Source organism: Roseovarius sp. W115 (assembly GCF_032842945.2).
GTDB classification, from domain to species: Bacteria; Pseudomonadota; Alphaproteobacteria; order Rhodobacterales; family Rhodobacteraceae; genus Roseovarius; species Roseovarius rhodophyticola.
In genome coordinates, this window is record NZ_CP146606.1 from 2,933,153 (window position 1) to 2,988,114 (window position 54,962).

General features: G+C 58.4%; 65 protein-coding genes and 1 pseudogene (2 of these 66 running past the window's edge). 57 read left to right on the forward strand and 9 right to left on the reverse strand.

Annotation, left to right across the window (positions count from 1 at the left end; translation table 11 throughout):
• Both glmS and glmU read right to left on the reverse strand, forming a co-directional pair.
• Nucleotides 1-553: the 5' portion of a glutamine--fructose-6-phosphate transaminase (isomerizing) gene (gene glmS, locus RZS32_RS14900; RefSeq protein WP_317057746.1), read on the reverse strand. 1,271 nt of this gene lie to the left of the window's left edge; the window shows 553 of its 1,824 coding nt (coding positions 1-553); the start codon lies at nt 551-553; the stop codon falls past the left edge of the window.
• A 5-nt stretch (nt 554-558) separates the two neighbouring features.
• Nucleotides 559-1,908, reverse strand: a complete 1,350-nt coding sequence (gene glmU / locus RZS32_RS14905; protein ID WP_317057747.1) for a bifunctional UDP-N-acetylglucosamine diphosphorylase/glucosamine-1-phosphate N-acetyltransferase GlmU — start codon at nt 1,906-1,908, stop codon at nt 559-561.
• Between the two features lie 164 nt (nt 1,909-2,072).
• On the opposite strand from glmU, the pseudogene RZS32_RS14910 reads away from it, so the two are divergent.
• The 7 genes and pseudogenes from RZS32_RS14910 to RZS32_RS14940 all read left to right on the forward strand — a co-directional run bounded on the left by RZS32_RS14910 (nt 2,073) and on the right by RZS32_RS14940 (nt 8,437).
• Nucleotides 2,073-2,737: pseudogene (locus tag RZS32_RS14910) on the forward strand (HAD-IA family hydrolase).
• A 37-nt stretch (nt 2,738-2,774) separates the two neighbouring features.
• Entirely contained in the window at nt 2,775-3,980 is a 1,206-nt protein-coding gene (locus tag RZS32_RS14915) for a DegT/DnrJ/EryC1/StrS family aminotransferase (RefSeq protein WP_317057749.1), read from the forward strand.
• 123 nt (nt 3,981-4,103) lie between these two features.
• Nucleotides 4,104-5,267: an acyl-CoA dehydrogenase family protein gene (locus tag RZS32_RS14920; RefSeq protein WP_317057750.1), complete on the forward strand. Its 1,164-nt coding sequence runs from the start codon at nt 4,104-4,106 to the stop codon at nt 5,265-5,267.
• Nucleotides 5,264-5,887 carry a hypothetical protein gene (locus RZS32_RS14925; RefSeq protein ID WP_317057751.1) on the forward strand — a complete coding sequence of 208 codons (624 nt, stop codon included), beginning with the start codon at nt 5,264-5,266 and terminating at the stop codon, nt 5,885-5,887. The genes RZS32_RS14920 and RZS32_RS14925 overlap by 4 nt, the downstream gene beginning before the upstream one ends.
• 82 nt (nt 5,888-5,969) lie before the next feature.
• The gene (locus RZS32_RS14930; protein WP_317057752.1) at nt 5,970-6,275 is read left to right on the forward strand and encodes a hypothetical protein; all 306 of its coding nucleotides are present in this window, start codon (nt 5,970-5,972) and stop codon (nt 6,273-6,275) included.
• 3 nt (nt 6,276-6,278) lie between these two features.
• Nucleotides 6,279-7,835 carry an AMP-binding protein gene (locus RZS32_RS14935; RefSeq protein ID WP_317057753.1) on the forward strand — a complete coding sequence of 519 codons (1,557 nt, stop codon included), beginning with the start codon at nt 6,279-6,281 and terminating at the stop codon, nt 7,833-7,835.
• Nucleotides 7,832-8,437, forward strand: coding sequence for a hypothetical protein (locus RZS32_RS14940; protein WP_317057754.1), 606 nt, complete (start codon nt 7,832-7,834; stop codon nt 8,435-8,437). The genes RZS32_RS14935 and RZS32_RS14940 overlap by 4 nt, the downstream gene beginning before the upstream one ends.
• Before the next feature lie 74 nt (nt 8,438-8,511).
• Here RZS32_RS14940 and RZS32_RS14945 read toward each other — a convergent pair whose 3' ends face one another.
• The gene (locus RZS32_RS14945) at nt 8,512-9,126 is read right to left on the reverse strand and encodes an OmpW/AlkL family protein (RefSeq protein ID WP_317057755.1); all 615 of its coding nucleotides are present in this window, start codon (nt 9,124-9,126) and stop codon (nt 8,512-8,514) included.
• A 161-nt stretch (nt 9,127-9,287) separates the two neighbouring features.
• Between RZS32_RS14945 and RZS32_RS14950 the strand changes: the two genes are divergently transcribed.
• From RZS32_RS14950 to RZS32_RS15160, 43 genes are all read left to right on the forward strand, one after another.
• Nucleotides 9,288-10,895: a carboxyl transferase domain-containing protein gene (locus RZS32_RS14950; protein ID WP_339106695.1), complete on the forward strand. Its 1,608-nt coding sequence runs from the start codon at nt 9,288-9,290 to the stop codon at nt 10,893-10,895.
• A gap of 81 nt (nt 10,896-10,976) precedes the next feature.
• The gene (locus RZS32_RS14955) at nt 10,977-11,426 is read left to right on the forward strand and encodes a thermonuclease family protein (protein ID WP_317057756.1); all 450 of its coding nucleotides are present in this window, start codon (nt 10,977-10,979) and stop codon (nt 11,424-11,426) included.
• Nucleotides 11,423-12,130: a hypothetical protein gene (locus RZS32_RS14960; RefSeq protein WP_317057757.1), complete on the forward strand. Its 708-nt coding sequence runs from the start codon at nt 11,423-11,425 to the stop codon at nt 12,128-12,130. The genes RZS32_RS14955 and RZS32_RS14960 overlap by 4 nt, the downstream gene beginning before the upstream one ends.
• A gap of 3 nt (nt 12,131-12,133) precedes the next feature.
• Entirely contained in the window at nt 12,134-14,083 is a 1,950-nt protein-coding gene (locus tag RZS32_RS14965; protein WP_317057758.1) for an acetyl/propionyl/methylcrotonyl-CoA carboxylase subunit alpha, read from the forward strand.
• A 9-nt stretch (nt 14,084-14,092) separates the two neighbouring features.
• On the forward strand, nt 14,093-14,956 hold the full coding sequence (locus tag RZS32_RS14970) for a hydroxymethylglutaryl-CoA lyase (RefSeq protein WP_317057759.1): 864 nt from the start codon (nt 14,093-14,095) through the stop codon (nt 14,954-14,956).
• Nucleotides 14,953-15,456, forward strand: coding sequence for a DUF6653 family protein (locus RZS32_RS14975; protein WP_317057760.1), 504 nt, complete (start codon nt 14,953-14,955; stop codon nt 15,454-15,456). The genes RZS32_RS14970 and RZS32_RS14975 overlap by 4 nt, the downstream gene beginning before the upstream one ends.
• The gene (locus RZS32_RS14980) at nt 15,449-16,234 is read left to right on the forward strand and encodes a crotonase/enoyl-CoA hydratase family protein (RefSeq protein ID WP_317057761.1); all 786 of its coding nucleotides are present in this window, start codon (nt 15,449-15,451) and stop codon (nt 16,232-16,234) included. Before RZS32_RS14975 ends, RZS32_RS14980 begins: the two co-directional genes overlap by 8 nt.
• Before the next feature lie 6 nt (nt 16,235-16,240).
• The gene (locus RZS32_RS14985) at nt 16,241-17,020 is read left to right on the forward strand and encodes a hypothetical protein (protein WP_317057762.1); all 780 of its coding nucleotides are present in this window, start codon (nt 16,241-16,243) and stop codon (nt 17,018-17,020) included.
• A gap of 80 nt (nt 17,021-17,100) precedes the next feature.
• Nucleotides 17,101-17,226, forward strand: a complete 126-nt coding sequence (locus RZS32_RS14990; RefSeq protein WP_422395919.1) for a hypothetical protein — start codon at nt 17,101-17,103, stop codon at nt 17,224-17,226.
• Nucleotides 17,227-17,474: 248 nt separating this feature from the next.
• On the forward strand, nt 17,475-17,840 hold the full coding sequence (locus RZS32_RS14995; RefSeq protein WP_317057763.1) for an NADH-quinone oxidoreductase subunit A: 366 nt from the start codon (nt 17,475-17,477) through the stop codon (nt 17,838-17,840).
• Nucleotides 17,831-18,364 carry a NuoB/complex I 20 kDa subunit family protein gene (locus tag RZS32_RS15000; RefSeq protein ID WP_317057764.1) on the forward strand — a complete coding sequence of 178 codons (534 nt, stop codon included), beginning with the start codon at nt 17,831-17,833 and terminating at the stop codon, nt 18,362-18,364. Before RZS32_RS14995 ends, RZS32_RS15000 begins: the two co-directional genes overlap by 10 nt.
• Before the next feature lie 5 nt (nt 18,365-18,369).
• Complete coding sequence (locus RZS32_RS15005; protein ID WP_317057765.1) at nt 18,370-18,687, forward strand: antibiotic biosynthesis monooxygenase; 318 nt, start codon at nt 18,370-18,372, stop codon at nt 18,685-18,687.
• A complete protein-coding gene (locus tag RZS32_RS15010; RefSeq protein WP_317057766.1) occupies nt 18,680-19,288 on the forward strand; it encodes an NADH-quinone oxidoreductase subunit C in 609 nt (202 codons plus the stop codon). Before RZS32_RS15005 ends, RZS32_RS15010 begins: the two co-directional genes overlap by 8 nt.
• Complete coding sequence (locus tag RZS32_RS15015; RefSeq protein ID WP_317057767.1) at nt 19,288-20,508, forward strand: NADH-quinone oxidoreductase subunit D; 1,221 nt, start codon at nt 19,288-19,290, stop codon at nt 20,506-20,508. Before RZS32_RS15010 ends, RZS32_RS15015 begins: the two co-directional genes overlap by 1 nt.
• A gap of 13 nt (nt 20,509-20,521) precedes the next feature.
• On the forward strand, nt 20,522-20,812 hold the full coding sequence (locus RZS32_RS15020; protein ID WP_317057768.1) for a hypothetical protein: 291 nt from the start codon (nt 20,522-20,524) through the stop codon (nt 20,810-20,812).
• Complete coding sequence (gene nuoE / locus RZS32_RS15025) at nt 20,813-21,943, forward strand: NADH-quinone oxidoreductase subunit NuoE (RefSeq protein ID WP_317057769.1); 1,131 nt, start codon at nt 20,813-20,815, stop codon at nt 21,941-21,943.
• 36 nt (nt 21,944-21,979) lie between these two features.
• Complete coding sequence (locus tag RZS32_RS15030) at nt 21,980-22,669, forward strand: NADH:ubiquinone oxidoreductase (RefSeq protein WP_317057770.1); 690 nt, start codon at nt 21,980-21,982, stop codon at nt 22,667-22,669.
• A gap of 13 nt (nt 22,670-22,682) precedes the next feature.
• The gene (locus tag RZS32_RS15035) at nt 22,683-22,895 is read left to right on the forward strand and encodes a DUF5337 domain-containing protein (protein WP_317057771.1); all 213 of its coding nucleotides are present in this window, start codon (nt 22,683-22,685) and stop codon (nt 22,893-22,895) included.
• Between the two features lie 11 nt (nt 22,896-22,906).
• Complete coding sequence (nuoF, locus tag RZS32_RS15040; protein ID WP_317057772.1) at nt 22,907-24,202, forward strand: NADH-quinone oxidoreductase subunit NuoF; 1,296 nt, start codon at nt 22,907-22,909, stop codon at nt 24,200-24,202.
• 3 nt (nt 24,203-24,205) lie between these two features.
• Nucleotides 24,206-24,511, forward strand: a complete 306-nt coding sequence (locus RZS32_RS15045; RefSeq protein WP_317057773.1) for a hypothetical protein — start codon at nt 24,206-24,208, stop codon at nt 24,509-24,511.
• On the forward strand, nt 24,504-24,992 hold the full coding sequence (locus tag RZS32_RS15050) for a DUF3291 domain-containing protein (protein WP_317057774.1): 489 nt from the start codon (nt 24,504-24,506) through the stop codon (nt 24,990-24,992). The genes RZS32_RS15045 and RZS32_RS15050 overlap by 8 nt, the downstream gene beginning before the upstream one ends.
• Nucleotides 24,993-24,996: 4 nt before the next feature.
• The gene (locus RZS32_RS15055) at nt 24,997-25,413 is read left to right on the forward strand and encodes an MAPEG family protein (protein WP_317057775.1); all 417 of its coding nucleotides are present in this window, start codon (nt 24,997-24,999) and stop codon (nt 25,411-25,413) included.
• A complete protein-coding gene (locus RZS32_RS15060) occupies nt 25,410-25,781 on the forward strand; it encodes a hypothetical protein (RefSeq protein ID WP_339106696.1) in 372 nt (123 codons plus the stop codon). The genes RZS32_RS15055 and RZS32_RS15060 overlap by 4 nt, the downstream gene beginning before the upstream one ends.
• Nucleotides 25,782-25,908: 127 nt before the next feature.
• Nucleotides 25,909-26,310 (forward strand): DUF5333 domain-containing protein, encoded by a 402-nt coding sequence (locus tag RZS32_RS15065; RefSeq protein WP_317057777.1) that lies wholly within the window; start codon nt 25,909-25,911, stop codon nt 26,308-26,310.
• Nucleotides 26,307-26,651, forward strand: a complete 345-nt coding sequence (locus tag RZS32_RS15070) for a hypothetical protein (protein ID WP_317057778.1) — start codon at nt 26,307-26,309, stop codon at nt 26,649-26,651. Before RZS32_RS15065 ends, RZS32_RS15070 begins: the two co-directional genes overlap by 4 nt.
• Nucleotides 26,648-28,666 carry an NADH-quinone oxidoreductase subunit NuoG gene (nuoG, locus tag RZS32_RS15075; protein WP_317057779.1) on the forward strand — a complete coding sequence of 673 codons (2,019 nt, stop codon included), beginning with the start codon at nt 26,648-26,650 and terminating at the stop codon, nt 28,664-28,666. The genes RZS32_RS15070 and nuoG overlap by 4 nt, the downstream gene beginning before the upstream one ends.
• Before the next feature lie 56 nt (nt 28,667-28,722).
• Nucleotides 28,723-29,079, forward strand: coding sequence for a hypothetical protein (locus RZS32_RS15080; RefSeq protein ID WP_422395581.1), 357 nt, complete (start codon nt 28,723-28,725; stop codon nt 29,077-29,079).
• A 7-nt stretch (nt 29,080-29,086) separates the two neighbouring features.
• Entirely contained in the window at nt 29,087-30,124 is a 1,038-nt protein-coding gene (gene nuoH / locus RZS32_RS15085) for an NADH-quinone oxidoreductase subunit NuoH (RefSeq protein WP_317057780.1), read from the forward strand.
• Between the two features lie 4 nt (nt 30,125-30,128).
• Complete coding sequence (locus RZS32_RS15090; protein WP_317057781.1) at nt 30,129-30,896, forward strand: hypothetical protein; 768 nt, start codon at nt 30,129-30,131, stop codon at nt 30,894-30,896.
• A gap of 3 nt (nt 30,897-30,899) precedes the next feature.
• The gene (gene nuoI, locus RZS32_RS15095) at nt 30,900-31,394 is read left to right on the forward strand and encodes an NADH-quinone oxidoreductase subunit NuoI (protein ID WP_317057782.1); all 495 of its coding nucleotides are present in this window, start codon (nt 30,900-30,902) and stop codon (nt 31,392-31,394) included.
• Nucleotides 31,391-31,804, forward strand: a complete 414-nt coding sequence (locus tag RZS32_RS15100) for a carboxymuconolactone decarboxylase family protein (RefSeq protein ID WP_317057783.1) — start codon at nt 31,391-31,393, stop codon at nt 31,802-31,804. Before nuoI ends, RZS32_RS15100 begins: the two co-directional genes overlap by 4 nt.
• A complete protein-coding gene (locus RZS32_RS15105) occupies nt 31,801-32,409 on the forward strand; it encodes an NADH-quinone oxidoreductase subunit J (RefSeq protein ID WP_317057784.1) in 609 nt (202 codons plus the stop codon). Before RZS32_RS15100 ends, RZS32_RS15105 begins: the two co-directional genes overlap by 4 nt.
• A complete protein-coding gene (locus RZS32_RS15110) occupies nt 32,406-32,885 on the forward strand; it encodes a hypothetical protein (protein WP_317057785.1) in 480 nt (159 codons plus the stop codon). The genes RZS32_RS15105 and RZS32_RS15110 overlap by 4 nt, the downstream gene beginning before the upstream one ends.
• A 22-nt stretch (nt 32,886-32,907) precedes the next feature.
• Nucleotides 32,908-33,129: a hypothetical protein gene (locus RZS32_RS15115; protein ID WP_317057786.1), complete on the forward strand. Its 222-nt coding sequence runs from the start codon at nt 32,908-32,910 to the stop codon at nt 33,127-33,129.
• Nucleotides 33,130-33,163: 34 nt separating this feature from the next.
• Nucleotides 33,164-33,469, forward strand: a complete 306-nt coding sequence (nuoK, locus tag RZS32_RS15120) for an NADH-quinone oxidoreductase subunit NuoK (RefSeq protein ID WP_317057926.1) — start codon at nt 33,164-33,166, stop codon at nt 33,467-33,469.
• Between the two features lie 4 nt (nt 33,470-33,473).
• Entirely contained in the window at nt 33,474-35,699 is a 2,226-nt protein-coding gene (nuoL, locus tag RZS32_RS15125; protein ID WP_317057787.1) for an NADH-quinone oxidoreductase subunit L, read from the forward strand.
• Entirely contained in the window at nt 35,614-37,164 is a 1,551-nt protein-coding gene (locus RZS32_RS15130) for an NADH-quinone oxidoreductase subunit M (RefSeq protein ID WP_317057788.1), read from the forward strand. Before nuoL ends, RZS32_RS15130 begins: the two co-directional genes overlap by 86 nt.
• 4 nt (nt 37,165-37,168) lie before the next feature.
• The gene (nuoN, locus tag RZS32_RS15135; protein ID WP_422395920.1) at nt 37,169-38,602 is read left to right on the forward strand and encodes an NADH-quinone oxidoreductase subunit NuoN; all 1,434 of its coding nucleotides are present in this window, start codon (nt 37,169-37,171) and stop codon (nt 38,600-38,602) included.
• A gap of 87 nt (nt 38,603-38,689) precedes the next feature.
• Nucleotides 38,690-39,442 (forward strand): biotin--[acetyl-CoA-carboxylase] ligase, encoded by a 753-nt coding sequence (locus RZS32_RS15140; RefSeq protein ID WP_317057789.1) that lies wholly within the window; start codon nt 38,690-38,692, stop codon nt 39,440-39,442.
• Between the two features lie 11 nt (nt 39,443-39,453).
• A complete protein-coding gene (locus RZS32_RS15145; RefSeq protein ID WP_317057790.1) occupies nt 39,454-40,224 on the forward strand; it encodes a type III pantothenate kinase in 771 nt (256 codons plus the stop codon).
• Between the two features lie 6 nt (nt 40,225-40,230).
• Complete coding sequence (locus RZS32_RS15150) at nt 40,231-41,898, forward strand: ribonuclease J (protein ID WP_317057791.1); 1,668 nt, start codon at nt 40,231-40,233, stop codon at nt 41,896-41,898.
• 4 nt (nt 41,899-41,902) lie between these two features.
• Nucleotides 41,903-42,412: a hypothetical protein gene (locus RZS32_RS15155; protein WP_317057792.1), complete on the forward strand. Its 510-nt coding sequence runs from the start codon at nt 41,903-41,905 to the stop codon at nt 42,410-42,412.
• Nucleotides 42,413-42,500: 88 nt separating this feature from the next.
• Nucleotides 42,501-43,340 (forward strand): HalD/BesD family halogenase, encoded by an 840-nt coding sequence (locus tag RZS32_RS15160; RefSeq protein ID WP_317057793.1) that lies wholly within the window; start codon nt 42,501-42,503, stop codon nt 43,338-43,340.
• A 110-nt stretch (nt 43,341-43,450) separates the two neighbouring features.
• Here the strand turns inward: RZS32_RS15160 and RZS32_RS15165 are convergent, their stop codons facing one another.
• From RZS32_RS15165 to RZS32_RS15185, 5 genes are all read right to left on the reverse strand, one after another.
• Nucleotides 43,451-44,857, reverse strand: a complete 1,407-nt coding sequence (locus RZS32_RS15165; RefSeq protein ID WP_317057794.1) for a DEAD/DEAH box helicase — start codon at nt 44,855-44,857, stop codon at nt 43,451-43,453.
• A 178-nt stretch (nt 44,858-45,035) separates the two neighbouring features.
• On the reverse strand, nt 45,036-46,007 hold the full coding sequence (locus tag RZS32_RS15170) for a glycosyltransferase family 2 protein (RefSeq protein WP_317057795.1): 972 nt from the start codon (nt 46,005-46,007) through the stop codon (nt 45,036-45,038).
• 84 nt (nt 46,008-46,091) lie between these two features.
• On the reverse strand, nt 46,092-46,364 hold the full coding sequence (locus RZS32_RS15175; RefSeq protein ID WP_339106697.1) for a hypothetical protein: 273 nt from the start codon (nt 46,362-46,364) through the stop codon (nt 46,092-46,094).
• Nucleotides 46,361-46,705, reverse strand: coding sequence for a hypothetical protein (locus RZS32_RS15180; RefSeq protein ID WP_339106698.1), 345 nt, complete (start codon nt 46,703-46,705; stop codon nt 46,361-46,363). The genes RZS32_RS15175 and RZS32_RS15180 overlap by 4 nt, the downstream gene beginning before the upstream one ends.
• A 359-nt stretch (nt 46,706-47,064) precedes the next feature.
• Complete coding sequence (locus RZS32_RS15185; RefSeq protein WP_317057797.1) at nt 47,065-48,672, reverse strand: peptide chain release factor 3; 1,608 nt, start codon at nt 48,670-48,672, stop codon at nt 47,065-47,067.
• 163 nt (nt 48,673-48,835) lie between these two features.
• Between RZS32_RS15185 and RZS32_RS15190 the strand changes: the two genes are divergently transcribed.
• The gene (locus RZS32_RS15190) at nt 48,836-49,219 is read left to right on the forward strand and encodes a nuclear transport factor 2 family protein (protein ID WP_317057798.1); all 384 of its coding nucleotides are present in this window, start codon (nt 48,836-48,838) and stop codon (nt 49,217-49,219) included.
• 8 nt (nt 49,220-49,227) lie between these two features.
• Here RZS32_RS15190 and RZS32_RS15195 read toward each other — a convergent pair whose 3' ends face one another.
• A complete protein-coding gene (locus tag RZS32_RS15195) occupies nt 49,228-50,241 on the reverse strand; it encodes a Hint domain-containing protein (protein ID WP_339106699.1) in 1,014 nt (337 codons plus the stop codon).
• 146 nt (nt 50,242-50,387) lie between these two features.
• Between RZS32_RS15195 and RZS32_RS15200 the strand changes: the two genes are divergently transcribed.
• From RZS32_RS15200 to tatC, 6 genes are all read left to right on the forward strand, one after another.
• Entirely contained in the window at nt 50,388-51,167 is a 780-nt protein-coding gene (locus RZS32_RS15200) for an SDR family oxidoreductase (RefSeq protein ID WP_317057799.1), read from the forward strand.
• A gap of 21 nt (nt 51,168-51,188) precedes the next feature.
• A complete protein-coding gene (locus RZS32_RS15205; RefSeq protein WP_317057800.1) occupies nt 51,189-52,298 on the forward strand; it encodes a hypothetical protein in 1,110 nt (369 codons plus the stop codon).
• A 108-nt stretch (nt 52,299-52,406) separates the two neighbouring features.
• Nucleotides 52,407-53,777 carry a sodium:proline symporter gene (locus tag RZS32_RS15210; RefSeq protein ID WP_317057801.1) on the forward strand — a complete coding sequence of 457 codons (1,371 nt, stop codon included), beginning with the start codon at nt 52,407-52,409 and terminating at the stop codon, nt 53,775-53,777.
• Between the two features lie 182 nt (nt 53,778-53,959).
• Complete coding sequence (locus tag RZS32_RS15215; protein WP_317057802.1) at nt 53,960-54,184, forward strand: twin-arginine translocase TatA/TatE family subunit; 225 nt, start codon at nt 53,960-53,962, stop codon at nt 54,182-54,184.
• Nucleotides 54,185-54,192: 8 nt separating this feature from the next.
• A complete protein-coding gene (gene tatB, locus RZS32_RS15220) occupies nt 54,193-54,783 on the forward strand; it encodes a Sec-independent protein translocase protein TatB (protein WP_317057803.1) in 591 nt (196 codons plus the stop codon).
• A protein-coding gene (gene tatC / locus RZS32_RS15225; protein WP_339106700.1) for a twin-arginine translocase subunit TatC crosses the window boundary here: on the forward strand, nt 54,780-54,962 show its 5' end (the start). The gene runs 801 nt beyond the window's last position; 183 of the gene's 984 nt are visible here — the first part of the coding sequence; its start codon is at nt 54,780-54,782; its stop codon lies beyond the right edge, outside the window. Before tatB ends, tatC begins: the two co-directional genes overlap by 4 nt.

Here is a 54,962-nt window from a genome sequence, read left to right on the forward strand (position 1 = left end):
CCTCGCCATACCCGATGGCCAGCGGGCTGCCCTTGCGGGCCGCCACAATAAGATCATCCTCGCCATCAAACAGGAAACACAGCGCATAGGCCCCATCAAGCTGTGCGATTGTCTTGCGTGCGGCGGTCACAGCGTCGTCGCCGTCTTGCATATAGGCGTTGACCAGCATCGCCACGGTTTCGGTATCCGTATCGGTCTCGTTGGCCAGTCCCTTGGCGGCCAGCTCGCTGCGCAGTTCAAGATAGTTCTCGATGATCCCGTTATGCACCACAGCCACGGGTCCGGATTTATGGGGGTGCGCGTTGGCGACATTGGGTGCGCCATGGGTGGCCCATCGGGTATGTCCGATGCCCGCCTTACCCGGAAGAGGGTCATGCACGAGCAGGTCCGAGAGATTCACCAGCTTGCCCACCGCACGGCGGCGGTCAAGCTTGTCTTTGTTAATTGTGGCGATGCCCGCGCTGTCATAGCCGCGATACTCCAACCGCTTCAGCGCCTCTACGAGGGTTGGAGCAACCTCATGCTCTCCAAGAACACCAATAATCCCACACATAAGTCTTAACCCTTGTCCCGAATGGCTTTTTTCTTTTTCAAAATCTCAAACAGCTTGCGTGCCATGCCCGGTTTAACCTCTTGCCGCGCGCGTGCAATGGCCAAAGCTTCGGGCTCGACGTCATGTGTGATGACAGAGCCTGAGGCGGTCATCGCGTCGTCACCAACCGTCACAGGGGCCACCAACATCGTGTTGGAGCCAATGAACACACGTTCGCCAATCTCGGTGCGATGCTTCATGACGCCGTCATAATTGCAGGTGATCGTGCCCGCGCCGATGTTGCTGTCTGCGCCCACATGCGCGTCGCCCACGTAGCTTAGATGATTGACCTTGGCGCCTTCGCCCAACTGCGCGTTCTTGATTTCCACGAAATTGCCGATCTTGGCCCCTTCTGCCAGTTCCGCGCCAGGGCGCAGGCGCGCGTAAGGCCCGACAACTGCACCACGCGCCACGTGACAGCCTTCCAGATGCGAAAAGGCCCGGATATGTGCGCCGGATTCAACTGTGACGTCCGGACCAAAGACCACGTTGGGTTCAATCACCGTGTCGCGGCCAACAACTGTGTCAAAGCCAAAATAGACGGTGTCAGGGGCCTGCATCGTGACGCCGTTGTCCAAGGCCTCGCTCCGGGCGCGCGCCTGAAACGCCGCTTCGGCCTGTGCCAGTTCGGCGCGTGAATTGACGCCCAGTGTCTCGGCCTCGTCACAGGCAATCGCGGTGGCGGAAAGCCCCCGGTCACGGGCCAGCCCAACAATATCCGTCAGGTAAAATTCACCGGCTGCATTGTCATCGCCAACGGCGTCAATCAATTCGAACAAGACCTTGGCAGAGGCGGAGATCACACCGGAGTTGCAGAACGTGATGGCACGTGTCGCTTCATCTGCGTCCTTGAATTCGACAATCTTTTCAAGCGTATCGCCATTCATCACAAGACGGCCATACCGCCCGGGATCAGCCGCCTCAAAGCCAAGCACAACCACATCATGCGTGCCGCGTGCGTCGCGCATCCGGGCCAATGTCTCAGGCGAGATAAATGGCGTGTCGCCATAGAGCACGATCACATCCCCCTCAAAGTCGGCCAGTTCTGGTGCAGCCTGGGCCACCGCATGTGCTGTGCCTTTCTGCTCGGCCTGATGGGTGATGCGTGCGTCCTCATCATAGGCGCGCGCGGCTTTTTCGACCAACTCCGCGCCATGACCCGTCACCACAACGGTCCGCGCAGGTGCAAGCGATGCCCCGGCGCGCATGGCATGCACCAAAAGCGGTGCGCCCGCCACCTGGTGCAACACCTTGGGCAGGTCCGATTTCATGCGCGTTCCCTGACCAGCGGCCAGGATTACCAAAGCTGTACTCATCCGCGTCCTCGTTCCTCTCGGGCTTGCACGTTTTATAGGTTCGCAGGTGTCGCGCAAGGTCGCAGCCCATCAAAGTTGATTGCGGGATGTGACAAAGCCGTGCGAAAACCCGCCGAAAGCGTGGGTTAAAAGGCCGGATAGGGCCCTTAAAGAGCGGTGAAAATATGACAACAGTGGTGTTTGATCTTGACGGAACTCTGGCAGACACAAGTGGCGACCTGATCGCGGCGGCCAATGCATGCTTTCGTCAGATGGGTGTCGGCGACATGCTTAATCCTCAAAATGACGCCGCGACCGCCCTGCGCGGGGGCGGGCGATGCTCAAACTTGGGCTGTCACGCCTGGACCGCGCAGAGGATGAGGCCGAGATTGACCGTTACTATCCTGTGCTGCTTGAGGCCTATGGTCAGGCGATTGACCATCATACGGTGTTTTACCCCCGCGCAATGGAGACGGTCGAGACGCTGAAACAGAGCGGCTACAAAGTGGCGATTTGCACCAACAAGCCCGAAGGTCTGGCGCGGCAACTCATGACAAGCCTTGGGGTGCTGGACGATTTTGGCGCGCTTGTGGGGGCCGATACCTTGCCTGTGCGCAAACCCGATGCCGAGCCTTTGCGCCACGCGGTGCGGCAGGCAGGCGGCGACCCGGCGCGGTGTCTTTTGGTGGGCGACACAGTGACCGACCGCGAAACATCGCGTGCGGCAGGCGTGCCATCGGTTCTTGTGACCTTCGGGCCAGGGGACGACGATGTGCGCGCGCTGGAGCCCGAGGCCACCATCGACCGGTTCGAAGATTTGCCGGGCGTCGTGGCACGGCTTTTGGGATGACTTGACCCGACAGGGCACATAGGCGGATAGTTTAGACATGACCGAAGTCTTCAAAGGCAATTTTACCCAGCAGGAACCGATCCCTGACGAAGGGATTTCGGCGGCGCTTGATGTGCTCAAATCCGGGCGCTTACACCGCTACAATCTTGACCCCGGCGATGTGGGCGAAGTGGGGCGTCTGGAGCAGGAATTTGCCGCCTCTGTGGGCGCAAAGTACTGTTTGGCTGTGGCCTCAGGTGGATACGCCATGGCGACGGCTTTGCGCGCGATTGGGGTACAGCCCGGTGACAAGGTGCTCACCAACGCCTTTACGCTGGCCCCCGTGCCCGGCTCGATTGCCAGTGTGAACGCTGTGCCGGTGTTCGTGGGCGTGACCGAGAACCTGACGATTGACCTCGATGATCTTGAGGCCAAGGTGGATCAGGCCTCGGTGCTGATGCTGAGCCATATGCGCGGGCATTTGTGTGACATGGATCGGCTCATGGCAATTTGCGATGCCGCCGGGATCACGGTGATTGAGGATTGCGCGCACACGATGGGCGCCTTTTGGCGCGATGTGCCTTCGGGACGATTCGGCAAAATAGGCTGTTATTCGACGCAAACCTACAAGCATATGAATTCTGGCGAAGGCGGGTTTTTCGTCACCGATGAGGATGAGGTGATGGCGCGCGCCATTATCCTTTCGGGGTCTTACATGCTCTATGGTCGTCACGGCACGGTGCCGCCCGATGAGGTGTTTGAGCGCGTGAAATACACCACGCCGAATGTGTCGGGCCGCATGGATCATCTGCGCGCGGCTATCCTGCGCCCACAGCTGGCGAGTTTGGATCAGCAGTGCAAGGCGTGGAATGCGCGGTACAAGGCGGTGGAAGAGGGGCTGCGCAACACGCCGGGTTTGACGGTTGTCGACCGGCCAGAAGAGGAGACCTATGTCGGGTCTTCCATTCAGTTCCTGCTGCTGAATTGGAGCACGGAAGCGGTGAACGACGTTGTGGCCCGCTGTGCGGCGCGCGGCGTTGAACTCAAATGGTTTGGCGGGGCGGAACCCACCGGCTTCACCAGCCGCTATGATAGCTGGCGCTATGCGCCGTCGGAGCGAATGCCAGAGTCGGATCGCATCCTGCGTGGCATTCTCGATATGCGCCTGCCGCTGACCTTTTCGCTGGAGGATTGCGCGCTCATCGCCCGGATCATCCGCGCCGAGGTTGGTGCAGTTTGGCAAGGTCAGCAAGCGGCGGAGTAAAGCTGTTCATCTTCAGAGAGATGGACTGAATTTTCTGTAACCTGCCTGCACAGGATTGACCTGTCACGGGTCTTGCCGTATTTAAATGAACAAGTGTTCAATAAATACCAGGAGCGCCTGCCAATGTTTAACGCCGTGATGAAATTCGACTTGGGCGAAGACGTGCTTGCGTTGCAGGACATGGTGCATCGTTGGGCGCAAGAGCGTGTAAAGCCGATGGCGGCGGAAGTCGACCGTTCCAATGCGTTTCCCAATGAGCTTTGGCGCGAAATGGGTGAGTTGGGTCTTCTGGGGATAACAGTGTCAGAGGAGTATGGCGGCGCCGGGATGGGCTATCTGGCGCATGTGGTTGCGGTCGAGGAAATCGCCCGCGCCTCGGCCTCCATCTCGCTCAGCTATGGGGCGCATTCCAATCTTTGCGTCAACCAGATCAAGCTCAATGGCACCGACGCGCAGCGCGCCAAATATCTGCCTGGGCTGGTCAGCGGTGAACATGTCGGTGCGCTGGCCATGTCTGAGGCGGGCGCGGGCAGTGACGTGGTGTCGATGAAGCTGCGCGCCGAGAAGCGGAATGATCACTATCGTCTCAATGGCAACAAGTACTGGATCACCAATGGCCCAGATGCCGACACTCTGGTGGTCTACGCCAAGACTGACCCCGAAGCTGGCAGCAAGGGGATCACGGCCTTTCTCGTCGAGAAGACCATGAAAGGGTTCTCCACCAGCCCGCATTTCGACAAGCTGGGCATGCGCGGATCAAACACCGCTGAACTCATCTTTGAGGATGTTGAGGTCCCCTTTGAAAACGTGCTGGGCGAAGAGGGCAAAGGTGTACAGGTGCTGATGTCGGGCTTGGATTATGAGCGCGTCGTGCTGGCCGCCATCGGGCCGGGGATTATCGCGGGGTGCATGGATGAGGTCATGCCCTATCTTGAAGAGCGCAAGCAATTCGGCACCTCCATCGGCAACTTCCAACTGATGCAGGGCAAGATCGCTGACATGTATGCTGCGATGAATTCCGCGCGCGCCTATGTCTATGAATGCGCCAAGGCCTGTGACCGCGGCGAGGTCACCCGCCAGGACGCCGCCGCCTGCTGCCTCTATGCCTCTGAAGTTGCCATGACCCAGGCGCATCAGGCCGTGCAGGCCATGGGCGGCGCCGGCTTTCTCGCCGACAGCCCCGTCGCACGGCTTTTCCGCGATGCGAAACTCATGGAAATCGGAGCCGGGACAAGCGAGATCCGCCGCATGCTCATCGGGCGAGAGCTTATGGGGGCGATGGAGTGAATTCGAAACTCTCGATTTGCGTGTTGGGAATCTGGCTTTCATCAGCAGCCTTTGCCGAAAGCTGGGACTTCTATTCGACTACTCCAGAGCAACTGGCTCCAACGATCAGGGCGTGTGTCATCGCCGGAGATGAGACAGGTGATCGGGAGAATTGCGCCGGTCTGTTCGTTGAACCTTGCGTGATTAAGAGACCGGACTTCAGGCGGTGTTTTGGCATTGAATCGGAGGCTTGGCGGATCGTTCTGGATGAGGAATTCAAGATGACTTTCATCGAGGCGTCCCTACATGACGAACTCTCGGACATCCAAAGGCCGAACTTTAGACGACGTGCGGAAACCGTTTGCCGAGCGCAGGTCAAGTGGCAAGATTTCCTAGATGCAGAAGGTAACAGCCAGCGGGCTGTGTCAGGCGCTGGGACTATTGGACGTGACTATGCAGCAGCATTTTATCACAATGAAATATCTAATCGAGCTTTATCGCTTAGGCAGACAAGAGCACTTACCTTGGCACGTGCAGATGCCGATCTTGAGGTGCATCGGGACCGTGTTGGTTTGTCGCCAAGCGAACTTCGAGACATCTATGGAAGTTGGTGCGACCTGGAGACGGGGGAGATTAAGTGAATTTCTCAGTTATGACTGATCACTTCACGGTTTGCGCCATCGATTTTGTGACCGAAGTCGTGTGGAAAGAGGCTGAGGAGTAATGTCGCGCCGCCTAATCTTCCTGCCTTTTGGCGCATTGGTCCTGCTTACGGCGGTGCTGGCGCTCCTATTAGGCGGGCGGATGGCCAACACCACCGAGACCGAGGTGATTGAACGTGTGGTGGCGATCTATCTCGGCGAAGCCGGGGCAGAGGCCGCGCGCACCGATTGCCGGGCCGTGCCTGCACAATCCGAAGGGCTGTGGCTTGTGATCACCTGCGCGTCTCAGGACGGAGTGGGGTTTGAGTATTTCATTGACCGGTTTGGCCGCGTAGCTGATCGCAAGCCTTTTGAAGGGCAGGCGTAAATCATGCTGACGCGCGCGCCATATGATAAGCTTCGGCAGAGTTTCCGGTGGAACCTGCCCGACCGGCTCAACATGGCCGAGCAGGCCTGTGACCGCTGGGCGGCCGAGGATCCCGCGCGCACAGCCATTATCGACCTCACCGGGCCGCGCCGCGATATTAGCTTTGCCGAGCTGCGCGCGCTTGCCGACAGTCTGGCGCATGATCTGGTGGCGCGCGGTGTGGTGCGCGGTGACCGCGTGGGGGTGCTGCGCTCGCAAAGCGAGTGGTGCGCCGCTGCGCATCTGGCAATCTGGAAGGTGGGGGCCATTTCCATCCCGCTCTTCAAGCTCTTCCGGCAAGACGCGCTCACAAGCAGGGTGCGCGATGCAGGAGCCAAATTCATCGTGACAGATGCCGAAGGCGTGGGGATGCTCAAACCTTTGCCCGAGATCACGCCGCTTGTGCCCGAAGACATGGACCTTCCGCAGGCGGTTTTTGAGACGGTTCAGACCGGGCCAGATGATCCCGCAACGCTCATCTATACAAGTGGTACGACTGGAAGCCCCAAGGGCGCATTGCACGGACACCGGGTTTTGACCGGGCACCTTCCGGGCATGCAGATCAGCCATGATTTCCTCGACCACCCAGATGACTGTCTCTGGACCCCCGCCGACTGGGCGTGGATCGGGGGGCTGTTCAACATCCTGATGACTGGCTTGGCGCTTGGCGTGCCGGTGGTGGCGTCGCGTTTGCCGAAGTTTGAGGTGAACACATGTGTGAAGATCATTCGGGAAGCTTCTGTTAAGAATATATTTTTCCCTCCAACGGCCTTACGTATCCTGAAGGCGGCGGAGTGTAGAATCTCCGGCCTCAGAACCGTGGCCAGCGGGGGCGAACCGCTTGGCGCTGAAATGTTCGATTGGGGGCGAGAGGCCTTTGGGCTGACGATCAACGAGTTTTACGGCCAGACCGAATGCAATCTCGTGGCGGGTAGCTGTGCCAGTCTCTTTGAGCCGAACCCCGGTTGCATTGGGAAAGTCACACCGGGTCATGACGTGGAGGTAATCGACGTCGATGGCATGCCGACGACGGAGGAGGGGGATGTCGCGGTCAAACGCGGGTCTGCCTGTATGATGCTGGAATACTGGAACCGGCCAGAGACGACGGCGGAAAAGTTCATTGGCGACTGGATGCTCACAGGTGACAGGGGTGTTTGGGATCAGGGCTACCTGCGCTTTGTCGGGCGCGAAGATGATGTGATCACCTCTGCCGGTTACCGGATTGGTCCGGCCGAGATCGAAGATTGCCTGCTCACACATGAGGCGGTGGCGACCGTGGGTGTCGTGGGCAAACCAGATGAATTGCGCACCGAAATTGTAAAAGCGTACGTCGTGTTGATGCCAGATTTTGACGCGAGTGGTGATCTCGCGAAAGAGCTGCAGGAATACGTGAAGCAACGTTTGGCAAGTTATTCATATCCAAGGGAAATCGGGTTCCTGGATGCGCTACCTATGACCGTGACGGGCAAGGTCATTCGCAAAGAGCTCAAGGCGCGCGCAACGGCGGAGAATGGTGAATGAAGACCGCAGGACTTCCATTACATGCGTGCTGGATTGCGCTCGTCTGCGGTGCGGGCAAGGCTTTGGCCAGTGAAGAGCCTTTGCCCGATTTTGCCGAATGCATGGCGGCGGAGATTGCGCGCTATGAGCAAGCATTGCAGGTCTTTGCGCCCAGCGCGGCCCAGAGCGCGGGCTTTCCGTTGGCCGAGGTGGGCGGCGTTGAGTTCTGCGGAACGGTCGGCATTGTGATTTGTGACCGGTCCGATAACCCGTTGGGATGTCAGCGGGCGCTGGCGGTCGAGCAGGACATATTGCGCGCGCGGGTGTTGGACCAGTTGCCCGCGCCAATCGAGGACGATGCGGCCAACAGTTTTGCGCAGCAGCTTTATGGCACCACATGGGCTTTGGCGCATGGCATGTCTGCCGGACAGGATTGCGCGGGAACGGAACCGCGCCTTGAGATGTGGTGTCGTGCGCGGGAGGCCAACGGGCGTTTGCGCGCCGCTGTCATGGCGTGGCGCGTGGCGCGGAACATGGGCGCCGTGCCGCCAGCTGTTGAGGCCGGCTGGATTGCCGAGGCGCGTCCAACGCGGCCCCGTTTGCGCCCGGGAGAAAGCGAATGACAGATGCGTGGCGGCATGTGCAAAAGGCCAGCCGAGCGGCTGACCTTTCGGTGCACTATACTTTGTTTCTCGGATCAGAAGGTCCAAACGTAGGACAGGCCAAAGATCAACGGGTCGATATGGACTGTGCCGACATCTGCGCCACCGATAGAAACATCGGTGTCAATGTCGATCCAACGAATGTCTGCCCGAATGGCGGAGCGCTCAGACACATCCACGTCCAAACCCGCATGCAGGGCAATCCCGAAGGAATTGTCGAGATCCACGTCCGTTCCCGCGAGGGCGCCGACACCGTCTTCATTGAAGAAGAGCGTGTAGTTCACGCCAACGCCGACAAACGGGGTGAAATTGGATTGATTGGTGAAGTGATACTGCACAGACAAAGTTGGCGGAAGGTGCGAAATCTCCGCGACCTCTCCGGTTCCAACCAGATTGATGTCATGCCGAAAGGGCGACGACACCAGCAGCTCAATACCGATTTTGTCGCTGACGAAATATTCGCCGGTCAGGGTGAAACTCAGATCGCCATCCACGTCAATCGCGCCAGCGGCAGTCGCACTGTCGGAACTATCAGGGCTGATATATCCCAGCCCGAAACCAAGAGTGAAATCCCCTTGAGATTGAGCCAAAACAGGCGCGGCGGTGCCACACAAAGCAGTTGCAAGGGTTAAAGCAGCGAGATGTTTCATAATTTGTACCTTTCGGATCCTCTTTTCTTGAGAAAGATCATGCCGCACCGCAGTGTTCATGACTTTGATTCATGTCAAAAACCATTGCGAACAGATGCTTGTGGCATTTCTGCAACGCGCAAAGACGGGCGCGATCGCTGGACCCAAGGAAAGGTCACCCAATGAAGCTGCAATCGCGTGCTCTCAGCACTTCTTCTGAGTTCCAGGCCAATACTGACGCGCATATGGCGGCGCTTGCCGAGATTACCGCAGCCGCAGAGCTGGCTGCTGAGGGCGGTGGTCAGGCGTCGCGAGAACGGCATCTTGGCCGCGGCAAAATGCTGCCGCGTGATCGGGTCGCGACGCTTCTCGATCCGGGCAGTCCTTTTCTCGAAGTCGGGGCCACAGCTGCACATGGGCTTTATGATGGCGCCGCCCCTTGTGCCGGAGTGATTGCCGGTGTGGGGCGTGTTACGGGCCGCGATTGCATGATCCTTTGCAACGACGCGACGGTGAAGGGCGGCACGTATTACCCCATGACCGTCAAGAAACACCTGCGCGCGCAGGAGATCGCGGCAGAATGTCATTTGCCGTGCATCTATCTTGTCGACTCGGGCGGTGCCAACCTTCCTAATCAGGACGAGGTGTTCCCTGACCGGGATCACTTTGGGCGAATTTTCTACAATCAGGCGCAGATGAGCGCGAAAGGTATCGCGCAGATTGCCGTTGTCATGGGGTCGTGTACTGCCGGCGGAGCTTATGTGCCTGCCATGTCGGATGTGACGATTATCGTGAAAGATCAGGGGACGATCTTTCTGGCAGGCCCGCCTTTGGTGAAGGCGGCAACGGGGGAGACGGTAACGGCCGAAGATCTGGGCGGCGGGGATGTGCACACGCGGCTCTCGGGTGTGGCCGATTACCTGGCCGAGGATGATGCGCATGCGCTGGCGCTGGCGCGGCGGGCGGTGGGAAGCTTGGGTGCGGGTGCCGGGCTGAAGCCCGGCCTACGGCAAACGCCGGAAGACCCGGCTTATGATCCGGATGAGATCCTGGGTGTCGTGCCTGCCGATTTGCGCACGCCCTACGACATTCGTGAGGTGATCGCACGGCTCGTGGATGGCTCTCGCTTTGATGAATTCAAAGCGCGGTTTGGCGAAACGCTGGTGACCGGTTTTGCCCATGTCGATGGCTATCCGGTGGGGATCATTGCCAATAACGGCGTGCTCTTCTCCGAGGCCGCGCAGAAGGGCGCGCATTTTGTAGAACTTTGCAGTCAGCGACACATCCCCTTGGTTTTCCTGCAAAATATCACCGGATTCATGGTCGGGCGGAAATACGAGAACGAAGGCATTGCCCGGCACGGGGCCAAGATGGTCACGGCAGTGGCCACCACATCGGTGCCCAAGATCACCATGCTGGTCGGCGGCTCTTTCGGTGCAGGCAATTATGGCATGGCAGGCCGCGCCTATCAGCCGCGGTTCCTGTGGACATGGCCCAACAGCCGCATATCCGTCATGGGCGGGGAACAGGCGGCAGGGGTGCTGGCCACGGTCAAACGTGATGCGATTGAGCGCAAGGGCGGCGCGTGGTCAGCGGAAGAAGAGGCCGCATTCAAACAGCCCACGATTGATATGTTCGAGGAACAAAGCCATCCGCTCTATGCCAGTGCACGGCTCTGGGATGATGGCATCATCGATCCACGCAAATCGCGTCAGGTGCTGAGTCTGAGCTTGCGCGCCGCCCTCAACGCCCCCATCGAGGAGACCCGCTTTGGCGTGTTCCGGATGTAGAAAAATGCACGTCGGTATTGCGTCGGTATCACGTCGGTATTGCGTCGGTGCTTCCGCGGTCCCGCATCATGAGGTGCTGGCTTGAAATTGGACCCGACCGTCGCCGGATATACGATGCTTTTGCTGCTGGCGCTTGTTGCGTTGGCCGAATGGCTTGCCCCCTGGCATGACCTGAGCGAGCGGGGCTGCAGGCTGGGCTATGTGTATGACGGTGACACGGTCGAGATTGATTGCGGGTCCGAAACCATGACCGCGCGCATCGTTGGGCTGGACACGCCAGAGACCAAAGAGCCGGGTTGCGCGGCAGAGGCAGAGCTGGGCGCCAAGGCCACAGCGCGGCTGCGAGAGTTGGTGAAGGCGCGACCGGCCAAAATGGACAGCGTCGGATATGACAAATACGGACGGGTGCTGGCCGAGTTGCAGTTGGGCGGCGAAGACGTGGCCGATATCCTCACGCGCGAAGGTCTGGCCGTGCGCTATGATGGTAGCGCCCGGGTGGATTGGTGCAAGCGGTTGGAGGCTGGGCGATGAGTGATAATCCTAAAGAAGACAGCTGGTCGTTGCGTACCGTAGCAGATCGGGTGCGTGAGCAGATTGCTTTGCCCGCGCTGCCCAAGCTGGGTCGTGAAGTAAACATGCCGGTATACCTGATCCATAATTCTGCGGACCCTGAGGACTACTTCTTCATCTTTGATTTTGAACAATTCGTGGAACAGACCCGCGCCGGATTGTTTGTGCGGCCCAAGATGAAGATATGGGCTGGACGGCAAGATTTTGACCGCCGCGCGTTTGCGCGTCAGATGCGCGAAAGCTTTGCGCGTGAGTTTGATATTGCACGGGCGCAGCTTGCTGCGAATGGTGGTAAGGCCAAAGGCTGGTTTGGGTTTTTGGGCAGTTCGGTGGGCGAGGTTGGTTCGCTCTCGGGCTTTGTCGCTAATGTCGTTTTGCTCGTTGCATTGTCGGCGGGGAAGATGGTCTTGTCACAGGTTTTGCCTAAAAATTGGATCGCTGGCAAATCCGATGCACGCAAACTGGAAGATGGTATTGACGCGACCAAGAACAAGGTCGACAGCGCGTTGCAGGACGTCGAGATCACCTTGCACCGCGATCTTTATAACCATGCCTACCGCGGACAAACAGCAGGCCGTTTGACGGGTATGGATTACCAGGCGTGGCCTTTGCCAGCCCATGTAAAACAACACTTAAACGATGAAACTTCTGGGTCATGGTGGTGAGTCATGTTTAACACGATTCTGATTGCGAACCGGGGCGAGATTGCCTGCCGTGTGATGGAAACAGCGCAGGCGATGGGCGTGCGCTGTGTGGCGGTCTACTCCGATGCTGACCGGACAGCGCGGCATGTGGAGATGGCCGATGTGGCTGTGCATATTGGCGGGGCGGCTCCGGCGGAGAGTTATCTGCGCGGCGATGTCATTATCGCGGCGGCGAAGGAGACAGGGGCGCAGGCGATCCATCCGGGCTATGGGTTTCTTTCTGAGAACCCTGACTTTGTGGAGGCGGTCGAGGCCGCAGGGCTGACCTTTATCGGTCCCTCGGCCAAGGCCATACGCGCCATGGGCCTCAAGGATGCCGCCAAGGCGGTGATGGAAGAGGCTGGCGTGCCTGTGGTGCCGGGCTATCACGGAGACATTCAGGACCCTGCATTTTTGGCGGATCAGGCCAAAGAGATCGGATATCCGGTGCTGATCAAGGCTGTGGCGGGTGGCGGCGGCAAGGGCATGCGGCTTGTCGAGCGGCCCGAGGCGTTTGGCGAGGCATTGAACAGCGCGCAGGGCGAGGCAAAAACCGCCTTTGGCAATGAGGCGGTACTGATTGAGAAATACATCCAGCAGCCACGCCATATCGAGCTTCAGGTGTTTGGCGACGGCACCCGCGCCGTGCATCTTTATGAGCGGGATTGTTCGTTACAGCGGCGCCATCAGAAGGTGATCGAGGAAGCTCCGGCACCGGGCATGACCGACGAGGTCCGTGCGGCCATGGGTGCTGCAGCGGTGCGTGCGGCTGAGGCGATTGGCTACAAAGGCGCGGGCACTGTGGAATTCATCGTGGATGGCTCTGATGGTCTGCGCCCCGACGGGTTTTGGTTCATGGAGATGAACACGCGGCTGCAGGTCGAGCATCCGGTGACAGAGGCGATCACCGGCGTTGATCTGTTGGAATGGCAGTTGCGGGTGGCCGCCGGGGAGGGCCTGCCGAAAACACAAGAGGATCTGTCGATCAACGGGCATGCCTTTGAGGCGCGGCTTTATGCCGAGGATGTGCCCAAGGGATTTTTGCCCGCCACCGGGCGGCTGGCGCATCTGCGCTTTCCTGATGGGGTACGGGCCGATACCGGCGTGCGCAGCGGCGATGAGATTAGCCCGCATTATGACCCGATGATCGCCAAGCTGACGACCCATGGGCCGACGCGCGCGGTGGCTTTGCAACGGCTTGACGCGGCTTTGGCGCACACACAAGTGGCTGGTACGGTGACCAATCTGGCCTTTCTGGGGGCATTGAGCCGCCACGCTGGGTTTGCTGCTGGAGACGTGGATACAGGATTGATTGCACGGGACCTGGACAGCCTTGTGGACATGGAGGACGCCACTCCAAAAGATATTGCGCTGGCCGTTCTTGCTGCCGCGGGTTTGCTGGAGGTGCAGGATACTGCAACCGGCTTTACCCTATGGCAGCCACTCAATCGGCAGATCATCCTGCGCCATGGCGAGAAAGAGATCACTGCGACACTGCGCAGCCTGTCATACGTGGCCCATGACATAGAGGTGGATGGTGAGACAATCGAAGCACGTTGCCATGGCGGGTGCTGGATGCTGAGTGGTGCGGTCGCCCCACCGGTGGTGGTCACGGGTGATTTGATCACGGTTTTTGCACAATACGGGCTGGCGTTTCACCGTGTCGACCCGCTTGACCGAGACATGCAGGCGGTGGGGCACGCAAGTCTGATTGAGGCCCCCATGCCGGGGCTATTGAAGGCGCTTTTCGCCAAGGCCGGACAGGCGGTGCAGACGGGTGACCGGCTTGCGGTGCTGGAGGCGATGAAGATGGAGCACAGCCTGTCGGCCCCGCGAGATGGGGTTGTGGCCGAGGTACTGGCCAGCGAAGGTGCACAGGTTGAAGCTGGTGCGGCCTTGATCCGGCTGGCCGATGAGGATGAGGCTGCGGCCTGAGGGATCACTATGGCGGAGTTTGTCGAAATCTTTGAGGTTGGGCCACGGGACGGGTTGCAGAACGAGCCGGGCGAGATCGCCGTGGCCGAGAAAGTCGCACTGGTCGATTGCCTGAGCCGGGCCGGGTTTCGGCGGATCGAGGTGGCCAGCTTCGTCAGCCCCAAATGGGTGCCGCAGATGGCGGGCTCGGGTGAGGTTCTGGCCGGGATCACGCGTGTGCCGAGTGTGTCCTATGCGGCGCTCACGCCCAATATGCGCGGCTTTGAGGATGCGATGGCGGCAGGGGCCGATGAGGTGGCGATCTTTGCGTCGGCCTCCGAAGGGTTTTCCAAGGCCAATATCAACGCCACCATAGCTGAGAGTCTGGAGCGGTTTGCCCCTGTGGCCGAGGCGGCGCACGCGGCGGGTGTGCCGGTGCGCGGGTATGTGTCTTGTGTCAGCGAGTGCCCCTATGACGGGCCGGTTGCACCCTCCGAGGTGGTGCGCGTGGTCACAGCACTGCGCGAGATGGGGTGCTATGAGGTCTCGTTGGGCGACACGATTGGCCGCGCGACCCCTGAACGGATTGATGCGATGCTGGCCGAAGTGATTAAAGCCGTGCCTGCTGCACAACTGGCAGGACATTTCCACGACACGTCGGGACGGGCGGTGGAAAATGTTGAAGTGGCCCTTGGCCATGGCCTGCGGGTGTTTGATGCGGCTGTCGGTGGTCTGGGCGGGTGCCCCTATGCGCCCGGCGCTGCGGGGAATGTGGCGACCGAGACGGTGCATGACCGGCTGGTTGCGCTGGGGTATGAGACCGGGCTGGACCGTGAGGTTCTGACCAAGGCGGCCCGGATGGCGCAAACCATGCGCGGCGGAGCAATCGCATGAAAGCACTTTATCGCGGGGCAGAGCGGCTGATGGCGATGGATGACGCCACATGGGCGCGCCATGCCAATCCGATGTCGGCCTATACCCGGTTTACCGTGCTGCCGCTCTTGGTTTTGGCCATCTGGAGTCGCGTCTGGCTGGGCTGGTGGGCCATTCTGCCGACCGCGCTGGTCCTGCTCTGGGCGTGGATCAATCCGCGGGCCTTTCCGCCGCCGGACAATCTGGACAACTGGGCCTCGCGTGGCGTGTTGGGCGAACGGGTGTTCCTGAACCGGCGAGACGAGGTCGCCGCACATCACCGGGCCTGGGCCGATGGTCTGGCCTGGGCCAGCTTGCCCGGGGTTATCGTTCTGGTGATCGGGTTGATCTGGCTGGAACCTTGGTGGACAAATTTCGGCATGGTTTTGGCCGTGGGGCCTAAGGTTTGGTTCGTGGACCGGATGGTCTGGCTTTATGGCGATTGGTGCCGCGAGCATGGCAAGGAGTTGGGCGATGTATGACACGATTTCCATAGAGCGCGATGCGCGGGGCGTGGCAACGCTCTGGCTGGACCGGGAAGACAAGCACAACGCTATGTCGGGCCAGATGATTGCGGACCTGACTGACGCGGCACAGGTGTTGGGGCACGACCCGGACCTGCGCGCCGTGGTGCTGGCGGCCAAGGGTAAGACCTTCTGCGCCGGCGGCGATCTGGGCTGGATGCGCGATCAGTTTGAGGCCGATACCGAGACGCGCCGCCGCGAGGCGCGTAAGCTGGCCGAGATGCTGCAGGCGCTCAACACGCTGCCCAAACCGCTCATTGGCCGGGTGCATGGCAATGCCTTTGGCGGCGGCGTGGGGTTGATGAGCGTGTGTGATGTGGTGGTTGCCGCCGATCACGTGGCGATGGCCCTGACCGAGACGCGTCTGGGGCTGATCCCCGCCACCATTGGACCCTATGTCGTGGCCCGCATGGGCGAGGCCAAGGCGCGGCAGGTCTTCATGTCAGGCCGCCGGTTTGATGCAACCGAGGCGATGGCGCTCAACCTTGTGGCGCGCGCGGTGCCGGTGGCCGAGTTGGATGATGCGGTCGAGGCTGAGGTCGCACCTTACCTGTCCTGCGCGCCTGAGGCTGTGGCCCAAGCCAAGGCTCTGACGCGCTGGTTGGGGCCGGTGATAGATGACACTGTGATTGACCACACAATTGACGCGCTGGTGTACTGCTGGGCCGGAGAGGAAGCGCAACATGGCATTGGGGCGTTTTTTGCCAAGGAAAAGCCGCGCTGGGTGAAGGAGTGATGTGACGTGTCTTGGTTGAATAGACTTTTTGGCAGCAAACCGTCCGAGCCTGTGCAAAGGTCAGAGCCACCGCAGCAACCTAACAAGATCATTGAAGCGGAACCTGATAGCCCCCAAACCTTTGGATATAAAACTGGATGGTTGGCTGTGCGAAGTGACGATGCAGAGGCTCTGAGAGAAGCGTTGGGCGCCACCAACTGGCAGCCTGCGAATTGGGCCAGCGGGATGCGCGCCAGCCACGAAAGCAATTCGAAGTTTGCGTTTTTGACACCATCTATCAATGGGTGGGTCCTCGTGCATTTGGGACTTGCTCTTGCACCAGACCATGAAAACGGCATCGCGCGGTTTGAACAGTGGCTGGAAAAACTATCTGCGCAATTTGGAGAGGCCCAGTATTTTGGCTCTTATCGCGTCGTCGATTTCATTGCATGGATGCGAGCCGAAAAGGGCGAAGTAACTCGCGCGTTTTCTTATGTTGGTAGCGGCGACGGCATTCTCACCAATACCGGACCTGTCACCGGCGTTGAAGCCATTTTCAACTACGAATTGCTTGATGGGTTGACACCTGAGGAGGCGAATAACTTCATGTTAGAAGCAGAAGCAGAAGCAGAAGCAGAAGCAGAAGCAGATGACTATCTGGACGCCTTTGAACATCTTCCTGATCTGTCAGAAAGTGTTCCAATGGCCATTGCCGCAGATTGGAGTATCGACCCTGGCAAGTTTGGCTTTGACGATACCGAGCCTAGTACTGGGTATGTGGCAAGGCTTGAGTTCCTGTCAGGTTGACCCACAGTTGAATTTGCAGCTGCTGAAATGCTGACCGCCCTAAAACGTACTACCTCCCAGAGGTGGTGGACCGTTCCAAGGTGGTAATAAATGATGCTGTGATCGACCACACAATTGACGCGCTGGTGGACTGCTGGGCCGGAGAGGAAGCGCAACATGGCATTGGGGCGTTTTTTGCCAAGGAAAAGCCGCGCTGGGCTGAATAGTGGCTCTGGTGTCGTGTCCTTTGCTGCGCTCATATTCTTGATTATGCGCAAGTGTTTATCGCACGAATGACACGTTAATCTTGGTTAACTTTTCTGCCTGACCGGCAGATGCGTCAATTTCCCCTGACAGATTGTCCGGTTTATGTGCAGCTTCGGTTGACCCGGCAAAAAGGCGGGGGTAAACCCGATGATGTATTAAAGAGAGCCGTCTTAATGCGCAGACGGGTGCGCATGAAAGGAGCCACATCGTGGAAGAGATGCTGAGGGAGTACCTTCCGGTCCTTGTTCTTCTGGCCATCGCCATCGGTCTTGGAATTGTTCTGATCCTCGCTGCGGTCGTTCTGGCCGTCCGAAACCCCGATCCCGAAAAGGTCAGCGCGTATGAATGCGGGTTTAACGCGTTCGATGATGCGCGGATGAAATTCGATGTCCGGTTCTATCTGGTGTCGATCCTGTTCATCATCTTTGACCTTGAAATCGCGATGCTTTTTCCATGGGCCGTGGCATTTGCGGATATCTCTATGGCGGCGTTCTGGTCGATGATGGTGTTCCTGGCGGTGCTGACCGCCGGATTTGCCTATGAATGGCGCAAGGGGGCGATGGAATGGCAGTAGCGACCGGAGAAAACTTTGCAGGTGCGGACCGTGAGGTTGCCACGCAGGACCTGAACCGCGAGCTTCAGGACAAAGGATTTCTGCTGACATCGACTGAGGATATCATCAACTGGGCGCGCACCGGATCGCTGCACTGGATGACATTCGGTCTGGCCTGTTGTGCGGTGGAAATGATGCACACCGCCATGCCACGCTATGATCTGGAGCGTTTTGGCACAGCCCCGCGCGCCAGCCCGCGTCAGTCGGACCTGATGATCGTGGCGGGCACGCTGACCAACAAGATGGCACCCGCCCTGCGCAAGGTTTACGACCAGATGCCCGAGCCGCGTTACGTGATCTCGATGGGGTCCTGCGCCAATGGTGGCGGCTATTATCATTACAGCTACTCGGTTGTGCGCGGCTGCGACCGGATTGTACCGGTGGATGTCTACGTGCCCGGCTGCCCGCCCACGGCAGAGGCGCTGGTCTACGGCATCTTGCAGCTTCAACGAAAAATTCGTCGGACAGGGACGATTGTGCGGTGACGGGCGTGGTTGTCAGAAATTGGGAAGCTGCGGTGGGGCGTGCAGATATTGATGCATGGATCAACACCTTCCGCGACCGTGTTCTGCCCAACATGCAGGCTTTGGACGGATTCCTGGATGTGACGTTTTTGACTAAGCGTGACGGTGACCCCTGTCACGTGAAGGTGCTAACGCGGTGGCGCAACATGGCGGCGATCACGGCCTTTGCTGGAGAAAACCCAGCAAAAACAGTTCTACCGGATTTCATGGCGCCGTTTTTCAAGTCTTACGACGCAGAAGCGACCTTCTATGATGAAGTGCTTCGGGAGGAAGCAAATGACTGAGGCTTTGCGCGAACTGGGGGCTCATATCGAGGCCAAGCGCACCGATTGCGTGCTAAGCTGGGATGTGGCCCATGATGAGCTGACGATGGATGTGGCGCTGTCGAACCTTGTGGGGTTCGTCGAGTTCCTCAAAACCGATCAGACCTGTCGCTTTTCAACGCTGGTGGACATCACTGGTGTCGATCATCCGGATCGCCCCAAGCGGTTCGACGTCGTGTATCACTTTCTGAGCATGTATCAGAACCACCGTATTCGCCTGCGGGTGAGCATTCGCGACGAGGACATGGTGCCGTCGATCACAGAAGTGCACGCTTCAGCAAACTGGTTCGAACGCGAAGTCTTCGACATGTTCGGCATTCTGTTCAGCGGACATCCCGACCTGCGGCGCATCCTGACCGACTACGGTTTTCGCGGCTACCCGCTGCGCAAGGATTTCCCAACCACGGGCTACACCGAAGTGCGCTACGATGAAGAGCAAAAGCGCGTGGTCTATGAGCCTGTGAACCTGGTGCAGGAATACCGGCAGTTTGACTTCATGAGCCCCTGGGAGGGGGCGGAATATATCCTGCCGGGCGATGAGAAGCAGGAGGAGGCGAAATGATGGACGGCTCCAAAGGATTTGACGACGCGCTCACGGGCGAGCAGAAGATTCGCAATTTCAACATCAACTTCGGCCCACAACACCCTGCGGCGCATGGTGTTTTGCGGCTCGTGCTAGAGTTGGACGGCGAGATCGTTGAGCGCTGCGATCCGCATATTGGGCTTTTGCATCGCGGCACCGAAAAGCTGATGGAGAGCCGCACATATCTGCAGAACCTGCCGTATTTTGACCGGCTGGATTATGTGGCGCCGATGAATCAGGAACATGCCTGGTGTCTGGCGATTGAAAAGCTGACAGGCGTGGAAGTGCCGCGCCGGGCGAGCCTCATTCGCGTGCTTTATTCCGAGATTGGCCGGATTTTGAACCACATTCTGAACATCACCACACAGGCGATGGATGTGGGGGCGCTCACGCCGCCGCTTTGGGGCTTTGAAGAGCGCGAAAAGCTGATGGTGTTCTATGAGCGGGCCTGTGGTGCGCGTCTTCACGCGGCCTATTTCCGCCCCGGTGGTGTGCATCAGGACCTGCCGCCAGAACTTCTCGACGATATCGAGACCTGGGCGCATGAGTTCCCTCGGGTGATCAACGATCTGGATGGGCTTCTGACGGAAAACCGCATCTTCAAACAGCGCAATGCCGATATCGGCGTCATCACCGAACAGGACATCCTGGACTGGGGCTTTTCGGGCGTGATGGTACGAGGGTCTGGTTTGGCTTGGGATTTGCGCCGTGCGCAACCCTATGAATGTTACGACGAATTTGAGTTCCAGATCCCCGTTGGTAAAAATGGCGATTGTTACGACCGCTATCTGTGTCGAATGGAGGAAATGCGTCAGTCACTAAAGATCATTCTTCAAGCGATCGAGAAACTGCGCGCCCCCGAAGGTCAGGGCGATATCCTGGCCCGCGGCAAAGTCACACCGCCCAAACGCGGCGAGATGAAGACCTCGATGGAGGCGCTTATCCACCACTTCAAACTTTACACCGAAGGGTTCAAGGTGCCTGAGGGTGAGGTGTACGCAGCGGTGGAAGCGCCCAAGGGCGAGTTTGGTGTGTATTTGGTGTCGGATGGCACCAACCGGCCGTACCGGGCCAAGATCCGGGCGCCGGGGTATCTGCATCTTCAGGCGATGGATTATGTAGCCACGGGGCATCAGCTTGCCGATGTGGCCGCGATTATCGGCACGATGGATGTGGTGTTTGGCGAAATTGACCGGTGAGGGGACAGCTGGCATGGCGTTAACGAAGATCAAGGTGGCGATAGCGCTCTGCGGCGCGGCGGCGCTTGCGGGCTGTGCGGTGCCGCCTCAAGGCACAACAGCTCAGGACGTGACCAGCTTTGAGGCGGCTGTAGCCAGCATCGGCTGTGTGCTGCACACCGAGGCGGATTACTTGCCGGTTGAGCTTCAGACCGGGCTGACGCGGGAGCAAACGCAGTCGATGGCGGCTTATGTGCTGACTGCGAAACGCGCCGTTCGGCTTGAAAATGGTGGTGTGAAACTCACGACAGGAGCCTGCGCCTAAATGCTACGCCGTCTTCATCATGATCAGCCCGAAAGCTTTGCATTCACAAAGGCCAACCAGGCCTGGGCCGAGGCGCAGATTTCCAAATATCCTGAAGGACGTCAGGCAAGCGCAATCATCCCGCTTTTGTGGCGCGCGCAGGAGCAGGAGGGCTGGCTGTCCCGTCCGGCGATTGAAGGCGTGGCGGATATGCTGGGTTTGGCGCATATCCGGGCGCTGGAAGTGGCCAGTTTCTACTTTATGTTCCAGATGCAACCTGTTGGTTCTGTGGCGCATATTCAGATTTGCGGCACGACGTCCTGCATGATTTGCGGGGCTGAAGACCTGATTGGCGTCTGCAAGGAAAAGATTGCTGCCAACCCGCATGAGATCAGCGAAGATGGCAAGCTGAGCTGGGAAGAGGTCGAATGCCTCGGGGCCTGCGCCAATGCGCCTATGGCGCAAATCGGCAAGGATTATTACGAAGACCTCACCGCCGAACGGTTTGGCGAGATGCTTGACGAGCTGCGCGCGGGCAAAGTGCCGGTGCCGGGGCCGCAAAATGGGCGGTATGCCTCTGAGCCGCTGAGTGGGCTGACAAGCCTCACAGAATATGACAGCGGCAAGACCAAGTATAACGCCAGCGTGCAGCTTGCCACTGATATTGGGGACACGGTCAAACGTATTGACGGGACCGAGGTGCCATTGATTGCGCCGTGGCGTGACAAAGGGGCCAACCACGCGCCCGGCGCTTCGAAGGTTAAGACCTCAGCACCTGCTCCACTAGAGGCCAAACCGGCGCCCGCGCCGAAAGAACCGGCCAAGAAAGCCGCTCCCAAGGCCAAAGCCGCGGCACCGGCTGCGCAGAAAAAGCCCGAAATGCTGAAAGAAGCGCGGGAAGGCGGTGCGGATGATCTGAAAATGATCAAAGGCGTTGGGCCGAAACTTGCCGCGATGCTGAATGGCATGGGCGTGTTCCATTTCGACCAGATTGCAAGCTGGGGTGCTGAGGAGGTGGCCTGGGCCGACGACAACCTTGAGGGGTTCAAAGGTCGGGTCAGCCGTGATGACTGGGTTGGGCAAGCGAAAAAACTGGCGGCCGGAGAAACAACAGACTTCGCAAAGAAAGTCAAAAAAGGAGGCGTCTATTGAAAGATGCCCCAAACGGTTTGATAGGGAGTTTGAAAGATGAACGGTGACAGTTTTGTAGCAACGTGCAAGTTGGGCTGCTGGGCGATGGGCGTCGGCGCTGGAATTGTCGCGATGTATCTCATCGCGGGAGAAACCGGTTTTCTGGCAGCACTTCTGGTGGCGATTGCGCTCGCGGTGTTCCTCGCACTGGTGCTTCAACTGCTGTTTTGCTGGCCGCAGGAGGAAGAAGAAGGTAACGACTATGACGCCTCGGCCGTGCCTTCTGCGCCGCAGGGCAAGCCGTTGTCTGCGCCTGTCGCCACTGTTGGTCCGGCTGGTGCGGCAGCGAAGCCTGCGCCAAAGCCCAAAGCCAAGCCAAAGCCAAAACCCAAGCCGGCGCCGAAAGCCGAAGTCACACCCGACTATGATGGCGATGGGGTTCTGGAAGGCGAGAACGAAGGCACGCGTCCTTCTGGCCTCAAGGCAGCGCGTGGCGGCAAGGCGGATAACCTCAAGGAAATCAAAGGTGTGGGCCCCAAGCTTGAGAAAATGCTCAACGAGATGGGCTTTTATCACTTTGACCAGGTTGCTGCGTGGAGCGCGAATGAAATCGCTTGGGTTGATGCCAACCTGAAAGGATTCAAAGGCCGGGCGTCACGCGACAATTGGATCGAGCAGGCCAAAATTCTGGCCGCAGGTGGTGAGACGGAGTTTTCCAAGCGCGTGGACAAAGGCGACGTGTACTGAATGAGCGATTTGGATGAACGACAAAGACGCATTGTCGAAGAAAGGCCGACGGGCCGGGCTGGTGATTGCCGGCACGGGCGTGTTTTGGGTGTTGATCACCCTCATCGGCGAGAAAGAGGGCTTTGGCGTGCAGCTGCGGCTCTTCTTCGACGTGTTGGCACTGTTGGGCTTTCTTTTTGCCTTTTGGCTCATCTACCAGATCTGGCGCGACAGCCGGGATAATTAGAGGTTAACGGGATGCTGAAAGATCAGGATCGGATTTTTACCAACCTTTACGGGATGCATGACCGCAGCCTGAAAGGAGCCAAGGCGAGAGGTCATTGGGATGGCACGGCCAAGATCCTGCAAAACGGTCGGGATTGGATCGTGGATCAAATGAAGGCCTCGGGCCTACGTGGGCGCGGCGGTGCGGGTTTCCCCACCGGTTTGAAGTGGTCCTTCATGCCCAAGGAAAGCGATGGGCGTCCGGCTTACCTCGTGGTCAATGCCGACGAGTCCGAACCGGGCACCTGCAAAGACCGAGAGATCATGCGCCACGATCCGCACACGCTGGTCGAGGGCTGCCTGATTGCCAGTTTCGCGATGCAGGCGCATGCCTGTTACATCTATATTCGTGGCGAGTATATCCGCGAAAAAGAAGCGCTTCAGAATGCGATTGATGAGGCGTATGAGGCGGGTCTGGTGGGCAAAAATGCCTGCAAGTCAGGCTACGACTTTGACATTTACCTGCATCACGGGGCCGGGGCCTATATCTGCGGTGAGGAAACAGCCCTTCTGGAAAGCCTTGAGGGCAAAAAGGGCATGCCACGCATGAAGCCGCCGTTTCCGGCCGGGGCAGGTCTCTATGGCTGTCCGACGACCGTGAACAATGTGGAATCGATTGCCGTGGTGCCGACCATCCTGCGGCGTGGGCCGGAGTGGTTCGCCAGCTTTGGACGGCCCAACAATTCGGGCACCAAGATTTTCGCCGTCTCGGGCCATGTGAACAATCCTTGCGTGGTGGAAGACGCCATGTCGATCAGTTTTGAGGAGCTGATTGAAAAACATTGTGGCGGCATTCGTGGCGGCTGGGGCAATCTCAAGGCGGTTATCCCGGGTGGCTCATCGGTTCCGTGCGTGCGCGGCGAGAACATGAAAGACGCGGTGATGGATTTCGACGCGCTGCGCGAGGTGGGATCCTCGCTCGGCACGGCGGCAGTGATCGTGATGGATCAGAGTACCGACATCATCAAGGCGATCTGGCGGCTCAGCAAATTCTACAAGCACGAAAGCTGTGGTCAGTGCACGCCGTGCCGTGAGGGCACGGGCTGGATGATGCGGGTCATGGACCGGCTGGTCAAAGGTGAGGCCGAGGTCGAGGAGATCGACATGCTGTTTGATGTGACCAAACAGGTTGAAGGTCACACAATCTGTGCGCTTGGCGACGCGGCGGCCTGGCCCATTCAGGGGCTGATCCGGAATTTCCGCGATGAGATTGAGGACCGCATCAAAGCGCAGAAGACCGGCAAGGTTACAGCAGTGGCGGCGGAGTAGGGTATGCAGTTCGACGCGATCATTTTTGGTCTAGTGTTGCGGGCGGGTTACCTGATCCCAGCGGCTGTACTTTTCCTGATGATCTACTATCGCGTCGGTCGGTTTGGACTTGGATGTAGCTTGGTTGCGTTGATGCTTGTCTGGCAGGCATCGGTTATTCAAATGATGATTTCAGACACGGACAGTCTTACCAGCATACCCAGTTATATTCGTGCGACATTGTCTGCTTGGGGATTCTTGTTCCCACTTTTACCGATCTATTTCCTGTTGCCGAAACCTGACAGGTTTGGAGGGAAAAGCCGTGCTTAAGTCTCGACTGCATCTGGCCCAATTCAATATCGGTCGCATGACCTATGATCTCGACGACCCGCGGGCCGCCGATTTCGTAGCGGGCATTGATATGTTAAATCGGATTGCCGAGCGCAGTGATGGGTTCGTCTGGAAATATGAGACGGATGTCGGTGGCGTTGTGCAGGAAGATGTGGACAATGATCCGCGCATGCTGGTGAACCTGACGGTCTGGGAAAGCATTGAGGCCTTGCGTCAGTATGTTTGGAAAACGCTGCACAAGCATTTTTTAAGCCGCAAGCGGGAATGGTTCACGCCCTTGGGGCGCGCGCATTTCGTAATGTGGTGGGTCCAAAAAGGTCAAATCCCGACGCTTAAGCAAGCGATGGATCGTCTTGATCACCTGCGGCAAAACGGCGACAGCGAGTATGCATTCGGGTGGTCGCATTTGAATGGCGGCTCGTTTATGCCAGAGCGTGACGCCAGAACGGTCTTGGGGTGAAATGATGGAAGCATTTGCAGAATACGGACATGCCATCGCGTCGGTCGCATTAACCGTGATTTTCGGGCTTGTGATGAGCCCGCTGGCCGCCATGCGCAAAACCGGAGCCGGGCTGGCGCCGGGGGCTGAGCCGGAGGCGGATTACGGCAGTTCGGTTTATCGCTGGCATCGTGCTTATGCGAATCTGTCGGAAACGATGGGGTTCTTTGTGGCTTCGGTGGCCGCGGCCATTCTGGCAGGGGCCGATCCGTTTTGGGTGAACCTGCTCGCCTCACTCTTTTTCGTAAGCCGTCTGGTGCTCGCCTTTGTCCACATCAAAGGCATCGGCAAACCCGATATGAGCGCGCGGTCCTTTCTCTATGTCGCAGGCTGGCTGGCCAGCATCATTTTGTGCCTGATGGCAGTTTTGGCGGTGTTATGATGCTGATGGTGAGTGATCCCAAGCGCTTTGGGTGGCGCGCAACGATTGTGCTGAGCCTTCTGGTGGCCAGCATGGTCTTGTCCGCCTGTGGTCGAAAGAACGAACGTATTCTCTTTGATGGCAACTTTTACAAGTCCAGAGCTAAGCACACGTCGGATGACCGTCAAAGTTTTGTTGTCAGAGTGTCGCGCGCAGATCAGGGTTTGAACGGCGCAAGGGCCGCTGGAGAGCATGAAGGCAGGCGGTATTGTATCGAGAATTTCGGAACGTCCGAAATTGCATGGGTCAATGGCCCGGATGCAGACGACGCTGTTTTGAAACGCGACGGCAATAGGCTGATCCTCGACGGACGGTGTGTGCTTTGGTAACTTTCTCTTTCATATCAGGATCTTGGTCCGTGTGTTATTGCATATCACACGCGTCCGGAACCATCTGCCTTGCAGATGGGGTCGCGGATGGTCCGTGCCCTGATCTTGTGACAAGAGGAGTCATCCAATGAAGTGGGTATCGAGCATTGTTCTGAGTGCGGTCATTGCGGTTTCAGCAGGGTCTGCACAGGCAGGACTAGCGGACGAACAGGACATCAATCAAAGGCTCTTGGTGGTTGCGGCTGCGGATAAAATTCGTCGCGCCTGTGATGGCATCGGCGCACGGCTGTTCAAGGCGCGGTCTTACATCAATCAAACCAAGGATTTGGCGGCGGATCGTGGCTACAGCGACGCTGATATCGACGCCTATATCAACGACAAGGCGGAAAAGGCGAAAATGCGCGAACGGCGCAATGCCTATTTCAAATCCAAAGGTGCCAGCAATCTTGATGCCCAGAGTCTGTGTGTTCTGGGTCAGGCCGAGATGTCGCAAGGCACGCAAATCGGCCAGTTGTTGAGGGCAAAGTGACGATCGGGGCGCGCATATCCTGTTTTGCAGCCCTGGCAACGGGGCCGCTTGCGGCATGTGGTGCAGCGCCCGATCAAGACGCGGCCTGTTACGGCAAGTCCACAACCATTGAAGGCACCGAAGCTTGTGTGACCCTGATCCATGAAGAGGGCCGCAAGGGCTTTGGTGCCTTTGTTCATCCCCGTACTGTCAGTCGGCAAGGCGCGGTTCGCGCAGCACTTGGGCCGGCACAAACCCATTGCGCCCAGGCTTTTGGTCTGCGGGCTGATCCCAACCTGACAATCCAAAAAGGCGGCTGGGCGATGCCCGGTGCCTGGGAAATCACAGGAAACTGCATATGAGCGATCTTCGCAAAATCATCATTGATGACCAGGAAGTGGAAGTGGATGGGGCGATGACCCTGATCCAGGCCTGTGAAGTGGCGGGTATCGAGATCCCGCGCTTTTGCTACCATGAACGGTTGTCGATTGCGGGCAACTGCCGGATGTGTCTTGTTGAGGTCGTCGGCGGGCCGCCGAAACCGGCGGCGTCTTGTGCCATGCAGGTGCGCGACCTGCGGCCCGGACCCGAGGGACAGCCTCCGGTCGTCAAGACCAACTCGCCGATGGTCAAGAAGGCCCGCGAAGGGGTGATGGAATTCCTGCTGATCAACCATCCGCTCGATTGCCCGATCTGCGATCAGGGGGGCGAATGTGACCTGCAGGATCAGGCCATGGCCTATGGTGTGGACTTCAGCCGCTTCCGTGAAGCTAAGCGGGCGGTTGAGGATTTGGATCTTGGGCCACTTGTCGAAACTCATATGACCCGCTGCATTTCCTGCACGCGCTGTGTGCGCTTTACAACTGAGGTCGCGGGCATCACGCAAATGGGCCAGACAGGCCGGGGCGAGGATGCCGAGATCACGTCCTATCTGGGCGAGACGTTGGACAGCAATCTACAGGGCAACATCATTGATCTTTGCCCGGTGGGGGCGCTGGTGAGCAAGCCTTATGCCTTTACCGCGCGGCCCTGGGAGTTGACCAAGACGGAAACCATCGACGTGATGGATGCGTTGGGGTCGAACATTCGCGTCGACACCAAGGGACGCGAAGTGATGCGCATCCTGCCGCGCAACCATGATGGCGTGAACGAGGAATGGATTTCGGACAAGACACGCTTTGTCTGGGATGGCCTGCGCCGTCAACGTCTGGACAAGCCTTACATTCGTGAGAACGGCAAATTGCGCCCGGCAAGCTGGGCGGAAGCACTAGGAGCTGCCGCCGCGGCGATGAAGGACAAAAAGGTTGCGGGCCTTGTTGGCGATCTGGCCCCGGTCGAGGCGGCGTTCGCGCTCAAGCAATTGGTCGAGGGGCAGGGCGGCTCTGTCGAATGCCGGACTGATGGTGCAAAGCTGCCTGCAGGCAATCGTTCGGCCTATGTGGGCACGGCCGCGATTGAGGATGTCGACGTAGCTGACAAGATTCTTCTGATCGGTACCAATCCGCGTCTGGAAGCTCCTGTGCTGAACGCGCGCATTCGCAAGGCCTGGAGCCAGGGGGCGGATGTGGTGATGGTCGGCGAAGCGGTCGATCTGACCTATGACTATGAGCATATGGGAATTGACCGTGCTGCGTTGGCCCATGTGGCAGAGCTCGATATGACCGAGCTGCACGACAAGAACTGCATTGCGATTGTTGGACAAGGCGCCCTGACCGGCGAAGATGGCGCGGCGGTTCTGGCGACGGTTCAGGCCATTTGTGAGAAATCAGGCGGCAAGATGCTTGTCCTGCATACGGCGGCGGGTCGTGTGGGCGCGATGGATGCGGGCTGCGTGACCGAAGGCGGTATTACAGCCGCGCTCGAAGGCGCCGATGTGGTCTACAACCTTGGTGCCGACGAGATCGAGATCGCATCAGGGCCTTTTGTGATTTATCAAGGCAGCCATGGCGACCGTGGCGCGCATCGCGCCGACATCATCCTGCCGGGCGCGGCATATACAGAAGAGCAAGGGCTGTTTGTGAACACCGAAGGGCGTCCGCAACTGGCGCTTCGGGCGGGGCATCCGCCGGGTGAGGCCAAGGAAAACTGGGCCATTCTGCGCGCGCTTTCGGGAGAGATGGGATCGGCCTTGTCTTATGACAGCCTTGCGCAGCTGCGTCAGGCGCTCGTGGCCGAGGTGCCGCATCTGGCGCAGGTGGACGATGTTCCGGAAAACGCGTGGACCGCAGTGCCCGCGGGCAAGCTAGGCAAGGGCGTTTTGCAATCGGTAGTGGGTGATTTCTATCTGACCAACCCGGTTGCCCGTGCAAGCCAACTGATGGCCGAACTCAGCGCCAACGCCAAAGCGCGCCAGTCCGAGCCGGTGGCGGCAGAGTGATCCCGATTGCGTCACATATCGCGCCTGTCGCGCTTTTGTGCCTGACGGCCTGTACCGTGTCCGACGGTGGCGATGGAGCTGTGACCTCAGCGGCGACCGGCAGCACAGCCGAGTATCTTGGCATCGAGACGCGGCTTCTGGATGGGGATCTGGTGAATTTCAACGTGGCCATGCGCGGCGCGCAATCCTCTGAGGATGTCGCGCGCTACGCGGAATGTGCGGCGGCGGAATACACGCTCATCCGGGGCTATGGATTCGCGCGTCACCTGCGTACAAATGTGGATGAAGCGGGTGGCGTCTGGACCGCAGATGCGGTTTACACCATCTCGCCATCCTTGCCCGATGGCATAAAGAAAATCGACGCGGAAGTCGTCGCCGCCAATTGCGCGGAAAACGGGATACCGAGGGTTTGAGGGGCTGATGGCTGAATTTCTGACAACACCGCTGGGAACATTGGTGATCATCGTGGCGCAATGCCTTGCCGTTGTGGGCTTTGTGATGGTCTCGCTTTTGTTCCTCGTCTACGGCGACCGCAAGATCTGGGCCGCAGTACAGATGCGACGCGGGCCCAATGTGGTGGGCGCTTACGGGCTTTTGCAGACCGTGGCGGACGCACTCAAATACGTGGTCAAAGAGGTGGTCGTTCCAGCAGGCGCTGACAAGACCGTGTTCATGCTGGCCCCCATGGCCAGCTTTGTTTTGGCGGTGCTGGCCTGGGCGGTGATTCCGCTCAATGAGGGCTGGGTTCTGAGCGATATTAATGTCGCCATCCTGTTTGTCTTCGCGGTGTCCTCGCTGGAGGTCTACGGCGTGATCATGGGCGGCTGGGCGTCGAACTCGAAATATCCGTTCCTCGGCTCGCTGCGCTCTGCGGCGCAGATGATTTCCTACGAGGTGTCCATTGGCCTCATCATCGTGGGGGTGATCATCTCCACCGGGTCTATGAACTTTGGCAATATCGTTGCCGCGCAAGACACCGCCTATGGGTTCTTTGGGTGGTACTGGCTGCCACATCTGCCGATGGTGTTCCTGTTCTTCATCTCGGCATTGGCCGAAACCAACCGCCCGCCGTTCGACTTGCCGGAGGCGGAGTCAGAGCTGGTCGCGGGTTATCAGGTCGAGTATTCCTCCACGCCGTTCCTTTTGTTCATGGCGGGCGAATATATTGCCATCTTCCTGATGTGTGCGCTGACCTCGCTCATGTTCTTCGGCGGCTGGCTGTCGCCCATTCCGGGCATCCCGGACGGGGTAGGGTGGATGATCGCCAAAATGGCGTTCTTCTTCTTCATCTTCGCAATGGTCAAGGCGATCACGCCGCGCTACCGCTATGACCAGTTGATGCGCATCGGCTGGAAAGTATTCTTGCCACTCTCACTGGCCTGGGTGGTGATCATCGCCTTCCTGGCGAAATTCGAAGTCTTTGGGGCCTTCTGGGCCCGCTACGCGATGGGAGGCTGATCTCTTGGGGATCGACTGCGTCCTTTTTGACCGACTGGTCGAGCTTTCGACCCGGTTCCAGCCCAAGGGCCGGAGCCTGATGCTGGGCCGTCAGGGCTTTCGCATTCAGACGCAGTTTCGCCAGTTCTATGAACAGTCCTTGCAGACGCATGGGCGGGACGACAAACGGTTCGACTATCTGCAAGAGGATGGCTACTCCGAGACACTGCTTGAAAAGCTTGGCTTTGGCGCGGTTGAGACAATGGATTTCTCAGGCTATGAGGGGGCGCAGGTCATTCATGATCTCAACACGCTGCCGTCTGAGGAGTTGGAAGATCAGTTTGAGTTCATCTTTGATGGGGGCACGATTGAGCATGTGTTCAACGTACCCAACGCGTTGGAATCGGTACTCAGAATGCTGAAAGTGGGTGGGCGGTTTGTCTCGGCCAATGGACTCAATGGCTGGTACGGGCATGGCATGTATCAGTTCAACCCCGAGCTTGTCTGGACCTTCTGGAAACGCGCCTGCAACTGTAATGTCATTGATTGCCGGGCGGTGCCGATTGAACCCACGTCAGAGTTTGGGCAGGTTGAATTCGAAGACCCTGCCAACACCGGCGTGCGGCTCAAGCTGGCCAACCGGATCGGACCGGGACGTACGTATCTGTACTATGAGGTGGAAAAGACCGCCGCGTCCCATCTGCCGAAATATGCGCTGCAAAGCGACTACGAGACCAAGTGGCAAGGCCACGAGAATGCCGGGGAGACCCGGTTTGAAGAGATGAGGGCGTAACGCATGACTCAGATCGATTATGGACGCGCTGCGGGATACTTCCTGCTTAAGGACTTCTTCGTCGGCTTCAAGCTGGGGCTGAAGTATTTCTTTGCACCCAAGGCGACGCTGAACTACCCGCATGAGAAAGGCCCGCTCAGCCCACGGTTTCGCGGTGAGCATGCGCTGCGCCGCTATCCCAATGGCGAAGAACGCTGCATCGCCTGCAAGCTCTGCGAGGCGATTTGCCCGGCGCAGGCCATCACCATCGACGCCGAGCCGCGCGATGACGGAAGCCGCCGCACCACGCGCTATGACATCGACATGACCAAATGCATCTATTGCGGTTTCTGTCAGGAGGCCTGTCCGGTGGATGCCATCGTTGAAGGGCCGAATTTCGAGTACGCCACCGAGACGCGCGAAGAGCTTTTCTATGACAAGGATAAGCTTTTGGATAACGGCGAGCGCTGGGAAGCGGAGATTGCCCGTAATCTTGAAATGGATGCGCCCTACAGATGACTGACCCAGTGAACCCCTTTGCCGCCATGATGGCGCAGGCGCAGGAAATGGCGAAGGCCTTCAACCCTGCGCTGGAATCGTTTTCACCCAAGGACATAGAGGCGCTTTGGCCCACCATGCCCAAGGAATTCATGGAGATGATGTTTGGCAAGGGAATTTCCAAGGAAGGGCTGGATGCGCGCACACGGCTTCTGATCACGCTGGCGGGGCTGACCATGCTGGGCGCGCAGAGCGACACGCAGATGCGCATGACCGTGCGCCACGCTTTGGAAGCGGGGGCCACCAAGGATGAAATTGCCGAGACCATCGCGATGATGTCGATGTTTGCCGGTATTCCGTCGATGAACCGGGCGATGGAGTTTGCCCGTCAGGTTCTCGATGAGCACGAAGACAAGGATGAAGAGACATGAGTGTCGCGGTATTTTCCTTTTACCTCTTTGCCATATCAGCGCTGGTCGGCGGGCTGTTCACGGTGATCAGCCGCAATCCGGTGCATTCGGTGCTCTGGCTAATCCTGTCGTTCATTAGTGCGGCGGGGCTTTTCGTGCTGTTGGGGGCCGAGTTCGTCGCGATGCTGTTGATTATCGTTTATGTGGGCGCTGTGGCGGTTTTGTTCCTCTTCGTGGTCATGATGCTTGATGTGGATTTTGCAGAGCTGAAGGCGGAAATGGCGAAATACATGCCCCTGGCGTTGCTAATCGGGGTGATCCTCTTGATGCAGTTCGGCGTCGCCTTTGGCAATTGGCAAATAGCCGATGGGGCGGAGAGTGCACGCGGGGCGGTGACGCCGTCGGATATGGAAAACACGCGTGCGCTGGGGATGATCCTCTATGACAAGTATTTCCTGCTGTTCCAGCTTTCGGGCCTGATCCTGCTGGTTGCCATGGTCGGGGCAATTGCGCTGACACTACGGCACCGCTCGGACGTCAAACGCCAGGATGTTCTGGCGCAGATGTACCGGGATCCTGCCAAGGCGATGGAACTCAAGGACGTGAAACCGGGGCAGGGGCTTTGATCGCCAAGAGCACATATGCACTGGCCCTGGGGCTGGTCATGACGGGGGCAGGCGCCTGCGCTGCGGTGAGCCTCACGGACTGCGCGCGCACCACGCATATCAGCCATGGTGGCGAGGATATGCACCGCGATCTGGGCGAGGGCCGTGTCATGTGGCGCGACTGGTGGAGCCAGGAGGCGACCGCGTCAACTTATGTGATCGTTGATTGCGCCGAGGGCCGGGCCTTGAGGTTCCTGACAGCGGCAGAGAACCTGAGTGATGAGCCACCTTTTGACCGCACTGAGGCGGCATTGAAGATCGTGGAGCGCCATCAAAGCGGCGCGAGGGTCTTTGCGACGCTGGAGCGTATGGCAGTGGATTTGGAAGACGAGGCGCGCAATGTGACCATTGAGGCGCTGAGCGCAGAACCCTGCGCCTGTGCGGCGCTCTATGCCGACGCGCGCGGTGATCGAAAGGCGTTTCAGCTAGACGGCTGAGGCGAGCGGACAAGAGGACGGAATGGACGACGCATACGACACATACCGCCAGAAAAAGGCCAGACGCCAGCGCGTCGTGGTCTGCGGCGTTGTGCTCTTTGCGCTTGCCCCGGCTGTGGTGCTCGGCTTGCCGATCAAGGGATTGGATTTTGCTGGACTGGCCAAGACGGGTTTTGCCCCGGCGCTGGTTGTCGATCCGGGCTGTGAGAGATATGGGACAGGCGGGGTCGCCTGCGCCGACTAAAAACGACGCGAAAAGAACGGGACCGAGGGACGACATGATTGGACTGGAACATTACCTGACGGTGGCAGCGGCGCTGTTCGTCATCGGGATTTTCGGGCTCTTTCTGAATAGAAAGAACGTGATCATCCTGTTGATGTCGATCGAATTGATGCTGCTTTCAGTCAATATCAACCTCGTCGCCTTCTCAAGCTTCCTTGGGGATCTGGTGGGGCAGGTGTTCACGCTCTTTGTGCTGACTGTCGCCGCCGCCGAGGCCGCCATTGGTTTGGCTATTCTCGTCTGCTTCTTCCGCAACAGTGGCACGATCGCGGTCGAAGATGTCAACGTGATGAAGGGGTAAGAGCATGGAACAAATCATCCTCTTTGCTCCGCTGGTGGGTGCGATTATCGCAGGCTTCGGCTGGCGCGTTATTGGCGATGTGAGCGCGCAATGGGTGGCCACGGGGTTGCTTTTTCTGTCTGCCATCCTGAGCTGGATCGTCTTCCTGAATTTCGACGGCACGACGCAGAGCATTCACATCCTTGATTGGGTGCGCTCGGGCACGCTGGACACGGCTTGGGCTATTAGGCTGGACCGGCTGACAGCGATCATGCTGATCGTGATCACCACGGTCTCAGCGCTCGTGCACCTTTATTCCATGGGCTACATGGCGCATGACGAGAATTTCTCGGATGATGAGAGCTATCGTCCAAGGTTCTTTGCCTATCTGAGCCTTTTCACCTTTGCCATGCTGATGCTGGTGACCGCCGACAACCTGCTACAGATGTTCTTTGGCTGGGAGGGCGTGGGCCTCGCGTCTTACCTGCTCATTGGTTTCTACTTCCGCAAACCAAGCGCCAATGCCGCCGCGATCAAGGCGTTTGTGGTCAACCGCGTGGGTGACTTTGGTTTTGCGTTGGGCATTTTCGCGCTCTTCTTCCTTGTCGACTCGATCAAGTTTGACGATGTCTTCGCCGCCGCACCAGAGCTGGCCGAGACACAGCTGACGTTCCTCTGGACGGAATGGAATGCGGCCAACCTGATTGCGTTCCTGCTCTTCGTGGGCGCGATGGGCAAATCGGCGCAGCTTATCCTGCACACGTGGTTGCCCGACGCGATGGAAGGTCCCACACCTGTGTCGGCCCTGATCCACGCGGCAACCATGGTGACAGCGGGTGTGTTCCTCGTTTGTCGGATGTCGCCAATCATGGAATTTGCTCCAAGCGCCTTGGCCTTTGTCACTGTGCTGGGCGCGATGACGGCCTTCTTTGCGGCAACCGTGGGGCTGGTGCAGAACGACATTAAGCGGGTCATCGCGTATTCGACTTGTTCGCAGCTTGGCTACATGTTCGTGGCCGCAGGCGTGGGGGCCTACTCAGTGGCGATGTTCCATCTGCTGACGCACGCCTTCTTCAAAGCGATGCTCTTTTTGGGCGCAGGCTCGGTCATCCACGGGATGCACCATGAGCAAGATATGCGGAACTACGGCGGGCTTCGCAAGAAGCTGCCCTATACATTCTGGGCGATGCTTATCGGGACGCTGGCCATCACCGGCGTGGGGATTCCGCTGACCACGATTGGGTTTGCCGGGTTCCTCAGCAAAGACGCCATCATCGAGAGCGCCTATGCAGGCACGGCGGGTGGTTTCGCCTTCTGGGCGCTTGTGATCGCGGCGCTGTTCACGAGCTTCTACAGCTGGCGTTTGATGTTCCTGACGTTCTGGGGCGAGCCACGGGGCGACAAGCACACCCATGAGCATGCGCATGAAAGCCCAATGGTCATGCTGGCCCCGCTGGGGGTTCTGGCTATTGGGTCGGTGCTGGCCGGGATGGTATGGTACAACAGCTTCTTTGGGCATACCGATCAGGTCGCAAAGTTCTTTGGTGTGCCTTACGCAGAAGAACAGCACCATGGTGACGATCACGCCAAAGAGGACGGTCACGGCGAAGACGCCGCGCATGGCGATGACAGCCACGGTGAAGATAAAGCCGTGGATGGCCATGGTGAGAAAGGCAAGGGAGAAGAGCACCACTATGTCTTCACCGGCAAGCCGGGCGAGGGCGCGATCTACACCAGCCCCGAAAACACCGTCATCAACGACGCCCACAAGGTGCCGAAATGGGTCAAGGCCAGCCCGTTTGTGGCCATGGTCATCGGCTTCCTGACGGCATTCTGGTTCTACATTGTCAATCCGACCATTCCGGTGAGGTTGGCCGAGAACCAGCGTCCGCTGTACCTGTTCCTGCTGAACAAATGGTACTTTGACGAGATTTATGACTTCCTCTTTGTGCGCCCGGCCAAGGCGCTGGGACATCTTCTGTGGAAGCGCGGGGATGGCAATATCATTGATGGCTCTATCAACGGCGTGGCGATGGGCATCATCCCGTTCTTTACCCGCCTCGCGGGCCGCGCGCAGTCTGGCTACATCTTTACCTATGCCTTCGCCATGGTGATCGGCATTGCGGTGCTCGTCACCTGGATGAGCCTCAGCGGGGGGCGGAATAATGGAATCCAATCTTCTTTCCATCATCACGTTCATTCCCGCGATTGCCGCGCTGATCCTCGGTGTGTTCCTGCGCGGCGAAGATGAAACGGCGCAGCGCAATGCCAAATGGGTGGCGCTGATTGCGACATCGCTGACCTTCCTGGTGTCGATCTTTGTGCTTGTGGGTTTTGACCCCAATGACACCAACTTTCAGTTTGTCGAAGAGCGCCAATGGCTATTGGGGCTGCAATACAAGATGGGTGTGGACGGGATCAGCATTCTTTTTGTGATGCTGACCACATTCATGATGCCAATCACAATCGCGGCGTCCTGGAATGTCACACACCGGGTCAAGGAATACATGATCGCCTTCCTGATCCTGGAAACGCTCATGCTGGGTGTGTTCATGGCGCTCGATCTGGTGCTGTTCTACCTGTTCTTCGAGGCAGGGCTCATTCCGATGTTCCTGATCATCGGGATCTGGGGCGGCAAGGAACGCATTTATGCGTCCTTCAAGTTCTTCCTTTACACCTTCCTTGGCTCGGTTCTCATGCTGGTGGCCATGGTTGCGATGTTCTCGGAGGCGGGGACGACGGATATTCCAACGCTGATGAGCCATCAGTTTGGGTCAGAGACTTTCTCGCTTCTGGGCGTACAGATTGTGGGCGGTATGCAGACGCTCATGTTCCTGGCCTTCTTTGCCAGCTTTGCGGTGAAAATGCCGATGTGGCCGGTGCACACCTGGCTGCCGGACGCGCATGTGCAAGCCCCCACGGCAGGCTCAGTCGTGCTGGCCGCGATCCTTTTGAAGATGGGCGGCTATGGCTTCCTGCGCTTCAGCTTGCCGATGTTCCCGATTGGGTCCGAGGTGATGACGCCACTGGTGCTGTGGATGTCTGCGATTGCCATTGTCTACACCTCGCTGGTGGCGCTGGCGCAGGAGGATATGAAGAAGCTCATCGCTTACAGTTCGGTCGCCCATATGGGCTATGTCACCATGGGTATCTTTGCGGCGAACCAACAGGGCATTGACGGCGCGATCTTCCAGATGCTGAGCCACGGCTTTATCTCAGGTGCACTCTTTCTGTGTGTGGGCGTGATCTATGACCGAATGCACACGCGCGAGATTGACGCCTATGGTGGGCTGGTGAACCGGATGCCCGCCTATGCGCTTATCTTCATGCTCTTTACCATGGCCAATGTGGGCCTGCCGGGCACATCGGGGTTCATTGGCGAGTTCCTGACACTTGTGGGGATTTTCCAGGTCAACACCTGGGTGGCTCTGGTGGCCACATCGGGTGTGATCCTTTCGGCGGCCTATGCGCTCTGGCTCTATCGCCGGGTGGTGATGGGCGATCTGATCAAGGAAAGCCTGAAGTCCATCACCGATATGAGCAAACGCGAGCGGGCAATTTTTGCGCCACTTGTGGTGATGACGATACTTTTGGGCGTCTATCCAAGCCTTGTGACCGATATCATCGGGCCTTCGGTTGAGGCGCTGATTTCCAACTACGAACTGGCCCTGGCCGAGGCGGATGCCGCGACCACGCTGGCCGCTGCGACGGAGTAAGATCATGCAGGCAGATCTCATAGTCATTCTGCCCGAGATTATCCTCTCGGTTTATGCCATCGCGGCGCTTCTCGTTGGGGCCTACACAAGTCAGGATCGGATGGCGAGCCTGCTGGTTTGGGTGACGGCGGGGTTGATGACCGCCGTGGCGCTCTGGATCGGGGTCAGTGGCGAGGGCACACGCACCGCTTTTGGCGGCATGTTCAACGATGATGGCTTTGCGCGGTTTGCCAAGGTGACGATCCTGCTTTCGGCCTCGGCGGTGCTGGTCATGGGGCAGGAGTACATGGCGCGGCGCGATATCCTGCGGTTTGAGTACCCGCTGCTCATTGCCTTGTCGGCGGTGGGCATGATGATGATGGTCAGCGCGGGCGACCTCATGGCGCTTTACATGGGGCTGGAGCTTCAGTCGCTGGCGCTTTACGTGGTGGCTTCTCTGCGGCGGGACAGTGTGAAATCAACCGAGGCTGGTTTGAAGTACTTCGTTCTGGGCGCGCTGAGTTCGGGCCTGTTGCTCTACGGCGCGTCGCTTGTCTATGGCTATGCGGGCACCACGCTCTTCTCTGGCATCATCGAAGCGGCGGATGGCCGGGCACCTCTGGGCCTGCTCATTGGTCTGGTGTTTGTCATCTCCGGCATGGCGTTCAAGGTCTCGGCTGTGCCGTTCCACATGTGGACGCCGGATGTCTATGAAGGTGCGCCGACACCGGTCACCGCCTTCTTCGCCACTGCGCCGAAAGTCGCCGCCATGGCCCTCTTTGCACGCGTCGTGCATGACGCCTTTGGCGAGGTGGTCAAAGACTGGCAGCAGGTGATCGCACTCCTGTCGCTTCTGTCGATGTTTCTCGGGGCAGTCGCCGCCATCGGCCAGCGCGACATCAAGCGGCTGATGGCTTATTCGTCCATTGCGCATATGGGGTATGCGCTCATGGGACTGGCGGCTGGTACGGTCTTTGGCGTGCAGGCGATGCTGATCTACATGGCGATCTATGTCACGATGAATGTAGGCACTTTTGCGTTCATCCTGTCGATGGAACGCGACGGACGCCCCGTCACAGATATCAACAGTCTCAATATGTATTCCCGCGCTCAGCCGGGCCGTGCCATGGCGATGCTGATCCTGCTCTTTAGCCTGGCCGGTGTGCCGCCGCTTCTGGGCTTTTTCGGCAAGCTCTACGTGCTGCGCGCGGCCTATGAGGGTGGTTTGGCCTGGCTGGCGGTGGCCGGTGTGATCGCTTCGGTGATCGGCGCGTTCTATTATCTGCGCATCGTCTACTTCATGTATTTCGGCGAAGAGGGTGAGCCGATTGAAACCGGCAAATCGCCCGTGCTCTGGGGGTTCCTCATGGCGTCGGCCACGATCATGCTGGTGGGCATCGTCAACATGTTCGGTGTCGAGGGCATGGCGCAGGCGGCGGCAGCGACGCTTGTCAACTGATCTGTCTTTGAATGAAGAAAAGGGTGACGCGCCTCTGGCGCGTCGCTTTGTTTTTAGGACGCCTCCGGCGGGAGTATTTTTCGAACGATGAAAGACGGGTGGCCAGAGGGATATGGGCGGCGTGTGCTGGCGGAGGTGGACAGCACCAATGCCGAGGCTGCGCGGATTGCGCCAACGCTGGCTGGGCCGGAATGGATTTTGGCTTTGCGTCAGACAGCGGCGCGGGGGCGGCGGGGACGGGTGTGGCAAAACCCGGAAGGGAACTTTGCCGCCACTTTGGTGATGCGCCCCGAAGGCGCGCCAGGGCAAGTGGCGCTCAGGTCTTTTGTGGCCTCACTGGCGCTTTATGATGCCGTGGTGGCCGTGACAGGTCGAGGCGATGGCCTGACGCTCAAATGGCCCAATGATGTGCTTTTGAATGGTGGTAAGCTGGCCGGAATTCTTCTTGAAAGTATGGGCAGCGGCGGGGCTGTGACACATTTGGTGATTGGCATTGGTGTGAACCTGGCTGAGGCACCAGAGATGGCAGAGGTTGAGGCAGATGCGTTGCGGCCTGTCTCGCTCTTGTCGGAGAGCGGTGTAGCCATCACCCCGGAAGACTTTTTGGAGTTGTTGGCGGGCGCTTATGCACGCATTGAGGCGCAATTTCAGAGCTTTGGCTTTGCGCCTGTTCGCGCCGCTTGGCTCGACCGCGCGGCGAAACTGGGCGAGGTGATCACCGCACGCACCAGCCGCGAGACGGTGACCGGAGTATTCGAGACAGTGGACGAGCACGGCAATCTTGTTCTATTGAGCGGCAAAAAGCGGCACGCCATCCCGGCGGCCGATGTGTTTTTCTGAAAGGTTCAGATATGCTTCTGGCCATTGATTGCGGCAACACCAATACGGTCTTCTCGATCTGGGATGGCAGTCAGTTCGTATGCACGATGCGCACGTCAACGCACCATTCGCGTACGGCGGATGCCTATTTCACCTGGTTTTCGACGCTGTTGAAGCATTACGAGATCGAGCCGGACATCACTGAAGTGATCATTTCCTCCACCGTGCCCCGCGTGGTGTTTAACCTCCGTGTCTTTACGGATCGGTTTTTTGGTTGCCGGCCGCTTGTTGTGGGCAAACCGGAATGTGAATTGCCGCATCCTCCACGTGTGGATGAGGGCACGATTGTGGGGCCAGACCGGCTGGTCAATGCGGCGGGTGCTTATGACCGGCATGGCGGCAATTTGATCGTGGTGGACTTTGGCACGGCCACGACATTTGACGTGGTATCCAAGGACGGCAACTACATTGGCGGGGTCATCGCGCCTGGTGTGAACCTGTCGCTGGAGGCGCTGCATATGGCCGCCGCTGCCTTGCCGCATGTGGATATCGGCAAGCCGCAAAAGGTTATTGGCACCAACACGGTCGACTGTATGCAGTCAGGTGTCTATTGGGGCTATATCGGCCTTGTGCGCGAGATTTGTGACCGCATCCGTGCCGAGCGCGATCGCGAAATGAAAGTGCTAGCGACAGGCGGGCTGGCGCCTTTGCTTCAGCAAAGTGCCGATCTTTTTGATGTCTACGAAGAAGATCTGACGATGCATGGGCTGACCGTCATCCATGCCTATAACAAGAAAGATTAACGCGGAATGAGCAGTGAACGTTTGATCTATCTGCCCCTGGGCGGGGCGGGCGAGATTGGGATGAATGCCTATGTCTATGGCTACGGCAAACCGGATCAGGAACGGCTGATCCTGGTCGATTTGGGTGTGACCTTTCCGGATATGGATGGCAGCCCTGGCGTAGATCTGATTTTTCCTGATATTCAATGGCTTGCAGAGCGATCTTCACAGCTGGAAGCAGTGTTTGTCACCCATGCGCATGAGGATCACGTAGGCGCTGTGGCGCATTACTATGAGCAGCTTGGCGTGCCGATATACGCGCGCGCCTTCACGGCCAATATTGCCCGACGCAAGATGGAGGATCACGGACACCCGGAGGAGGCTGTGCGCACCGTGTCTGCCTGGCCCGAGGTAACGGATGCCGGGCCTTTCAGGGTTGGGTTTGTACCCATATCCCATTCGATCCCGGAAAGCTCTGGTCTGGTCATTGATACACCTGCAGGACGGCTGGTGCATTCAGGCGACTTCAAGATGGATACCGATCCGGTGGTCGGAGAGCCGTTTGACGAAGACCTCTGGCGGTCTTTGGCCGAACCGGGTGTCCGGGCTTTGATGTGTGATTCCACCAATGTGTTCACGCATCATGAGGGCCGCTCCGAGAGCATGCTTGGCCCGGATATCGAGGCGTTGATTGATGGGTGCAAGGGCGCGTTTGTGGCGACGACATTTGCCAGCAACGTGGCGCGCGTGAAGACGCTGGCAGAGGCCGGTCAGCGCGCGGGGCGGTCGATTTGCCTGATGGGTCGGGCGATGCGGCGAATGATTGAAGCCTCAATTGAAACGGGCGTCTTGGGGGATTTCCCAAGAACAGTGAGCCCGGAGGATGCGCGCGAGATCCCACACGAGAACCTGATGCTCATTGTGACCGGAAGCCAGGGGGAGCGCCGCGCGGCCAGTGCGCAACTGGCCAATGGCAAATACAACGGGATTGAGTTGCGGGATGGCGATACGTTCCTCTTTTCCTCCAAGACGATCCCCGGCAATGAGCGCGGCGTTATCCGCATCATGAACCAGTTCAGCGAGATGGGGGTCGATGTCATTGATGACAGCAGCGGAAACTACCATGTCTCCGGCCATGCCAACCGCCCTGATCTGAGCCGGTTGCACAAGATTTTGCAGCCGCAGGTCGTGGTGCCGATGCATGGGGAGCACCGGCATTTGCGTGAACATGTGAAACTGGCGGGGGAAAACCGCATCGGTGGGGTTTTGGCCCCCAATGGGACGATGATCGACCTCAGCGGCAATCGCGCCGAAGTGGTGGGATATGTGGAAACTGGGCGCACCTATCTGGATGGATCGGTCAAGATCGGCGCGCTGGACGGCATTGTGCGCGACCGGATTCGCATGGCGCTGAATGGGCATGTGACGGTCAATGTGATCCTGGACGAAGAGGATGAGCCACTGGGGGAGCCGTGGTGTGAGGTCAGAGGGCTGGCGGAAACCGGAAGTAGCCGCGCGCCTCTGATCGATGTGCTGGAAGAAGATCTCAGCCAGTTCATGGGGCGGGCGAAATCCGCAACGCTGAGCGATGATGACGTGCTGGAGGACGGGTTGCGCAAGGTTGTTCGGAACTCGGCCATGGGCGAGATTGGCAAGAAACCGGAAGTGACGGTGATTATCAGTCGACTAAGCTGAGAGCATGCATACCGAATACACGGATATCCTGAGCCGTATCAAAGACAAGCCCCTCTGGTTTGACGAAGCGGCGGTGCCGCGGTTTGATCCATTCAAGCCAGACCATATGGCGAATATCTACGCCAATGAGGGTGTGCTGGCCCGGATCGAATGTCAGGCCTGCCAAACGCCTTTTGATGTCGCGTTTTCCCGCCCCATGGGATTTCAAGAGAGTTTTCACGCAGCCGCACTGCAAGGGCCAATCGGTCTTTTGCGACATGATATCTTGTCGCGCAGGTTGCACTACGGCGACCCGCCGAATGTGCGGTGTTGCGCGGCGGGACCAACCATGAATTCGGTGCCGCGACAGGTGCTGGAGTATTGGGTGAAGCCCTATGTTCTTGGGGAAGGCATTGTCATGCGGCGGATTGGCGACTCGGATAGGGAAGTGCCCACGATCGGGGATCTCAAGGCGATGGACTGGCGGCGCGAGGCGGCGTTTGAGATCGACATTACGCCGGACTGGGCAGGTTAGACCAACATTTCCGACACCGGCATGCCGGTTTTTGCCAAGACGGGACGTGCGCGCTGACCAAAGCTGAGAGCAGGGAGGACCTGCCTTGGTGTTTCATGCATCCGATCTGATTGATCTTGACCGCTATCCGATCCATCGCGACGGACCAGAGCGCGACGCTATTGTGGCGCAGGTGCGGGCGGACCTGGCGCGGGATGGCTGTGCGGTGATCCGGAACTTCCTGACGCGCAAAGCGATTGCGGCATTGGCGGCGGAGGCCGACGGCGTGGCCGCAGAGGGCCATCGCAGTTTCAACCGCACGAACCCTTACTTTACGCAAGATGATCCTGACCTTCCCGAGGATGATCCGCGCAGGCAGTTCTTTGAACGATCCAACACGTTCATTCCGGCGGATAATTTCGCCCGCTCCGGCGCGCTGCGCACAATCCATGATGCGCCGGGCTTTGACGGGTTCGTTCAGGACTGCCTGCAGGAGGAGAAGTTTTACCGCTATGCCGATCCCCTGGCCGATGTGATTGTGAATATGGCCGAAGAGGGCAACGGCTTTCCCTGGCATTTTGACACCAATAATTTCACCGTGACGCTGGCTATTCAGAACGCCGAAGAGGGCGGGGCGTTTGAATATGCGCCGATGATCCGCCGGGAAGGGGAGAATTTCGAAGAGGTCAGCCGGGTGCTTGCGGGCGCGTCGGATAAGGTGACAGTGCTGGAATTGCAACCGGGAGATCTGCAGCTTTTCCGGGGGCGGTATTCGTTGCACCGCGTGGCGCCTTTGAAAGGGTCGACGCGGCGCTATGTGGCAATCTTTTCTTATGTAGAGGAACCGGACATGGTCGGCTCGCCGGAACGCACGAAACAACTTTATGGCCGGGTGTTGCCAATTCATCTGGAGCGCGCAGGCCTCAGGGCGGATGCGTTTATTGATTGAGGGGAGGTGGGGTGAAGCCCCACTCTACGGTGCTGAAAGGTTTCGCGCGCGAAACGGTTTAAGAGGTTGTTAAGACTTGGCTTTCCTGGGTGGTGGGCAAACTGCCCACCCTACGAGGCCATGCGCTCTTCGAAGCTTTTGGCGATGAAGCTGGGCATGTCATCGCCCATGCCAACGACCTTGTTGTCTTTGCCGCGGCCCCCCTTGTCGCGGGGTTTGCGGGCAGGTTTTTGCGGCTCTTCCGCCTCAGTGGCCTCGACGGCTTCAGTCTCAGGCTCTGCCTTGGGCGCGTCCTCGGACTTGCGGCTGCGGGAGCGGCGCTTTTTGGGCGCGTCTTCCTGCACAGCCTCGTCTTCCGGTTTGTCGGATTTCAGAGGGTTCTCAAGGCGCGGGATGTCTTTCTGAATGAGCGCCTCAACAGCGGCCAGTGCCTTGGTGTCGCGGGGATTGCAGAGCGTGATCGCCTTGCCGTCGCGTCCGGCACGGCCTGTGCGGCCAATGCGGTGCACGTAGTCTTCGGGATGGCCGGGCACGTCGAAGTTAAAGACATGGCTTACTGCGGGCACATCCAGACCACGGGCGGCGACATCGGAGGCCACGAGGAACCGCAGTTCACCATTGCGGAAACCATCGAGCGTGCGGGTGCGCTGGCTCTGGTCAAGGTCGCCATGGATGGGAGCCGCGTCATAGCCGTATTTCTTGAGCGATTTTGCAACGATATCCACATCCGTCTTGCGGTTGCAGAAGATGATCGCGTTGGTGCAGGCCTCGCCCTCGGCATCAATCAATGCTCGCAGCAATTTGCGTTTTTCGCTGTCGGCGCGCTCGCGGCGCGAGGGTTTGAAGATGGCAACCCCCTGTTCAATCGTCTCAGAGGCGGTGGCTTGCCGTGCGACTTCGACACGGGCCGGAGCCTGCAGGAAGGTGTTTGTGATCCGCTCGATCTCGGGCGCCATGGTGGCGGAGAAGAAAAATGTCTGGCGGGTAAAGGGCGTGAGGCTGAAGATGCGTTCGATATCGGGGATGAAGCCCATATCGAGCATCCGGTCGGCCTCATCCACGACCATGACCTGCACGCCGGTCAAAAGCAGTTTGCCGCGTTCAAAGTGATCGAGCAGGCGGCCTGGCGTGGCTATCAGAACGTCCACACCCTTATCGATCAGCTTGTCCTGTTCCCCAAAACTAACGCCGCCGATGAGGAGCGCCTTGGTCAGTTTCAGGTGCTTGGAATAGGTGTCGAAGTTTTCGGCTACCTGTGCCGCCAGTTCCCGCGTGGGGCAGAGCACCAGGCTACGCGGCATGCGGGCGCGTGCACGGCCGCGTGCCAGAAGCGACAGCATGGGCAGCGTGAAGCTGGCCGTCTTGCCCGTGCCGGTCTGGGCGATCCCCAACACATCGCGCCCTTCGAGCGCGGGGGGAATGGCACCAGCCTGAATGGGGGTAGGGGTTTCGTATCCGGCCTCGTCAATGGCCTTGAGCACTTTGGGATTCAGATTCAGATCAGAAAATTTTGTCATGTACGTCCACTAATTGCGGACGCTCACCTGGCCCGCCGTATCCTCTTGATCAGGCTTGGCCTGATGCGTGTTAGGGCCATATCCTAAGGGCGTAGGGGGGTCAATGGACAGGGTGAATATGTGAACAATACTGACCTAACAGCGCAAAATGTTCGCATTTCCGCAACAGTTTGCGAGATCACCCAAAATCCGGGAAATGACGCGCACGGCAAGCGTTCAGATCGAGCGTGACTTTGTGCAAAAGACCATGCGCTTTCAGCCGCTCGCGCAGCTCCGGCGTGGCGGTGCAGATCTCTTGGAAGAGCCTGTGCAAGGCCTCTTCACCGCCCTCGGCTTCAAGCGTGGCAAATAGAGCATGTTTTTTGAGGCTCACGCCATCAGGTTGGGGGGCAGGCCTGAGATCTGCGCGGTAAGAGCCGTGTTGAAGCCGGTAGCGGTAATGCCTGTACCAATGGTCCCAATCCGGGGCATGCATATGCACAAGTTTGGTCTGGCTCAATTCGACCGGTTCGCGATCCATTTCACCGGCGTGAAAGGCGTTGTGAATCCGCAAGGACACGTCTTCTTGCCCGGTGCGGACAAAAACCTTGCCGGCGACATGGCTGATAAAGCCGCCGTTCAGATGCGACCCATAGGTGGGATAGATGGCTTCGGACTCTGTGCGGCGATGTGCCAGCAAACGCGCGCAGGCTTTGCACCAGAAGGTGTCTGGGTCTGGTGGATCATTCGGATCGGGTGCCATGACTTCAATGGGTCGGACGCGCGCGCTTATCGCGGCGTCGGGTAATGCGGCCAGCTGGTCCGTCAATGAAGCCACAGGCCACAGAAACTCATCCACGTCGGTATGCAAAAGCCAGTCGACTTGAGGATTGCGTTTATAACAATGCGTTGCGTTCAGGCTCTGGCGGGTTTGATGCTTTTCGGGGCGGCCTTTGTGACGGCGGCGGCGTTTCCAATATTGCGCATCGGTGAGGATCACCCGGCATTTTGGATGCGCCTTGAGGGCGGTACGGGCATTTGGTGCGTCCTCATCCAGATAGATTTGCACGCGGTGCGCGCCCTGTTCCAGATGCCAGGCGGCGAAATTCAGAATGTCGGTGTCCGGGGCTTTGATGGTGGCGACCACGCCCCAGGTGGGATCCCTGCTCATGCGCGGAGTGTGAAAGACGTCTGGTGTTGGCGCAAGGGGCAGGTGGCGGGGATTTGGGTATTTTTGACAAGAAAGAAGCCGTGATCAGAAAAAGTCATACGCAGTCTGGTGTGGAGCAGGCCGGTAGCCTTGTTGCAAAGTGGCGACGGTGGAGGCCGGGGTCAGGACGGTGATGGCTCCCGTTGGTCGGGGCAGAGCGTTGGTGTATCCGGCGGGGCTGTAGCAAAGTGCTTGCGGTCCCCAGAGAAGGTGCGGCGTGGCATCGTGCAATACGAATGTGCCATCTGGCAAGTCCGCCGCCTGGGTTTTGTAACGCACCTGAATGCGGCTGCGCGTGATGCGGTCGCGCTGCATCATGCGGTCGATCTGGTCAAGGGCGTGCGTGCCGTTGGCGGCGTTAAAGAGTGTTTTGAACCGGGTATAATCCTTATGACGGCAAAGGCCGCAGGGGCGGTGACCAGCAGCCAGGGCTGTGGGTTCATCGAGAAAAAGAGCTCGGTGTAGTTATGCGGCTGCATGACTTTGCGGTGCCAGTCCTTGTACGTCGTGACGCATGTGACCCAGTGCGGATGCTGCCAACGGCGCGCGGTCAGGTGTTGGTGATCGTCATGTAGGATGCCGCGATTGCCCATGAGCGTGCCGCGATCTGGGATAGCAAGGATGTCGCCGGTGGGTTGGAGGCGATTTTGGAGAGGCATGGCGGGAGTTTGCCCGATTCTGTCTGGACGTCAACGCATGAGCTTTGGAAGCAGAGCGGCCCATATCGGGCGGATGGGTATTTTTGTCTGCTAAGAGCCCGTGTTGCAAATTAATCAGCAGAGGCGCGCGATGGCCAAACCGCGGGATGGCGACCCTCTACAAAATCTGAACACTTTATGTCAGCCAAGTCTGCATGTCCTTGGATCGGCGCGCTTACGTGAGCCAATCGCCAGCCCGATGGGGCGGTCTGGCGATCGCGCGGCGGCGCTACGCGCCTTGATTCCGCGCGAGGGTGTTCAACAGCAGCAAAGTTCGCAGAGTTGCCATTCAATACCTCAAGCGCAGAGCCGTCGGTCCCTCACACCATCATCTCTTTCGTCGCGCTTAATGTAACATCCGGATAATCCCGTTCCACCCGGTCAATGTCCCATTGCAGGCGGGTGAGGTAGACGGTGTCGCCGTCATTGTCCTCGGCGATGTGCTGTTTATTGGCGGCGGCAAAGGCGTCGACGGCGTCTTGCGGCCCGTGCACCCAGCGGGCGGAGGTAAATTGGGATTGCTCAAAGCGCACGGGCAGGCCGTATTCCAGCTCGATGCGGCTGCCCAGGACCTCGAATTGCAGTTGGCCGACGACGCCGACGATAAAGCCCGAGCCCAAGGTGGGTTTGAACACTTTGGCCGCGCCTTCTTCGGCAAACTGCATCAGGGCTTTTTCCAGGTGCTTGGCCTTCATCGGATCACCCGCGCGGCAGTTCTGCAGAAGCTCGGGCGCGAAAGAGGGGATGCCAGTGACGCGGATGGCTTCGCCTTCGGTCAGGGTGTCGCCGATGCGCAGCTGGCCGTGGTTCGGGATGCCGATGATGTCGCCGGCCCAGGCCTCTTCGGCGAGCTCACGGTCGGCGGCGAGAAAGAGAACGGGGTTTGAAACCGCCATAGGTTTTTTCGTGCGCACATGGGTGAGTTTCATGCCGCGTTTGAAATGGCCTGAGGCCATGCGCACGAAGGCCACGCGGTCGCGATGCTTGGGGTCCATATTGGCTTGTACTTTGAAGACAAAGCCGGAAACCTTTGTTTCTTCTGGAGAAATCTGACGCGGTTCCGCCGATTGCGGTTGTGGTTCCGGGCCATAGCTGCCGATACCGTCCATGAGTTCCTTGACGCCAAAGGAGTTGATGGCCGAGCCGAACCAGATGGGGGTCATGTGGCCCTCAAGCACAGATTGCGGGTTCAGCGCAGGGAGCAATTCGCGCGCCATTTCAAGGTCTTCGCGCAGTTTCTCAATGAGGTTTTCGGGCACATGTTCGGCCAGTTTGGGATCGTCCAGCCCATCAATCGCGATGGATTCCGCGACCTTGTTGCGATCGGCGCGGTCCATAAGTTCCAACCGGTCATTCAACATGTCGTAGCAACCTATGAAATCGCGCCCCACACCGATGGGCCAGGAGGCCGGGGTGACGTCGATGGCCAGCATCTCCTGAATTTCGTCAATGATCTCGAACGTGTCGCGGCTTTCGCGGTCCATCTTGTTGCAGAAGGTCAGGATTGGCAGGTCGCGCAACCGGCAGACTTCAAAAAGCTTCTGCGTCTGGCTTTCCACGCCTTTGGCCCCGTCGATCACCATGACGGCGGCATCCACAGCCGTCAGTGTGCGGTAGGTGTCTTCGGAAAAATCCGAGTGGCCAGGTGTGTCCACAAGATTGAAGCGGAAAGTGTTGAAATCAAAGGACATTGCCGAGGCCGAAACGGAAATGCCGCGATCCTTCTCCATCTGCATGAAGTCAGACCGCGTACGCCGAGCTTCGCCTTTGGCGCGCACCTGTCCGGCCATCTGAATCGCACCACCATAGAGGAGAAATTTTTCCGTTAGGGTGGTTTTGCCTGCATCCGGATGAGAGATGATGGCAAAGGTGCGCCGCCGGGCAATCTCGGCCGGCAGGTCAGGGCGATTTGATGCAGTCTCAGACATGCGCGCCGTATAGAGGGGTGCGCCGGGTGGTGCAACAGAGTGGTTGCGCAGGACAGCTGACAGATTTGGTCAGCAGTCATCCGCCTGATACCGTTCGGCGGTGGACGCGGGACCGAAATCATGAGACGATCAGAACATTATATGAACATCAAGGAGTTTCATCATGTCACTTATGGACGTTGCAAATGAATTGGTCGCGGGTTGCCGGGAAGACCGGGAAGGTGCAAATTTGGACAAGCTTTATGCGCAAGATGCGGTTTCGGTTGAGGCGGTTGCGATGGAAGAGACCGGTATGGACCGCGAGGCTCAGGGACTTGATGCCATAAAAGGCAAACATGAGTGGTGGAACAACAGCATGGAAATGCTGGAGGGCACCATTAGTGATCCGATGCCGCATGGCGATGACCGATTTGCTGTGATCTTCAAAATGAAGGTCAAGGAAAAAGCCAGTGGCACCGTGATGGATATGGAAGAAGTGGGGGTTTACACTGTCAAGGACGGCAAGATCACCCGAGAGGAGTTTTTCTACGCCATGGGCGAGTGCTAAGTGCTGACTCAGTTGCGTGAGGCGCGTTTGAGAAGGCTGGCTGCATCGCGGTGTTTCAAGAGCTTATCGCTTACCTCGAAATCTTGGTGTGGCTTGTCACCATGTGTGTCGAGCGCTGGTGCAAGACTGTTGTCCACGTCCTGAGGCAGGGCGGCGCGTGTGCGTGGGTCAACCAGCAGGGTCTCTGCGGCGATCCCCTCTGCGTAGATGATCTGATGGTCATCGAAGAGAAGTTGAAAGTAGTCGATGAAGCCGCCGTCTTCCTGCACCACGGTGTCACCATTCACCAGGTGTCGCGCGCGGACCAGAACCTCGGCGCGCCCGGCGCCAAGCGCATCAGATCTTTGATAGATGAAGAGCCGGTGTTCGGGGCTGAGAACGAGGTCATTTGTGTTGTTGAGCGCGCCTGCACGAATGCGGATGGGCGCAAATTCCCCCACCGCGCGCACGGTGGATTGGCCGATCCAGCGAATTTTTTGCACGCCTTCGTCGCGTGTCAGAACCTCGTCACCCACGCGAAGATCCTCAATCGGCACCTGCGCGCCCGAAGCCGTGGTGATCTGTGTGCCTCGGGAAAAGGAAACACAGGCCACTTCGGCAAATTTCTGGCGTGCGGACTCCTGGTTGACACCGACCAATGCGTAGCCCGTTTTTGCGTGAATTTGTGCCAGAGGCAGCACGTAGACCTGCGCGACATGGTCTGTATTGTCGACTTCAACCAGCACAATAAGTTCCGTGGTTTTGCCGGTGTTCGACATCATTGTCAGGCAACAATCGAGATGGACCTCATTGCCTGCAGTTCCCAGACGCGTGTCCGGTGCCACAGCAAATCGGCCATTTATGCCGGGCGACAAGGCCAGACGATGCTGTTGTGCGCCTTTGCGCAAATCATAGACATCGTCGAGGTCAAGTTCGCTTGCAAAGGAAATTGGATCGCCATGATTTGCCCCGTTGGTCACACTGAAATCAACGGCCAGATAGACCGGCACAGAGTATGTTGGACCGTCGGAGGCAGAGGTCATAGGGCGTTCCTGATAACTCGCGCGAACGTATTATTCATGAGATTACTTAGGATTATGGCGGTATCGGGTCAACGCGTTGGTGTTTTGCTGGCATCCTTTCGCGCAGTTGGTTTAGATGAACAGCAAGCATTGAGGGAGGATATGACATGGATTTGGGTATAAAAGGTAAACGCGCGCTGGTCTGTGCGTCGTCCAAGGGCCTTGGTCTGGGCTGTGCGCGCGCGCTGGCAGACGCCGGTGTGGATTTGGTGATGAACGCGCGGGGTGCAGAGGCGCTTGAGGCCGCAGCCGAGGATATTCGGGGAGATTTTGGCGTTTCTGTTGAAACAGTTGCGGCCGATGTGACATCTGAGGACACCCGTGCGCCGGTTTTGGAACTGGCAAGGGATGTTGATATTCTCGTGACAAACGCAGGTGGTCCACCACCGGGCATGTGGTCAGACTGGGACCGCGAGGATTTCATCAAAGCTCTGGACGCCAATATGCTCACACCAATTGCCTTCATGAAGGCGCTGTTGCCGGGCATGATGGACAAGGGCTGGGGTCGGGTGGTCAACATCACATCGGTGAGTGTGAAAGCCCCGGTGCCGGTTCTGGGCCTCAGCAATTCGGCACGTGCCGGGCTGACGGGCTATGTGGCGGGTACATCACGTCAGGTCGCTGGAAAAGGAATATGTATCAATAATTTACAGCCTGGAATTCATGCGACAGAACGGGCTGATGCGCTTGATAGCGGTGTGGTGAAGGCGCAAGGAATTTCTATGGACGAAGCCCGCGCGCAGCGTGCTGCGACAATTCCTGTTGGCCGCTATGGCACAATCGAAGAATTTGGCGCCGCCTGTGCCTTCCTCTGCAGCCAACATGCCGGGTTCATCATTGGTCAGAACATCCTTTTGGATGGGGGTGCGACCAACACGACGATGTAAACCATGGCGCAAGGTTTTTCTTTGAAAGATCAGCTATTTAATGCTGAAAGTATTGGTGATCTGGCGGCTGAGTATGCCGCTGGTGTGCCCGGTTTTGATGCAGAGGGCTTTCAGGCTCAGGTCATGAGTGGTCTGGCCGAGCGGGAGTTGATGGAGCGGTTGGAATGGATTGCCGACTGTCTAGAACCACGGCTTGCGTCTAACTTTCCGGACATGGCGGATCAGATCGAAGCAGCAATGCCCCCCAAACTGGATCCGTCCAATACTGACGACGACTTTGGACGGTTCATACATGCGGTTCCCGGTATATTGGCGGTGCGGCATGGGCTGGAAAAGCATCGGGAGAGGGCGCTCGATCTGCTCTATACGGCGACACAGCGGTTTTCGATGGAGTTCTATATCCGCCCGTTCCTGAATCAGTGGCCAGAGGAAACCTGGGCGCGGCTGGAGCGCTGGGTTAGCGATGGTAACTACCACGTACGTCGGCTGGTGAGTGAGGGGACACGGCCCTCTTTGCCTTGGGCAAAGAAAATCGAGATTGATCCATTGCGACCGCTGGCGCTTTTGGATGAATTGCATGCCGATCCAACGCGTTTTGTCACAAGATCGGTGGCGAACCATCTGAATGATATATCAAAATTTAATCCAGATGCTGTGATTGAGCGTTTGCTTTTATGGGCCAAAATGAGGCGCCAGAACGACAAGGAACTGGCCTGGATCACGCGCCATGCCTTGCGGACGCTGATCAAACAAGGGCATCCAGATGCGCTCGGATTGCTGGGCTATGTTCAGGATGTACCACTGACTGCTGTTCTGAAGGTTGAACGCACTCACATATGCATTGGAGAAAACCTTGATCTCAGCGCAGAGATTTCCGCGGATTTAGATGTTCCGGTCCTGGTCGACTACGTGATGCATTTTCACCGCCCCAACGGTCGTGCCGGGCGCAAGGTTTTCAAGTGGAAGCAGGCAAAGCTGGCTGGAGGGCATCCGATCACATTGCAGAAAACCCACAAACTCAAGGGCAATGCGACCACTTTCACCCTGCATCCCGGTGCGCATCGCGTTGAGCTTCAGGTCAATGGCCAACAGGTTGCAAAGGCTGAGTTCACTCTGTTGAAAGAGGCGTGATCACGTTTTCGCGGGTGGGGTGAATTGTGACTGGCACGAAGCTGTGGTGCTTGCTAGGCGAACCGGAACGCCAAACCACTCTGGCCGCACCACGCAGGACAACTCTACATGCAAACCACTGCCATCATGGTCATTTTTGGCCTGATCATTCTTGCCAGCATTTTTGTAGCCCCACGCCGTGCGACGGTCGAAGGGTTTTTCGGAGGGGCCGGGCAGGAGGGGCGTGCGCCCGGGCTTTGGACCCTGGTGCTCAGCCAGGTCACGACGTGGATATTCGCCCGCTCGCTGATGAATTCGGCCATCCTGGGGTATTTCTACGGAATTTGGGGGGTGCTGGCCTATGCGGCCTACTATGGCTCGTTTCTGACAGGCGGGTTTGTCGTGGGCCGGTTGCGGGCGCAGGGCGCAGGGTCGGTGCAGGACTGGCTGCGCGATCACTTTGGCGGGGCGGGTACGACTTGTTACAATCTCGTCATTGCGCTCAGGCTATTGTCCGAGGTGTTCGCCAATCTGCTCGTCGTGGGCCTGATCTTTGCCGCTGCCTTGCCGGAGGTCGGAATGGCGCGAGAGGCGTCGGTCCTGCTCGTGGCGGGATTGGGCCTTGCCTACAGCGCTTGGGGCGGGTTGAGCGCTGCGTTGCGTACGGATGTGTTGCAAATGCTGGTGTTTTTGGTCGTTTTCGCTGTGGCGTTCGTGGCGCTGATCACAAGTCCCGGTTTTGACATCGGAGCGGTTCTGACGGCTGAGGGAACAAGCGGCGCCTGGAATGGTCAGGTTCTGTTGCTTGTGGCCTTTCTACAGGTGTTTTCCTATCCTATCCATGACCCGGTGATGATGGACCGCGGGTTTCTGGCCGATCGTTCCACCACAAGGGCCTCGTTCCTGCATGCGTTCTGGATTTCGTTCCTGTGCATTGTTGGCTTTGGCTTCTTTGGCATCGAAGCGGCTTTGCAAGGTGCCGCCTATGAGGGCGAACTTTTGGGCACCTGGGCGCAGATGTTTCCGGCCTGGGTATTTACCGCGCTGATGGTGTCGCTTCTGGTCAGCGCGCTCAGCACATTGGACTCCGCCTTGGCCAGCTCAGCGCGGCTGATGGTCGATGAGCTGGGGATGGCGCCAAGATCCCTCGCGGGTGGTCGCATGGCGATGGTGGGCTTCATGGCCGCTGGGGCAGCTTTGACCCTGTGGGGCAACCAAAGCCTGTTTGATGCAGTTGCGGTCAGCGGCACCGCCAGTCTTTTCCTAACGCCGGTAATGGTGGCGGGTTTGGTGATGGGGCTGCGCGTGCCAGTTTGGGCTTATACGGTAAGTTTTGTGGCCGCTATGGCCGGCGCTTTTGGATATTTCCAGCGAACAGTTCTTTTCGAGGAAACCGCTTTGGCGGACTGGTACAAATATGAGCAACTGCTGGTCATTTGTGTTGTGGTTCTGACCGTTGGATTTGTTTCCGTTCTGGCCGGTGCGCGGCGCCCAACATAAGCGCGCGCATTTTTTTGATAAAAAAATGGGACGGAAAATTTGAATTTTCCGTGCGCGTTGAAGGAAAAAATCCGCATCTTGAGGTGCATTCGTTCTTCCAACCGGCGGCGGGACCGCTTAGATACGGTTGGTGACAATCCACAGGGACCGCTCAAAGGGGTCCGGGATATGGGAGACAAACAATGCTGAACAATATTGGCCTTCCGGGCATCCTTCTTATTGCCGTTGTGGTGCTTGTGCTTTTCGGGCGCGGCAAAATCTCTTCGCTGATGGGCGAAGTGGGCAAGGGGATCACGTCCTTCAAAAAGGGCGTGGCAGAAGGCAACAAGGAAATCGAAGACGCCACGGATGAGGCAGCCGACATGGCCAAGGACGTCACGCCTGAAACGGACAAAGACAAGGCGTAACCTAAGCCATGTTTGATCTGGGCTGGACCGAGCTCATGGTGATCGGCGTTGTTGCGCTGATTGTCGTAGGGCCAAAGGATTTGCCGGGCATGTTCCGTGCGGTGGGCAAATTCGTGGGCAAAGCCAAGCAGATGGCGCGCGAATTCAGTCGTGCGATGAACGACGCAGCAGACGATGCCGGTGTGAGCGACGTGACCTCGACGCTCAAGAAGGCGACCAATCCGGTCAGTTCCGCGATGGACGAGGTCAAGAAATCCACCGAGAGCTTTACCGCCAAAACGATGGCAGGCCCGGCGCCGAAACGCGCCGAATTCGACGATGAGCGCAAGGAGATGGTCGAGAAGATTTCCAAACGTTCGGCTGAGATGGCCAATGACCGCAAGGCGGCCGAAGAAGCGGCAAAGGCAGAGACGACCAAGCCCGCTGCGAAGAAGGCTGCACCGAAGACAGCGGCCAAGAAGCCCGCCGCGAAGAAACCAGCCGCGACAGCGGCCGCGAAAAAGCCCGCTGTAAAAAAATCGGCGGCCAAGAAGCCCACTGCGAAGAAGGCGCCCGCTAAGAAAGCTGCGTCCAAACCTGCCTCGGGTGACATCGCATGAGCGCTGAGACTGATGAGGTAGAACAAAGCTCCGCTCCGCTTATTGAGCACCTGGCAGAGTTGCGCACGCGGCTTATTCGGTCGGTTGGCGCGTTTGTGGTGGGTATTGTTCTGGCTTTCGTTGTGGCGGAGCCAATCCTGCAGTTTCTGTTGGCCCCGATTGAGGCTACGTTGCGCGAT

Bases quoted from the DNA above. Each gene is read 5' to 3' on its own strand.
- glmU (WP_317057747.1), bottom strand. From the start codon at position 1,908: ATGAGTACAGCTTTGGTAATCCTGGCCGCTGGTCAGGGAACGCGCATG.
- RZS32_RS14915 (WP_317057749.1), top strand. From the start codon at position 2,775: ATGACCGAAGTCTTCAAAGGCAATTTTACCCAGCAGGAACCGATCCCT.
- RZS32_RS14920 (WP_317057750.1), top strand. From the start codon at position 4,104: ATGTTTAACGCCGTGATGAAATTCGACTTGGGCGAAGACGTGCTTGCG.
- RZS32_RS14930 (WP_317057752.1), top strand. From the start codon at position 5,970: ATGTCGCGCCGCCTAATCTTCCTGCCTTTTGGCGCATTGGTCCTGCTT.
- RZS32_RS14935 (WP_317057753.1), top strand. From the start codon at position 6,279: ATGCTGACGCGCGCGCCATATGATAAGCTTCGGCAGAGTTTCCGGTGG.
- RZS32_RS14940 (WP_317057754.1), top strand. From the start codon at position 7,832: ATGAAGACCGCAGGACTTCCATTACATGCGTGCTGGATTGCGCTCGTC.
- RZS32_RS14945 (WP_317057755.1), bottom strand. From the start codon at position 9,126: ATGAAACATCTCGCTGCTTTAACCCTTGCAACTGCTTTGTGTGGCACC.
- RZS32_RS14950 (WP_339106695.1), top strand. From the start codon at position 9,288: ATGAAGCTGCAATCGCGTGCTCTCAGCACTTCTTCTGAGTTCCAGGCC.
- RZS32_RS14960 (WP_317057757.1), top strand. From the start codon at position 11,423: ATGAGTGATAATCCTAAAGAAGACAGCTGGTCGTTGCGTACCGTAGCA.
- RZS32_RS14965 (WP_317057758.1), top strand. From the start codon at position 12,134: ATGTTTAACACGATTCTGATTGCGAACCGGGGCGAGATTGCCTGCCGT.
- RZS32_RS14970 (WP_317057759.1), top strand. From the start codon at position 14,093: ATGGCGGAGTTTGTCGAAATCTTTGAGGTTGGGCCACGGGACGGGTTG.
- RZS32_RS14975 (WP_317057760.1), top strand. From the start codon at position 14,953: ATGAAAGCACTTTATCGCGGGGCAGAGCGGCTGATGGCGATGGATGAC.
- RZS32_RS14980 (WP_317057761.1), top strand. From the start codon at position 15,449: ATGTATGACACGATTTCCATAGAGCGCGATGCGCGGGGCGTGGCAACG.
- RZS32_RS15000 (WP_317057764.1), top strand. From the start codon at position 17,831: ATGGCAGTAGCGACCGGAGAAAACTTTGCAGGTGCGGACCGTGAGGTT.
- RZS32_RS15010 (WP_317057766.1), top strand. From the start codon at position 18,680: ATGACTGAGGCTTTGCGCGAACTGGGGGCTCATATCGAGGCCAAGCGC.
- RZS32_RS15015 (WP_317057767.1), top strand. From the start codon at position 19,288: ATGGACGGCTCCAAAGGATTTGACGACGCGCTCACGGGCGAGCAGAAG.
- RZS32_RS15020 (WP_317057768.1), top strand. From the start codon at position 20,522: ATGGCGTTAACGAAGATCAAGGTGGCGATAGCGCTCTGCGGCGCGGCG.
- nuoE (WP_317057769.1), top strand. From the start codon at position 20,813: ATGCTACGCCGTCTTCATCATGATCAGCCCGAAAGCTTTGCATTCACA.
- RZS32_RS15030 (WP_317057770.1), top strand. From the start codon at position 21,980: ATGAACGGTGACAGTTTTGTAGCAACGTGCAAGTTGGGCTGCTGGGCG.
- RZS32_RS15035 (WP_317057771.1), top strand. From the start codon at position 22,683: ATGAACGACAAAGACGCATTGTCGAAGAAAGGCCGACGGGCCGGGCTG.
- nuoF (WP_317057772.1), top strand. From the start codon at position 22,907: ATGCTGAAAGATCAGGATCGGATTTTTACCAACCTTTACGGGATGCAT.
- RZS32_RS15045 (WP_317057773.1), top strand. From the start codon at position 24,206: ATGCAGTTCGACGCGATCATTTTTGGTCTAGTGTTGCGGGCGGGTTAC.
- RZS32_RS15055 (WP_317057775.1), top strand. From the start codon at position 24,997: ATGGAAGCATTTGCAGAATACGGACATGCCATCGCGTCGGTCGCATTA.
- RZS32_RS15060 (WP_339106696.1), top strand. From the start codon at position 25,410: ATGATGCTGATGGTGAGTGATCCCAAGCGCTTTGGGTGGCGCGCAACG.
- RZS32_RS15065 (WP_317057777.1), top strand. From the start codon at position 25,909: ATGAAGTGGGTATCGAGCATTGTTCTGAGTGCGGTCATTGCGGTTTCA.
- nuoG (WP_317057779.1), top strand. From the start codon at position 26,648: ATGAGCGATCTTCGCAAAATCATCATTGATGACCAGGAAGTGGAAGTG.
- nuoH (WP_317057780.1), top strand. From the start codon at position 29,087: ATGGCTGAATTTCTGACAACACCGCTGGGAACATTGGTGATCATCGTG.
- nuoI (WP_317057782.1), top strand. From the start codon at position 30,900: ATGACTCAGATCGATTATGGACGCGCTGCGGGATACTTCCTGCTTAAG.
- RZS32_RS15100 (WP_317057783.1), top strand. From the start codon at position 31,391: ATGACTGACCCAGTGAACCCCTTTGCCGCCATGATGGCGCAGGCGCAG.
- RZS32_RS15105 (WP_317057784.1), top strand. From the start codon at position 31,801: ATGAGTGTCGCGGTATTTTCCTTTTACCTCTTTGCCATATCAGCGCTG.
- RZS32_RS15115 (WP_317057786.1), top strand. From the start codon at position 32,908: ATGGACGACGCATACGACACATACCGCCAGAAAAAGGCCAGACGCCAG.
- nuoK (WP_317057926.1), top strand. From the start codon at position 33,164: ATGATTGGACTGGAACATTACCTGACGGTGGCAGCGGCGCTGTTCGTC.
- nuoL (WP_317057787.1), top strand. From the start codon at position 33,474: ATGGAACAAATCATCCTCTTTGCTCCGCTGGTGGGTGCGATTATCGCA.
- RZS32_RS15130 (WP_317057788.1), top strand. From the start codon at position 35,614: ATGGAATCCAATCTTCTTTCCATCATCACGTTCATTCCCGCGATTGCC.
- nuoN (WP_422395920.1), top strand. From the start codon at position 37,169: ATGCAGGCAGATCTCATAGTCATTCTGCCCGAGATTATCCTCTCGGTT.
- RZS32_RS15140 (WP_317057789.1), top strand. From the start codon at position 38,690: ATGAAAGACGGGTGGCCAGAGGGATATGGGCGGCGTGTGCTGGCGGAG.
- RZS32_RS15145 (WP_317057790.1), top strand. From the start codon at position 39,454: ATGCTTCTGGCCATTGATTGCGGCAACACCAATACGGTCTTCTCGATC.
- RZS32_RS15150 (WP_317057791.1), top strand. From the start codon at position 40,231: ATGAGCAGTGAACGTTTGATCTATCTGCCCCTGGGCGGGGCGGGCGAG.
- RZS32_RS15155 (WP_317057792.1), top strand. From the start codon at position 41,903: ATGCATACCGAATACACGGATATCCTGAGCCGTATCAAAGACAAGCCC.
- RZS32_RS15165 (WP_317057794.1), bottom strand. From the start codon at position 44,857: ATGACAAAATTTTCTGATCTGAATCTGAATCCCAAAGTGCTCAAGGCC.
- RZS32_RS15170 (WP_317057795.1), bottom strand. From the start codon at position 46,007: ATGAGCAGGGATCCCACCTGGGGCGTGGTCGCCACCATCAAAGCCCCG.
- RZS32_RS15175 (WP_339106697.1), bottom strand. From the start codon at position 46,364: ATGATGCAGCGCGACCGCATCACGCGCAGCCGCATTCAGGTGCGTTAC.
- RZS32_RS15180 (WP_339106698.1), bottom strand. From the start codon at position 46,705: ATGCCTCTCCAAAATCGCCTCCAACCCACCGGCGACATCCTTGCTATC.
- RZS32_RS15185 (WP_317057797.1), bottom strand. From the start codon at position 48,672: ATGTCTGAGACTGCATCAAATCGCCCTGACCTGCCGGCCGAGATTGCC.
- RZS32_RS15190 (WP_317057798.1), top strand. From the start codon at position 48,836: ATGTCACTTATGGACGTTGCAAATGAATTGGTCGCGGGTTGCCGGGAA.
- RZS32_RS15195 (WP_339106699.1), bottom strand. From the start codon at position 50,241: ATGACCTCTGCCTCCGACGGTCCAACATACTCTGTGCCGGTCTATCTG.
- RZS32_RS15200 (WP_317057799.1), top strand. From the start codon at position 50,388: ATGGATTTGGGTATAAAAGGTAAACGCGCGCTGGTCTGTGCGTCGTCC.
- RZS32_RS15210 (WP_317057801.1), top strand. From the start codon at position 52,407: ATGCAAACCACTGCCATCATGGTCATTTTTGGCCTGATCATTCTTGCC.
- RZS32_RS15215 (WP_317057802.1), top strand. From the start codon at position 53,960: ATGCTGAACAATATTGGCCTTCCGGGCATCCTTCTTATTGCCGTTGTG.
- tatB (WP_317057803.1), top strand. From the start codon at position 54,193: ATGTTTGATCTGGGCTGGACCGAGCTCATGGTGATCGGCGTTGTTGCG.